This is a genomic window from Eubacterium barkeri (assembly GCF_900107125.1).
Lineage (GTDB): Bacteria > Bacillota > Clostridia > Eubacteriales > Eubacteriaceae > Eubacterium_O > Eubacterium_O barkeri.
This window is the reverse complement of record NZ_FNOU01000007.1, coordinates 57,672-115,342: the sequence shown is the minus strand read 5'-3', so window position 1 is coordinate 115,342 and position 57,671 is coordinate 57,672. Positions and strand designations below refer to the sequence as shown.

Genomic DNA, 57,671 nt, shown 5'->3' with positions numbered 1-57,671 from the left:
ATATCACTGGAGAAACGAATATTACAGCCAAGGGAAATAATTTCGCCATTGATGCGTATTATTGGCCAAGTAATGGCTATACAGAGGGCGTGTTCGTCACCATTAATACCACCGGAACAATCACCGGAAAAATCGAACGAACAAAAGATAAGACGGCAACAGATGCAGATTTCGCAGAAAAGAATAGCATTGCCATTAAAAACGGGACCTTTACAACCGATGTATCTCAGTGGGTGGCTGAAGGAAGTCTGTATACCACCGATAATGCGGGGAACTATAAGGTTTCACTAGCACAAATCCAGGTGGGAAATGAGACGGTCAATACCCTGGAGGAAGCCATTACAAAGGCAGCAGAGGGTGGAACAATTACCCTGCCGGCAGGAATGATCCCAGTGGCCCAAACCATCGCTGTTAACAAAGCCGTTACCATAAAAGGGGCCGGTCAAGATGCCACCACCATTACCCGTGGTGTAAAATGGACGCCCCAAAGCACAACCAATGGTGGAGATGCATCACTCATTAATATCACAGGAAAAGATGTAACCCTTGAAGACTTCACCGTCACCGGAGCCCAAAAGGTGGACAAGGCCAACGGCCACGGCATCAACATCTATGATGCAGCCAACGTCACCTTAAAGAATGTGACCTCCAAAGACAACGCCGCTGCAGGTGTGGTGATCAACAGCTCCGAGGTTTATGTCGATGGCTTAAAAACCAGTGGAAATGGTTGGTACGGCATCAATCTGGATCAGCATAAAGATGCGGATGGAAATCCAGTGGGTTCGGTTTACTTTGAGATGGACGATCAGTCTGAAATCAGCGACAGCACCCAAATCTATGCCGATCATGGGAGAAATACAGCCTACGATATCCAGGTCAGCCTGCCCCGGGAATTCAAGCGCTACAATACCGGCGATGAAGCCTTCGTCTGGTCAACAGGCACCATGGATAATGGGATTTATATTGAGAAGAATGGAAAGGAAAACTATTATCCCAGCGTTGAAGCGGCCATCACTGCCGCAGAATCCGGAGAAACCCTCCACGTAGGAATGGGCAGTTTTGGTACTGGAAAAGCCCTGACAATTGATAAAAATATCACCATTCAAGGGAATGGACAGGATAAGACAACCATTATTGATCGTTTCGTGGTTAAGGGAAATGTTAAAGTAAACTTTAATGATTTAAAGGTGGATGTACCGAACACTGCAGTGGATACAAGTAAGAGTCATCTTGTTGCCATTCAGGTGGGTACAATAGATAATGACTCTGCAAAAGCAGCGGTAACTTTGAATCAATGTGCCGTTAATTTGAGTACAGGATGTGGTCCTGGATACTGGGCATCAAACGTTAGAATCGAATCCGGGGCAGCCGGAAGCACGTTAACAATAAACAACTCTGTTATCACAGGAAAAACAACAGCTCCAGCGGAGAATGGAGCACGTATGGCTCTGATACGAAATGATAGCAATGATAGCACTATAAATATTACAGGGACTACCGTTGAAGGCAACGATTTAAGCCAATTTCAACACGGTTTAATAACTGTAAGTAAGAACTCAACATACAATATTAAAGATTCAACAATGAAAACTTCTGGTGTTGGTATTGGTATGAATACCGGTTCAACCGATTTGGCTACGGGCAACAAAGTGACCATTGATCACAGCACCATTGAGAGCACCGGGAGCTGTGAATCGGCAGGCGGTGGGATTTTCTACGGTGGTGTAGCCGTCGATATGTATCAAGGCCAATATCAGACCATGAAGATCATCAATGCATCGAAAATTGTGGCCAGTGCATCGGGCGGTAATTGCCGGGCCATTTCTTACCTAAGTTCAAAAAATTCAGTGACGACTATTCAGGACTCTGAAATTAGCAGTACGGGCATCGGTATCATAGCTCAAAATGCCAGTGATAATATGGCCTTGACCATTGAAAACAGTACTGTCACGGCGGATACTCAGAGCGCAATTGAGTTATCAACCAATACGCCAGTATTAAAGATTGTCGGCAGTACCATCACAACAAAAGTTTCTGATGAAATGCCATGGGGATATAATAACGCAAGTGCCATTTATCTCTCCCGGGGAGCAACAACCACGGTGGATAAAAACAGTGTGCTGATTGCCCCTAATCGCGCCGGCGTTTATATTTCATCCAGTAAAGACGATGGCTATTATTGGGGTGGAAAAGCCGGAAAAGCCAGTCTTACCCTGGACGGGACTATCTTTGCGGATGAAGGTATCGTTCAGTCACAATATTGTGGTATTGATGGAGTGGCAGACGGACCCATTAGTATCACACTGGGGGCTAATGCGAGGGTATTCGCCTTAAAGACAGGCTTAGCCTTTAATTCCACTTATGCAACAAGCGGTGCAGCAGCACTGACCGTTAAAGATGGCGCTCAGATCTTCGCTCCGACTTTGGTTACACAAGGGGAAGGTTCGGTCACAGATATTACACCGTTAAAGGCTGCCAAATTCTATGCCGTCGATAACGTATTTACCTATACAGATGGAAAAGTTGCTTTAAAAGAAGCAACCATCGAAAATATGAGTGATGGACAAAAATACCTCTCCATCCAACAGGCCATCGATCATGCCTATGCCAATGATGAAATTGTCATTCCGGCAGGAACCTATTCAGAAAACATCACCCTTACCAAGGCCATCAAGCTGACGGGTGCCCAGGCAGGTATCAGTGCCAATGATGCTGAAAAGCGTACAGGTGGTGAAACGGTCTTAAAGGGGAGCATCACCTTCGATAGCACAAAGACCATTCGAAACACGACCATTGATGGATTTACTTTCACAGGTAATTCATATATTCAAGCCGTTTACTGGGATGGTAGTTCATTAGTGAAACCAAAGCTCTCGAATGTTGTGATTAAGAACAATATCTTTGAAAATTTGGATACGGTGAATGGCGGTGGGGATACCGCAGCCATCCATTTGAACTGCGCTCCGTCACAGGCCGTGAACAACATCACGGTGGAAAACAATCGGTTCAGTGGTATAACATCAACCGCTGAAGGGAAAGAGACTGCTGCATTTTTTGTTAATGCATTCACTGGCAATCTCCTCGTTAACGATAACGTGGTAGATGGTACAGCCGGAAATGCCTATACCATTAGCGGCGGAAGCTCACAGACTTCAAAAGTTGACATCACGGGTAACACCATTACCAATTGGACGAATCGTGCCATTCGACTGGACGGCCTTAAGGGCTCTATCCAGATTACGGGGAATGCAATGATTCCTGGTGATTCGGAAAAGAATCCGGAGGATGTACCGCAGATCATTAAAGCAACTGACTCATCTCCTGTGGAGGCCAGCTTAAACTACTGGGGAGCAGAAATGCCAGTATTTAAAAAGGACGGGAAAAACAACAGCGTCATCTCAGGCGATATCAATCCCTATCCCTATTACAGCAATGCAGAAATGACCAGTGTAAAAGAAGCACCGGCGATTGTTTATGAAGGAACGACAGACAAGGTCCGTGGAATGTATGGCGATATTCAGGAAGCTGTTAATGGCGCAACGGCAGGAGACACCATTAAATTAAATGCAGAAGCCTATGTTCTGACAGCTCCCATCACAATAGACAAAGCATTGACGATTAAAGGGAACCTTGAAAGTGGGATTTGGGTTAAATCTCCACTGAATCAAGATGCCTTTACAGTCACTCAGGATACCACAGGAGATTTAATCTTCGATGGTGTCAACATCACAACTCAGGCGGCTCCCACAGGTAACGAGTCGCCAAAGGGAATTAATGTGAGTGAGAAAGCAGTCACCGGAAGCCTGGTTTACAAAAATGCAACGATCAAAGATATGTATTTTGGCGTTCTGGTAGCTGTCAATCGCCCGGAATCAAAGGATAAAAAAGTTGGTACTTTGACGATCGAAAATGCGAATTTCATCAACAATCTGCATAAGGCCGTCTACGTTGAAAATGCAGATAAAATTGCAATCAGTCAAAGCACCTTTGCTGGCGATGCCAGTACGGGTACCGCCTATTGGCCGACCCGTGTAGCGTTGGATATCAATGAAAAGTACAATACCTACGACAGCGTTACAATTAAGGGATGTACATTCACAAATATCCAGGGAACACCTGGAACACCATCGCAGGAAGGACAATCCGGATATGGTGCAGCTTTAGCGGTAAAAGCAAGAAATGATGGAAATTATACAGATCCAGCCGCTGCTTTGAAAAATGTTACCATTACGGGCAACACTTTTACAGGCAATACCTGTGACCTCATGCTGGGTGAACCCCAAAAAGATGGATTAGTGGATAGCAAAACCTATAATTTAGGAACACTAAAAGTTGAAGGCAATGCGTTCTCCGCTAAGGTCCAAAATAACTATAGTGATTTAATGGATATCGCTAAAAACTACTGGGGAAGCACAACTCCTGATTTTGCAGCGTTAGTAGCAGGAAACTTGAATATCTACCAGTACTATATAGACAGCACCATGAAAACACTCTACGCTCCCATCGAGTTAAATCATGCGGGTGATATCACCTACTACGGGGATATCGCAAAGGCATACGAGGCAGTGGACGCAGGGGATACTATCACCGTCAATCAACCGGCGGATCCTGGGGTGAATACCGTAACCCTCAATGATGTCAATATGAATGCAAAACCTGTCAATCTGAAGCTAAAGGGGAATACTATCTTTACAGGAACCTTCAGCGGCAGCACCTTAGTAGACCTGATTCTGTCCAATGGCATCACCGTGGACTTTATAGGTGCCAACGTGAGTAATATCGCAAAGGTTGCAGTGGATGGCTTCAATGCCGCGGAACCCACACAAATACAAGCGGCCAGCACGGTGAAGCAAACGGCATTTATGACAGAAAGCGGAACCTTGAACTTTGCCAGTGGTGACGTGAATACCTGGACCTTCGTCAACCCCAGTGATCAGTTCAATGGTGGAGAAGGTACCCAGGAAAAACCATGGCAGATCAATACACCAGATCAGCTGAATATCCTCAAGAAGATGGAAGAACAGCAGGAACTGACAAAGGATAAGTATTTCGTCCTGACCAATGATATCACCGTTGCAAGTTGGACGGCGTTGGCTAAATTCGATGGCCATTTGGATGCCGATGGACACACCATTACGGCGACCAGTGGGAACAGCTTTATCACAGAACTTTCATCTGGGGCGAGCATTAAAAACCTGCACTTTGAAGGCTTCACCGATAATCTGGTGGCAGTCAGCAGCGGAACGGTTGAAAATTGCTTTACCCTTGGGAACGGAAGTAGCGATGGTAAGCCCATCATCGGACATTTAACGGGTGGTGCTTTACGGAGCAGTTACACCACCGGCAGCAGTATCATTACGACACGTGATTCGAGTACAACGACAGCATCGATTGTTGTTGAAAATGCCTATTATTGCAGTGATGCTGATATAGAAGGCCAGGCGGGGACGGCTATCGCCAAAGAAGATATGCAGAAAGCCCGCTTTGCCAAAGCCTTAAATAATGCTACAGCAGGCGTTTGGGATTATTCCGCAGAACCAGCAGCATCGGCCTATCCATTTGTATTAACAGCGGGTCAAACGACAACCATTGAACCACTTGGAACCATTGATGTGGCTTATGATTCTACGATTGGGAAGGCTACAGTAACACCAGAAGGGGAATATTACGCTAAGGATACAGCTGTATTGGAAGCAACGATTGTTGATTCGGACTATGATTTCTTATCCTGGACAAATGCAAAGGGTGAAGTCATCGGAACGAATATGACATGTAGCTATACTGTCCGAACGAAAGAGGATGTCGGAACAATCACAGCGAACTTCAAGCGGAAGCCAACCGTTGCAGTAACGGCGTTAACCTTGGACTCCAGTGCAGGAACAGTTAGTATCAATAATTCTGAACCGTCGAATATCGTCACGGCAACCATTAATGTTGGTGCATCTGCGAAATTAGTGGCAACACCTAAAACTGGTTATAAATTTGTAAAATGGACAACCATACAGGATATGAACACTGCGGTATCGGTTGAAGATATATTTACAATTTATACAGAAAACAGTGCATTACAATATCTTGCTCATTTTGAAAAAATAGCGGAAGATAAAGTGACCGTTAACTTTACGAATTCAGTAACAGGTGCGGTTCTTGAACAACAAACGGTTGTAAAAGGTGAGGCAGTGACCGTTCCGGCAGCGCTGGTTTATGCAGACAGAGAATTTGCTGGCTGGTATGATGGCACTGAGAAAGCAACGGTCGAAAATGGCCAAATTAAGAATATCCAAAAGGATACGACGTATGAAGCACGTTATACATTAAAGGAAATTAAGTATATGGTGAGTGTTTCAAAGGGTACCATTGACGGAGATACGAGTAAAGAAGTTGCTGCAAATAGCCGGGTAACGGTTATTGCAGATGATCCGGAACCGGGCAAGGTATTTGCCGGTTGGGTTTATGCAGGTGGAACATCCGTCATCAGCTATGATGCAGCGTATACATTTACAGTAAAAGCAGATACCAGCATTGTGGCGACCTACGCAGAACAACCAGTTGAAACACAGCCAACCGTTTCCATTGACCCAAATCCTGTCCAGATTGATGCAGGAAATGGTGTGTATAAACTGCGGTTCGTCATCCGTTCAGAGGTACCAGCTGATGGAGATTACACACCAATAAAATGTGGGATTGTTGCAAAGAAAGAAGCGGTCACGAATTCAGAGGATTTGGTTTTAGGCGTATCAGGTGTAATTTCAGGAGGTAATACCAATATTGCAAACCAATATACTTATACTGCAAACTTTGGAAGTTTGAGTGATGGTATGACTGTTTCAGTAAAAGGTTACCTTACCTATATGAAAAATGGTGAAACCTTTACTATTTATACGGATATGATAAAAGGAACCGTAAAAGCTAATCCGGCGGATTAATGATTTTGCCCTGGCAGGGGGCATGGTACCCTGCTAGTTTTAATCAGAAGAGGTGAAATACAATGGAAAAACAAAAATATGAAAAACCAGAAATGGAAATCCAGGAATTTGAAATTGAAGATATCATGTCTTCAGGTAATAATGAAGGTGAAGGCGATTTCGATTTTAATTAGCCAAGGGAGGTAGCAAGAGTGGTATCATTATTCTTCCTATGCCAAAAATTTTAATGTAAAAGAGAGAAAAGCCGACCATCCGCTTACGGGACGGCGGCTTTTTTTATAGCCACTGTAAGTCAAAGAGTGGCGACGCTGGCCTGCAAAATGACGACTTAGAGGTTAATCAAATGAAAATTAAAGAAAACTATATGCTGCGTAAGATTGCCGGGGAATCGGTAGTGGTCCCCTTTGGGGATGCGGTCCTCAATTTCCAGGGGATGATTACCCTCAACGATACTGGGGCTTTCCTATGGCAACAACTCGCCCAGGGCTGTACCCTCACCGAGCTGATGGAGGCTCTAGTCGAAGAATATGAGGTCGATAGAACCACGGCGGCCAGGGATGTGGAGGCTTTTATTAGTAAAATGGCCCAGGAAAACCTGTTGGATGCGGACTAAACGGATCCAGTTGGCGGAGATGCTCCCCTATATGGTGGAAAAGCTGGACGCACAGGGTCAGGTGATTTTTACGGTAGCGGGCAGGAGCATGATGCCAACGCTTCGAGACCGAGTGGATCGGGCTTGTATCGTAGGTGCGCCTGACTGTCTGAGCAAGTATGATATGCCCCTCTATATCCGGGATAGTGGACAGTATGTCCTCCACCGGGTGGTGAAGGTTAGTATTGACGGCACCTATGTTCTTCGTGGGGACCATCAATACTTCAGTGAGCCAGGGATACGACAGGACCAGATCATCGGCGTGGTTAAGGGCTTCTGGCGCGGCGGTCACTATATATCATGTCAAAACCCCTGGTACCGCCTGTACTGCCGGATCTGGTGGCTTTTCTACCCCCTTCGTTACGTCGTCCTGAGGGCGAGGGGACATATGGGGCGACTGATGAAAAAAACAAACAAGAATTCATAGATGGGAAGGAAAAATGTTCAGTATCGAACTTGCCGGTGTGACCATCGGCATCCAGAATACCTATAATTATATCGAAAAGCAATGTCGGGATTACCTCGCCCAGTGCCTCGTGGATTTTACTGTCTCAGCGACAGTGGAGGAAATTGCGGAGGAGCAGATTAAATCCGATATGCTTTATTCCCTGGGGGTTTGCGAGAGCGCGTGCCTGTACCGTAAGATCTGCCTTGAGATGCTGGCTTACGATTGTTTTTATCTCCATGCAGCTGTGGTGGCGGTGGATGGTCAGGGCTATGCCTTTTCAGCGGCCAGCGGCACGGGAAAATCCACCCATATCCAGCTGTGGCTTGAGCATTTTGGAGAGCGAGCGGTGATTGTGAATGGGGATAAGCCGTTAATCCGCCTGATGGACGGGGTGTTCTACGCCTTTGGCACACCCTGGCGGGGGAAGGAGGGGCTGGGAGAGGCCATGGGTGTCCCTGTTAAGGCCCTGTGTTTTTTAGAGCGGGGGGAGAATAGGATCCGCCCTGTACCCGTACAGGCGTGCATCAAAGGCATGATCAGTCAGGGGGTTTTTCCAAAGGATGCGGTGGCCATGGAAAATTATATGGATTTATTGGGGCGCTTTATTGAGTCCATCCCCTGCTATGGCCTGAAATGTACGATTTCTGATGAGGCGGTTCAGGTGGCCTATGGAGCCATGAGCCAATGAAGAAGGATGCGAACGCCCATGCTGCTTACCGGTGGATTTACAACCGTGCCCGGCCAGAGCTTTTTTCCTGCTTCCTTTTAATCCTGGCCAATATCCTTTTGGCGTGTATGGGGGTGGCCTTTGCTCTGGCATCTAAAGGGGTGATTGACGGGGCAACCTCTGGCGGGCTTTCCCTTTTGTGGGAGCGCAGCCTTATCTTCCTGGGGATTATCGCAGCCCAGGGAGTGCTCCAGGCCTACTGCCGCCATCGCCAGGCGGTCATCCAGGGGCGGTTGGAGATCCGCTTTAAATCAGCCTTTCTTGAAAGTGTGCTGGAAAAGGATTATTCCGAGATGATGCATTACCACAGTGGGGACCTGCTGAACCGGGCCACCAGTGATGTCCAGGCCATTACCACAGGGCTGACCTCACTGCTCCCCACCTTTTCCTCCCTGGTGACCAAAATTATATCGGCCTTTGGAGTGCTGTGTGTGTTGGATTGGCGATTTTCCCTTATCTTTGCCGTGGCCGGGACAGCCATGTTTGTGGTGACCTGGTTTTTTAGGCAGCGTTTAAAGAGACTGCATAAGCGGGTACAGGAAAGTGATGGCCTGGTGCGGTCCTTTTTACAGGAAATATTTGAGAGCTTTTTAGTGGTCCGGACCTTCGGGGTGGAGAAGGCGATGGTACAGCAGGGCATTGATCTGCAGGAGGACAACTACCGGGAGAAGATTAAGAAAAATACCATCAGCGTGGGGGCGAATACAGGCATCCAGTTTATTTTCAACCTGGGCTATCTGTACGCCCTCATCTGGAGCTGCCAGGGGCTTATCTCAGGGGCGGTGAGCTTTGGGATGCTCACTGCGGTGCTCCAGCTGGTGAACCAGGTCCAGGCCCCCTTTGTTGGCCTTTCCGGGATGCTGCCCCAGTACTATGGCGCCCTGGCTTCCGCAGAGCGGATGATGGAGATCGAGGGAATGGCGGATGAGCACCGGATCAATGGGGCACCCTGCGAGGTGGAAGGGCTGTACGCATCCCTTGAGGGCATTGTCCTGCGGGAGGTGTATTTTTCCTACAATCGGGATCTGATCTTTGATGGAGCATCGGTCACCCTTAAAAAGGGGCAGTGCATCGTCATCGGGGGGATATCGGGGATTGGGAAGAGTACGCTCCTCAAGCTCCTGATGGGGGTGTTCATACCGGATTCCGGGGAGGTGGGACTTCTTAAAAAAGATGGGGAGCTGGTGGCGTTGGATCGCTATACCCGCCCCCTTTTTGCCTATGTTCCCCAGGGCAATTACCTGCTTTCGGGTACTATCCGGGAGAATATCGCCTTTATCCGTCCCGAGGCTTCGGATTATGCGGTGGCAGAGGCGGCACGCCTTAGCTGTGCCCTGGATTTTATTAATGCGCTTCCCCTTGGCTTTGAGACCCACATCGGGGAAAAGGGCCTGGGATTGTCCGAGGGCCAGGTGCAGCGTCTGGCCATTGCCCGGGCCATTCTGGGTGGGGCACCCATTATGCTGTTGGATGAGGTAACCTCTGCCCTGGATGGGGAGACGGAGCGGCAGGTGCTTAAAAATATCCAATCGATGATGGACCGTACCTGTATCATCGTAACCCATAAGACGGCAGCACTGTCGGTTTGTGATGCGGTGGTGACCATAGAGGGCGGTCGGATTGAGATGAAGGAGATTGATAATGGTAAGGATGGATGAAAATGCAGTGGTGGTGGAGCTGTTGGCGGCGGTTTTAAATGAGCGCATCCCCCAAGTATCTGTGGATGATGTGGATTGGGAGAAGGTATTAACTATTGCCCGGCGGCATTCGGTCATGGTGATGGTGGCCGAGGGCCTCCAGAGACTGCCTGCCGGGGTCCGGGTGGATCACACCCGGGACTTTGTCCAGCCTGCCATGGTGGAAATGGCCAGGACAGCCACCCAGGAGGCCACGGTGGCAAAGCTGCTGGATATGTTTGAGGCCCGGGGGATTCGGGCACTGCCCCTTAAGGGCACGGTGCTTAAGCGGTGTTATCCCAGGATGGATATGCGCCAGATGGCGGATGTGGATATCCTGGTGGATAAGGAAAATATCTCCCAGGTAAAGGAAATCCTTTTAGAAGAGGGGTTTTATTGTAAATGTGAGGGGATGGGGAACCACGATGCTTTTTATCGGGAGCCTTATATGAATGTGGAAATCCATCACCAGCTGCTACCGGAGCGTTTTAATGGGGATGGGTATTTTGATGCTATTTTTGATCAGGCCCGGTTAAAGGATGGCTGCCATTATATCTACGAGATGACCCCCGAGGATTTTTATTTATACATGGTGGCCCATTTGATGAAGCACTATAGTGGAGCCGGCAGCGGTATCCGCTCCATCATGGACTTATGGGTGTATCGCCATCGGAAAAAGGACGCCGTCCATTGGGCCTATGTGGATGAGGTGCTGTCCAGGATGGGGATGTATGGCTTTTCCCAGACCTTGGTTGCGTTGTCCGAGGTGTGGTTTAGCGGTGCAAAATCCTCCATTGATACCCGGAATATTGAGGATTATATTTTTGGTAACGGGACCTATGGATCATTTTTAAATATGGACCGAAAAAATTTTGCCCAGGCTTATACAAAAAAAGAGTCCTTTGGAAAAACCAAACGTCGATTTTTCGTAAGGACCCTCTTTCCGGAATATGATTACCTGTGTCAGGCCTGCCCCTGGGTTCAGGGGAAACGGTTTTTAATGCCAGTGGGCTGGGTAGTACGGGGTGTTCGGTCCTTGGCCCAAAGACCCAAAACGACCCTGGCTCGAATCAAGGGGATTCGAAATACCCAGGAGGAGGACGTGGAGACCGCAAAGCGCCTTTATGAGGCGTCAGGCCTTAAAGACCCCGAAAATTAATGCCTTGTGAGGGCATCACATCCCGCCTTGGGCATTTCAAAGACAACGGAGGTGCCCTGGACCTGCATGGCGGCATAGGGCCCTTCCTCGTAGAGGAGGAGGGTGGCAAATTGGGTCAGGGTGGTTTCGTTGGGCCCGGCCTCCCCTTCCTGGAAGAAGCGGCAGCGGATTCGGGCCTTCTGATCACTGGGGAGGGTGGCGAGCACCCATTCATCCAACTTGAGCTGATCGAGGAAGTTACTAATCCCCTGGGGATCGGTGATCTGCTGATAAACCTCTGCGGTTTGGGCATCCTCAATACGAATTTCGCGGGAGGGAGCCAGGGTACTTTGGTAGCTATTCACTAAGGTGGTTTTGGCCTGGATGCATCCGCTTAAAAATGGGACGCAGATCAACAGAATAAGAATGAGTGCACCCGATTTTTCCATGACGATCTCCTTTCATGAGATTTACTCATACCGCAGGGCATCAATGGGGTTGAGTTTAGCAGCCTTACCTGCCGGGTAATAGCCAAAGAATACGCCAATTCCCATGGAAAAGCCGACGGCGATGAGAATGGATGACAGCGTTGGTGTAACGGCTGCCTTGATAAAAATGCCGCCGATGGCCCCCAAGCCACTGCCTACCAAGACACCAATGGCCCCACCGATAATACAGATGATGATGGATTCCACAATGAACTGAATGCGGATATCAGTATTGCTGGCACCCAGAGCTTTTCGGATACCGATTTCCCGGGTCCGTTCGGTTACGGAGACCAGCATGATGTTCATGACGCCAATGCCTCCCACCAAAAGGGAAATACCAGCAATAACGCCGATGGCGGTGGACAGGCTTCCCAGCATTTGTTTTGACTCGTTGGCGTATTTATCAATATTTTCGGTTTTAACCGTAAAATCGGGATTACTGGCGTAGTATTTAGTACCAAACCAGGTGCTGATACTCTGGCTGAGGGCATTGGAATCGGCACTGGGGTAAGCGATGATATTCAGGGTGCTGTAGCCGGTATTGTTACTGCCGGATAAATTTTCCGCCAGGCTAGTGGGGATAAATAGTTCAGGGACGCTGCTGTTCCCAAAGCTGACACTCATCAGAGAGCCAGAGTCTTCACTTTTAGGGTCGGTATAAATCCCAATGACACGAAAGCTTTCGTTGCCGTTTTTGGTTCGGACCGTCAGGGATTCTCCCAGGGCATCCTCCCGGCCAAAGAAGGTTTGGGCTAGCGTATTGGAAATCAGGGTAACCCGCCTTCCACCGGTGTTATCCTCGGCAGAAAGGGTACGCCCGGATTGGATTTTTAAATTTTGGGTGGATAGATAATCATCATTGACACCCGTCAGTTTAACCTCGGTATGCTTTAAATCATCCAGGGTCCCACTGCCCACAGGAACAGAAACACCAACGGACTTAATATCATTGGGGAAGTGGGCTTTAAAATTGGCAATCATATCATCGGTAATGAGATCACTGTTGGTGGTGGAGACCATGGCTTCCGGGTCTTTCTGACCCACGTAGGCCATGATGATTTTACCCCCAACCTTATTAAGGGATTCAGAAAAGGAGCGGCTCATGGCGTCTCCCATGGAAGCAATGGCGATGACCGAGGCAATGCCGATGATAATGCCCAACATGGTCAGCAGTGCACGCATTTTGTTATGGGTGAGCCCTTCGATGGCCAGAATGATGTTTTCACGCAGATTCATAATGGACCTCCCGATTAATGGATCCCTGACGGTTACCCGTAATATGGCCGTCCCTCAGGGTGATAATGCGCTCCGTTTCCTCTGCCAGCTCATCATTATGGGTGATGAGGATAATGGTTTTCCCTTGCTCCTGGTGGAGGCGATGAAATAAATCCATGACCAAACGACCGGTGGTACTATCCAGGGCTCCTGTGGGCTCATCTGCCAGGATGATGGCGGGATCGTTGGCCATGGCCCGGGCGATGGCGACTCGCTGGTTCTGCCCGCCGGAAAGCTCGTTGGGGTGATGTTTAGCCCGGGTTTCCATCTCGACCATCTGGAGTAATGCCATGGCCCGTTCATGGCGAACCTTGGGGGAGAGCTTCCCGTAGAGCATGGGCAATTCCACATTGCTCAAGGCTGTGGATCTTGGAATGAGGTTGAAGGATTGGAAAACAAAGCCTATTTTCTGATTTCGAATAAAGGAGAGATGCTTATCCGGGATGCGCTCAATGGCCTCACCATCCAGGGTATAGCTTCCCGAAGTTGGACGGTCCAAGGCGCCGATGATATTCATCAGGGTGGATTTCCCAGAGCCAGAGGCCCCCACGATGGAGAGGAATTCTCCTTCCGCAATGGTTAAATCGATACCGTGGAGAACCTCCAGCTCATTGGGGGTTCCAATATAATATTGCTTAACGATTCCCTCCATCTCAATCATTTTACGCTGGGGCATTTTGTGTCTCTCCTTCCTTTGGAGCCGCATTTGACTCATTCTCAAGAACCACGGCTTGACCAGGGGTCAAGCCGCTGGGATTGGATACCAGGATCATACCTTCCTTTAATTTTTCACCAGCAATTTCCACCGCAAAATCAGTCTGAATTCCAAGAGATACAGGGATGGCTTCTACGGTCATTTTCCCTTTTTCATCGGTATTCACAGCAAAGACCTGGGTATTTCCCTTTTCATCCTTGGCGACGGCATCAAAGGGCACATTGAAAACCCCGGGTCGTTCTTCGACAACGACTTCCTGCTTGGTTTTCATCCCGATGAAGAGACCGTCAGCCGGGCTGTCAATGGGGACGATGGCTTCAAATTCAGCTTTGGCTGAGGTGGTGCCGCTAGTATTCGTGTTTCCCTGGACAGCCGCATTTCCACCAGCCATATTTGAAGCGGTGGGGGCAATACGGCCGACGGTACCCGTATACACCCGGTTACCCGTAGCATCCGTTTTGATATTGACTTTCATTCCAGAAGCAACCTTATCGATATCACTTTCTTTAATTTTCATATTGACCTGGAGGTCTCCAGTGTTTTGGATGGTGAATAAGACCCCATTGGCCGGGGCACCGTTGACGGCGTTAACGGCGGTAATGGTGCCACTGGCTGTGGAATTAACATTTTGCCATTCATCGGCTTCCTTATTGTACAGCCGGCATAGCCGGTCCCCTTTATTGACGTAGTTTCCTACAGAGACATCAACGCTCCAGACGGGGATATTGCTGGTATTGCTGATTTGCTCAGTAAAGGTACTGATGACTTGCCCATCGGCGGATACCGTTCGCTGCAGGTCGGCCTTTCCAAGGGTTAGGGTTTTGACTGGGGTCTCACTGGGGCCAGAGAAAAGAGCGGTATAACCGATCCATCCTAAGATGACAAGGCCCAGGCCGATGGCGCAGCCGATGATGATTTTCTTTTTTTTATCCATGGGGGTTGTTGATTGATTATTCATAAAATCCTCCGCTTGTTTTTTTTATAGTGTACCCAATAAAAATGACGAACAGGCGATTGGAATTCTTAATGTTTTATGACATTTATCCTTCATAAAGTTTTAAGAAATTCATTAGGCGAACCGTCATAACTCTGTGTTATCATTAATGACAATAAGAAAGTGAGGCAAAGACATGAATTTACTCATATGTGATGATGAGCGCGAAATCGTGGACGTGCTGGAGATTTATTTAAAAAATGAGGGCTACACCATTTATAAAGCCTATTCGGGTGAGGAAGCCCTTGAGATTCTTGGGGAGTCGGAGGTCCACCTGATCCTCCTTGACATTATGATGCCGGGAATGGATGGCATGCAGACTGCCGTGAAAATCAGAGAGACTTCGAATGTTCCCATTATCTTTTTGACGGCCAAGGGCGAGGACCATGATAAAATTATGGGTCTTACGGTTGGTGCGGACGATTATATTACGAAGCCCTTTAACCCCCTGGAGGTCATTGCCCGGGTGAAATCCCAGCTCCGGCGCTATACCCAGCTGGGAAGCTGTAAGATTGGCCAGGATGTCCATGGAACCGGGGGCTTATTGTTGGATGATGGGGCTAAAAAAGTACAGGTGGACGGTGAAGAGGTTCATCTTACCCCGGTGGAATATAAAATTCTTCTCTTTTTAATGGAGGGAATGGGGCGGGTGTTCTCCATCGAGCAAATTTACGAAAATGTCTGGGAGGAGCCATCCTACAATTCGGAAAATACGGTAGCTGTCCATATCCGCCGTATTCGTGAAAAAATAGAGATTAATCCAAAGGAACCAAAATATTTAAAGGTGGTGTGGGGCATTGGTTACAAAATTGAAAAATATCCTGTACAGTAGTCGCCTGCAAATTATTGTCTCTATTTTAGCGATTATCTTTTTAACCAGCGGAACATATTTTAGTATAATGATGTCTTCGGATAACAATCTTTCAAAATTTGATTTTAGTATTTTGATGGATACAGAACGTTATGGGGACAGTGCTGTGGTGGAAAGTCGGATGGAGGATATTTATCGGCAATGTGGAATAATCTTACAGAATTCCGCATCGACAGATCCCGAGGATATTCAGGATGTGGCGAATGCTAAGAATTACCTTGGAGCCATGGAGAAGGAGATTGGCTTGAAATGGTTCGTGGAATCCAAGGGAAAGGTCATTGCCAGTGAGCCGGATCTCACCATTCCTGAGATTAAAAAATATCCCATTTATTTTATTGATAATCAGGGTGCAGTGGATGCCACCAATCAATGGGCACAATATGGTTTGGGAAACCGAACGGGGATTGATGGGAAGATCGCCTTCGGTCTGAGTGATTCGGGCCAAACGACGGTTTCCGAGGCGGAAGACCAGTACCAAAAAGCGCGAGGAACGATGTCAATCATGTTCCAAATCGTTTTTTTGTGCTATCTGGGGGGAGGAATTTGTTTTGTTCTGGGATGTTTTAATGCAGGGCATGGAAAAGATCGTCCTGGAATCACCCTTTATCCAGTCGATGCTTATTGGGATGTCAATTTAATGATTACCCTCACCCTATGGGGGATGTTGTTTTCTGGTGCGCTGGCTACGATTTATTTGCCGGTCTACATTTCCTTGATTTGTGTCCTGGGTTCGATCCTGGTGCTTTATGCTTTTGCCATGAGCTGGGTCCGTTTGGCCAAGGCCCATTCAGTTATTTCCCATTTACTCATTTTGTATATTCTGAGAATATTGTGGCGAGGTGTCCTTCAGATTGGCCATGCGATTAAAGAATATTATTTTGAAGTGGTTAAGGACAGCTCCCTGGTTGGCCTTTATTTTGCCATGGTGTTTGGTGTGATCCTTTTAACGCTTTTCACCGAGTGGGCTCCTTTTTTGGGTATTCCATTGAGCCTGGTCGTGATCTATGTTTTAAGTAAAAAAGTGCGGGTGCTTTCTGACATACGTCAGGGGGTAAAGCAGATGAATGACGGAGATAAAACTTTTATCATCAAGGTAGAAGGTCAGGGTGCTGTGGAGGATTTTGGTCGGCAAATCAATACCCTGCGGGAGAATCTCCTGGGTGAAATTGATGCGGCGGTGGAAAAGGAGCTTAAAAGTGAGCGGCTCAAAACAGAACTGATTACCAATGTTTCCCATGATATCCGGACGCCCCTGACCTCCATCATTGCCTATGTGGATATTTTAAAGAGTCCTAATATTCCAGAGGAGGATCGTCAAAAATACATTTGTATTTTAGATGAAAAGGCCAATCGATTAAAAAACTTAACGGATGATTTATTCGAGGCGGCGAAGGCGTCTACAGGGAATATTGATATTCAGTTAGATGTAGTGAATCCTGAAGCCCTGGTGGATCAGGCGTTGGGGGAATTTGAGGAAAAGCTCAAGGCTGCTGAGCTTCAGATTATTATGACCCGGCCCGAGGAAAAAATACTGGTTCAGGCCGATGGCCGTCAGTTCTGGCGGGTGATTGAGAATCTGCTGACCAACGTGGTTAAATACGCCTTGAAGGGATCCCGGGTGTATATTGACATTCGCCGGGAGAATCATGAGGGGATTTTAGAGGTTAAGAATATCAGTGCCCAGGCCCTGGGCATCCCAGCAGAGGAGCTGATGGAGCGCTTCAAACGGGGAGACGGTGCCCGTCACACCGAGGGCAGTGGCCTGGGACTGGCCATCACCCGGGATTTAACGGAGCTCCAGGGTGGCCATTTTGAAATTGCCATCGATGGCGATTTGTTTAAGGCCCTGGTTTGGATGCCCGTGGCGGATCAGAAGGAGTAAAAAAAGAGGGGAGGTTCCCTCTTTTTTTAAATGGATTCCTGGTGCTTAGCGCTGTGGAGGGCCCTTTTTAGAAACTCAAGGATGATGCCGAAGGTTTGGACACGGTTGTCTTCGTTGAGGATTTCGTGACGTTTTCCTGGAATCAGCCGAAGGGTGACATCGGTCATGCCGGCCACCTTCATCCGGTGGTAAATGAGCTTTACCTCCTTACCCATATTACCCACGGGGTCCTCCGCCCCGGCGATTAAGAGAATGGGGAGGCTTTCTGGCATCTCCGCCATGTTGCTGGCATTATTGGCAAAGTCTAAGCCGCTGAAAAGGTCTCGGTAAAAAGCAGCAGTACAAAAGAAACCACAAAGGGGATCTGCAATATAGGCATCCACATTGGCCTCATTAACCGAAAGCCAATCGTAGGCGGTGCGGTTGGGGGCGAATTTTTTATTATAGCCTCCAAAGGAAAGCTCGGCCAAAGCAGTGGAGGGGTGGGTTGGGCCATATTTGTGGATTTCAGTATCGGCGATGGCTTTGCCGAAGGCACGGACGGCGGCATTAGTCCCCATGGTTGTCCCACAGATAACGGCTCCGTCGTACAGGGTGCCAAATTCAATGAGGCAGGTGCGGACCACCACAGAACCCATGCTATGCCCAAAGATCAGGACCGGTAAATCTGGATTTTCCGCCTTGGCCAGGCCGGTTAGTTCCTGGACATCATCCACGACCCGCTGCCAGCCGTCGGCATCGTCAAAATGACCCATGGCAGAACCTGAAAGGCCGGTGGCGCCGTGCCCCCGCTGATCGATGGCATAGACGATAATGTCCCCCCGGTAAAGGAAATCAGCAAATTCACGATATCGCTCTGCATATTCGGCCATTCCATGGACCAGAATCAGCATGGCCCGGGTGGACGGGTTGCGGGGGGTGGTGTAATAAAAGACGGACTTTCCGTCTGTAGCTTCAAATTGGTGTCGATCGAGTTTGAGCATTGGGTAGACCTCCTGAAATGATAGCCCTATTATAACAGAATTTTATTGGAAAGACACGCCATTATCGCTATAATAGAAAAAAGGAAAGAAACCACGGTTGTGTTTTACCAATTAAAGTGGAGGTTTAGATTATGAAATTAACAGTATTGGGAAATTCCGGGGGATATCCCCGTCCAGGAGGGGCTTGTTCTGGTTATCTTCTAGAGGAAGGGGATGTGAAAATCGTCCTGGATATGGGAGCGGGAACCCTGGCCAATTTGCTGACCCATTGCGATTTAGAAAAAGTAACAGCCATTATTTGCACCCATCTGCACTCCGATCATATTTCAGATTTATTCGTCCTTCGGTACGCCCTGGAAATGAAGGGATTGAGCCTGCCCATCTATCTTCCCCCTAATCCAGAGGAAGTCTTTAACCAGCTTTCGGATTGTGCTGGTTTTGAGGTTACCCCCATCACCGAGGGAATGGCATTGGACATGGGCGGCCTTCACTTAACTTTTTCAGAGATGAGCCATCCCTATCCGGATTTTGCTGTAAAAGCAACGGATGGAAAGTGGGTATTTATGTACACCGGGGATACCTGTCTATGTGATGCCTTTGTGGCCTTTGCCCAGGGAGTTCATGTTCTGCTGTGCGACTGTACCTTCCTGGGGGATGGGCATTCGGATAAGCACCTCTCCCTGGGAGAAGCCATTGAGGTGGCCAATGGGGCGGGGGTGCGCCATCTCATTATGACCCATTTCGACCCCACAAAGCGTCTCCAGGATTATTATCGGGAGGCCAATGACCGTTTTATTGGCCGGGCATCTAAAGCAGAAATTTCAGCCAAGTTCAATTTGTAAAATAACCATGGGGGCGTTTCGATGAATCGGCCGTTACTGATGGGCCTGGTGGCCATCATTGCTGGGATTTTGTTGAGCTTTTGGCAGATGCCCCTTTGGATGGTGCTTGTGATCGCGGCTATGATCGGGGCCCTTCCCCTGGTTTGGGAGGCGATCCCCAGGGGCTTTGTTGTGTTTAGCCTGGTTTGCTATGGTGTCGGATGGGTTTCTGCTGGGCTGGCTTTTATGCCAGAAACAGATTTAGCCGCTCTTCAGGGTGATCAGCGTGTAACCGCAGTGGTGGAGGCTCTTTCTGGTAATGATAGGGATAAGACAACCCTGCGTTTAAAAACCCAAACCATATCGGACCAGCATAGATCGATCCGGCTCCAGGCAACACTGGCCCATTATGACAGTCCTATGACAAAGCTGCCTGAGCCTGGGGATCTCATCACCCTGGATGGGGAGCTCAGTCTTCCGGAGGGCAGTCGAAATCCTGGTGGCTTCGACTATGGCTTGTATCTTAAGGGTCAGGGAATTCAGGGGCTTTTTTATGGGAAGAATGGGTCCTCACCCATCATCAATGGACAGGATAACGCCCTGGGTTATTCGGTGGAGCGCTTTCGGGAACAGGTTCTTGGGGTCATTACCCAGGCTTTTCCAGAGGAGCAGGCTGAGGTGATGAAGGGGCTGCTCCTTGGGGACAAATCCATGGCGGCGGATTTAAAGACCCAGTTCTCCAATGCGGGCATCAGCCATCTCCTGGCGGTTTCGGGGCTCCATGTGGGTTTTTTATACACCCTGGTTCTCGGTGTGGCAGCACTCTTGGGACTCAAGGAGCGGGGTCGGCTTTTCCTGCTGCTGCCCTGTCTGGCTTTTTATTCTGCCCTCACGGGGTTTTCCCCATCGGTCCTCCGGGCGGCTATTATGCTTTTGGTCTTAGTGGGAGGGCAGGTTATTAAAACCCATTATGATGGACTCAGCGGCCTTTGCTTAGCGGCTATCCTGATCCTGGTGGTAAGCCCCGCCCAGCTTTTTGCTGCGGGGTTTCAGATGAGCTTTGGGGCGGTTTGTGGGATTTTGCTTTTTGCAAAACCCCTTTGCTACAGCATCATGAAAGGGACGGGTCTCCAGGGCAATATAGTGAATACCTTGGTGCTGACCCTTTGTGCGACCATTGGAACCCTGCCGGCGACGCTATATCATTTCCACACATTAAATCTGGTGGCTTTGGTTAGTAATTTACTCCTTGTTCCCCTGGCGGGCCTTTTGTTTACAATCGGGCTGCCCATGGTGGTGCTTATGCTGGTGCTGCCGGGGTTGACCCCCGTTTTTGCCAGTGTGCCAGGTTTTTTGGCCCATTGGATTTTAAAGCTAACGACCTTTTTTTCAGGGACCATGGATTTGCGGTTTAACGGCGGCCCTATGGGGCTTTTGGATATTGTGCTGCTGGCGATGGCGGCCTTTACGGTGGCTGGTTACTTTAATTTTCGGCATCGGCGGGAGCGTTTATGGGTGTGTACGGCTTTACCGGCTTTATTTTTGAGCGTTATTGCCCTTAGCCTATTGCCCGGACCCCTGCGGGTCACTTTTTTGGACGTGGGCCAGGGGGACAGTGCTCTGGTACAAACCCCGGAGGGTGGGGCCTACCTCATCGATGGAGGCGGGTACCCTGTTTATGGGGATAAGGCGGATCATACCCGCCAGGCCATTTCTGAAAAGGTTCTGCTGCCAGGACTGTATGCCTATGGCATCACCCGGCTGGATGGTGTCTTTATTACCCATCATCACGAGGATCATGCCCAGGGCATCGAGGAGCTTTTAGGGCTACTTCCCGTGGAACACATTTATGTATCCACTAAATATAATGATGTAGCTTTATTGAACCAGGATAAAATTCCCATTTCACAGCTAAGCCGCGGGGCTATTTTAAGGACCAGGGATGGCGTTGGGGTGCAGGTATTGTGGCCTGATGGCAAGGTTGAAGCCCTGGAGGAGGGGGAACAAAATGATGCGTCCCTGGTGCTGCGTCTGACCTATGGTGCCCGCTCTATCCTCTTAATGGGAGATGCGGGCCTCGGGGTGGAAGCCCAGTTAGGAGCAGTGGATAGTGATGTCATCAAAATTGGACATCATGGCAGTGCCACCGCTTCGGACACTGGATTTTTAGAACAGGTATCGCCGGCAGCCGCCGTGGTATCTGTGGGGCGTTATAATACCTTTGGACACCCGGATGGCACGGTGCTCACTAATATTGAAGCCACTGGTGCCAGATGCTATCGAACGGATGAGCAGGGAGCGGTGGTGGTCGAAACAAATGGACAGAATTTGGAAATTAAGACGATGCTAGAAAAGGAGTAACGAGGGATGCGCTATCAGGATTTGACCAAGGAAATCAATCAGGGGAACTTTCACCCCGTCTATTTGTTTACTGGTCCAGAACAGTATATTGCGGCAATGATGGAGAAACGCCTGGTGGAAAAGGCAGTTCCAGAATCCTTAGTCCAGCTGAATGTCATGTCTTTTTCGGAAAAGGAGACCGATGTGGGCTCAGTGGTGGCCATTTGCAGACAACTGCCCATGATGAGTGATCATCGGGTGGTCATTCTAAGGGAAGAAACGGGGATTCTCCAAAACACCGATGCTGCGGAGGAATTGCTGAGCTATATTCAGAAGCCAGAGCCATCAACCGTCCTTTTAATTTACAGCAGCAAGCCCGATAAGCGGAAAAAGGTGTATAAGCAGCTTGTGAAGTATGCTGCAGTGGTGGAGTATCATAAACTCACCCAAATGGAGCTGGAAAAGTGGATTGCCAGACGCTTAAAGCTTGGGGGAAAGCGAACCACCCGGAGGGTGGTTGAACGCTTTATTGGGGATACCCTTTATCTGCAAAATGAAGATCAGAATATGGAGCGGGTGGATAATGAGCTGGGGAAGCTCATGGATTACGTGGGGGATGCTGAGGCGATCACTCTGAATGATTTAGAGGCAACCCTGCCAAAATCTGTTGATGAAAATATTTTCCGAATGGTGGATTTTGCCATGGGGGGAAATATGGGGGAGGCCTTGATGATGCTGGAAAATTTTTATCTCAGCGGAGAATCGCCCTTTGGGGTGTTTGGTTTGCTCTTAAGCCAGCTGCGAACCATGCTCCAGGTCCGTATTCTAACGGATAACCGGAGTACTCAGGCGACCATCGCCAAGGAGGTGGGCCGCCCACCCTTTGTGGTTAAGAAGATGCAGGGAGCGGCAGGACGTTTCCCCCAGGAGCGATTAATGGGAATAATGGCGGCGGCCGCACAGCTGGATGTACAAATGAAAACAGGGGTGGTGGAACCAGAGCTGGGGGTGGAGCTATTTGTTCTTCGGCTGGGAGAATAAAAGCTGCTTAAATCCATGAAAAAGGTTTGCATTTGTGGTATACTATGATTGTATAAAATGTCAGGAGGCGAAAGGTTATGGCGAAAATAATTACCATCGGCAGACAATTTGGCAGTAATGGTCGGGCCATCGCAAAAAATCTGGCTGATCATCTCGGTATCGCTTTTTACGATAAACAGCTCATTGGGTTGGCTGCGGAAAAAAGTGAGCTTCCAGTGGAATCCCTGGTGGAGGTGGATGAGAAAAAGACGAATCCACTGCTCTATGCATCCGTGGATTATAAAATTGGTGCGGGCTATTCCACCACGGCTCCCATTAACGATGTGCTGTTCCAGGCACAGTCCGAGGTGATCCGGGGACTGGCCCAAAAAGAGGATTGTGTTATTGTAGGGCGGTGTGCCGATTTTGTATTGAGGAGTCACCCGGAGGCACGGCATGTTTACATCTATGCTCCAATGGATAAACGCATTCAGACTGTGTGTGAACGGGACGGTGTCGGCAGCAAAGAAGCCCAGAGCATCATTAAAAAGATCGATAAGCAGCGCCGGCTTTACTATTCCTACTATACCGATTTAAAATGGGGATCTTTTGAAAACTATCATTTGGCACTGGATAGCGGACGAATGAGTATGGATAACGCTGTGGATCTTTTAAGTCTCCTTTATGGTCAAATTTAAGGGTGAATTTTCAGCCCTGGGGATGAATGCAACACCAGGGCTGAAATAAAAAGTGGAAAATCTGTAAAAAATTTGAAAAAGTACTTGCGTAGCCTGTAAAGAAAAGTTATAATAGTCTACGTTGTCTGGGTGTGGCGCAGTTTGGTAGCGCGCGTGAATGGGGTTCACGAGGCCGGAGGTTCGATTCCTCTCACTCAGACCATTTTTTTATTCTTTTTTAAATTTTACGAATAAAACAATAATTCAGGTGAATAATATGAGTCAAACAAAACGGGAAATGAAAAGACGAGTCAAACGCCGCAGACAGGTGATCGTTGGCGTCGTTTTTTTTTAATTATCGTCACAATCTTCGCCTACAACTACCGGGGAAATAAACAGGCCCTGGTAGAAAAGACGGAATACAGGGATACCTATCGCACCGACCTTTATCTTTTCAAAAATATGGATTATATCCAGCTTGATGATTTTAAGGCGTCGGACCTGACGGTGGAAGAGGGAAGTAAGGTAAATGGCTACACCAGCCTGACCACTACGCCCAAGGTTGTGAATCAATCCTATTTAAAGGAACAGATTAGCACCATCGACCAGATTGTGGCGGATAAATATTACGATACATGGAATGTCATTGTGGATGAAATTGGTAAGAATTTTGTTGGAATGGCAAAAATTAATAGTCAGTTCAGTGGGGATGCCAGGAATCGAAAAAGTTTCTTACTCAGTGCCACCCGATATATGGGGATGTCCGCAGCTGAGCTGGATACCCAGAAAAAACAGCTGGAGTCTTTAAATGACGGTCAGTCCAGACAGATTACCCTCAGTGGCCTTTCCATGGATTCCACGGGCTATGTTTATGCGGCGGTGAACTCTATGGAAATGGTTATTTCCGAAAGCGTCCTCCCCTATGTGGATGAGGAGATGCTTGGCATTGCCAGTAAGGTGGATCAGCAGGACACCACTGCCTTAAAGGTGATTAATGGGGATCATATTTACGGTGCCTTTGTCGTTCCAAAGGAGACAGAAATCCAGGGTGAGAAAAGTATGCTTAAGTTGAAGCAGCAAAATATCGGAACCACCGGGAACGAGAAGAATGCGGCGTACTATAAGCTTTTAGTCAAAAGGGTAGACCTTTTGAGGGAGTACCCAGAGATTACCCTTGAAAAGGAAGGCAAATCCTACAAGGTATATCTGGTGGACGAGGTCACTTCCGGGGAGAACAAAATCGCCATCGTGATGCTTAAGGATTACGTTAATGTCTTTGCCAACGATAATATTATCACCACGGACATCAATGTCCAGGGATACGAAGCTTACACGGTGCCAAGAAGTGCCATCACTGAAAAAGAAGGAAAAACCTATTTAACCACCATGGAGCGAGGCTATTTTGCTGAACCGGTGGAAGTCACTGTTGCCCGGTACGATGGTGGTAAGGCGATTATGCCTGTCGATGACAATGCGGCTTTATCCGTGGGAATATCGTATAAGGTGTATCCGTAAAAGGAAGAAGGGTAGTGCATGGATACCATGATTGCAAAAAATATAGCAGAAATACGACAGACTATTCCAGAGGGAGTTACCTTGGTGGGCGTTACAAAATACCATGATGTGGCTGAAACCCAGGCGGTGGTCGATGCTGGCGTTCATGATCTTGGGGAAAACCGGGTTCAGGATTTGTTGGATAAGATGGACCAGATTACTGGAGAGGTGCGGTGGCATTTCATCGGACATCTTCAAAGCAATAAGGTCAAGTACCTCATTGGAAAGGTTCATCTTATTCACTCTATCCACTCCCTCAAGCTGCTCCACACCGTGGACCGTGAAAGCGCCAAGCAGGGGGTGGTCACCGATGTCCTCCTCCAGTTCAATTTGGCGGAGGAAGCCACTAAGTCGGGCTTTAAAGCCGGGGAATTTGAGGCGGCCTGCCGGGAGGCGGAAGCCTGCAGGAATGTTCGGGTCCGGGGTCTCATGGCCATGGGGCCTATGACTGAAAATACTGAGGAAATCCGAAAAATTTTCAAGCAATTAAAAAGAATGTATGATACAATGTTAAAAGAATACCATGGTGGTGAGAATGACATCGATAGCCTGTCCATGGGGATGACCGATGACTATCCTATTGCGATTGAAGAAGGTTCGTCCATCGTAAGAATCGGAAGGAAAATATTTAAACGTTAGGAGAGAGAGCATGGCAAACGATAAAACATTTAAGGATAAGATTATCAAGGTTTTTGGAATGGACATGGATGAAGACGGCACCTACGAAGAAGATTACTACGAAGAGGATGATGCCGCTGGTGTGGAAGAAACCCACGAAGCCGCAGCAGGAACCCCTCGCCGTGCGCCAGCCCGAAGTGCTGTTGGCGGTTTGGCTGGAGGTCCGGAAGTCCTGGTTTTAGACCCGGAATTCTTTGATGATGCCCCAGGTATTGTTAATAAAATAAAAGAAAATAAGACGGTTGTCGTTAATCTTAAAAATACAGAATATGAGGATGGACGTAAAATCTTTGATTTCCTCAACGGTGCTGTTTTTGCACTGGAGGGCTCCATCAATAAAATTGCAGATAATGTCTTTATTCTGGCACCCCGTCAGGTTTCTGTCTCCACCGAAATGGAAAAGGAAGACGATGAATTCATTACCCCGATTTTGGATTGGGATGCAGAATAGGATATGATGACCAGTGCAGGAACAATACTGCTTATTGCTGGAAGCTACTTATTCAACATCATCACGGCGCTGATTTGCATCAACTGCCTGCTTAGCTGGTTTAGACCGAATCCGGAGAACCCCATTGTGCGGGTGATTTATGGCTTAACCGAGCCCATCATGGCACCACTCCGCCGATTTACGACCTTTGGCGGCATGGATTTTTCCGGTTTAGCTGCTATTTTGTTGATTGAGTTTATCATCTACCCGGTGTATTCCTGGGTGGTGACGTTGATTTTTTAAGAAGCGTGGTTTAACCGAATAAAACATTGCCCATCCTTCGGATGGGTTTTTTGCGTCAGTGGAGGAACGTGTGAAGGATAAAAAAGAGGAAATATTCTTAGCCCGGGTAGCGGATGCCTGCGAGCGCAATTATGAGCCTCGTTTTTTCGATTTTTGTGATGAAGCCATGCAGTCGAAAATTGGGCGGTTGCTCAAGGGGAGGGGAGAGCCCTACGCCTTTTGGGGAGGGATGGAAGATGCAGCGCGTCAGATGCTTTGCATTTATCCCGAATATTGTGATGGGGAGGCCCTGGAATGGCCTTTAATGGCCGCCGCTTTCCAGAAAAATTTCCCCATGGATCATCGAAATGTCCTGGGAGAGCTGATGGCTATGGGGATCACCCGGGAATGCCTGGGGGATATCCATGTGGGGGAGGATGAGGTACAGATTATCTTTGCCGCACGGATGAAGCCCTTTTTTGAGCAAAACCTCAATAAAATGAAGGGACGCACCATAATGGTTAAATACCGGGGACCAGAGGAAATCCGTTCCTATGCCCTTCAGTTTAAATCCTTGGATTTAGTGGTTTCTTCCCTTCGGGTGGATGGAATCATCGGTAAGATTTGGGGATTCTCCAGACAGGATGCCCTCACCTATATTAAGCAGCGGCGGCTACGGGTCAACTACGAAGAAACCACAAAGAATGATTTTCAAATCAAGGTGGGGGATATCCTTGCCCTGCGGGGAAAGGGGAAGGCCCGAATTGCCGAAATCGGTGGAATGACTAAAAAAGGGAACACCCGTCTGGTGATTGAAAAATATATTTAGAGGAGCGAACCATGGAAGAGTATAGCTTGTGTATGACAGAGGAGCACATTGGGCTGCGTTTGGATGCAGCCTGTGCAGCGGCCCTCCCAGAGAGATCCCGGGAATATATTAAAAAAATCATCGGAGAAGGCGGCGTGACGGTAGACGGTGCGGTGCGAAAGCCAAGCTATAAAATCAAGGGGGGGGAGGTCCTTCGTGTAAAGATTCCGGAGCCTGTGGCCTATACCGTGGAAGCAGAGGATATTCCCCTGGATATCGTCTATGAGGATAGGGATGTCCTGGTGGTAAACAAGCCTAAGGGAATGGTGGTCCATCCGGCACCGGGAAATTATACCGGAACCCTGGTGAACGCTTTGATGTACCATACCACGGATTTATCGGGGATTAACGGCGTCAACCGTCCGGGGATCATCCACCGCATCGATAAGGATACCTCGGGACTCCTTATGGTAGCAAAGAATGATTTGGCCCATAGAAGCCTGTCTGCCCAGCTAAAGGACCATACCATCACGAGACAGTACCGGGCCTTGGTCAAGGGAATCATCAAGGAGGAACGGGGAACGGTGGATATGCCCATCGCCAGGCACCCTGTGGATCGGGTGCGGATGGCTGTGGTAAAGGAAAGGGATAAGGGGAAGGAGGCCATTACCCATTTTGAGGTGATGGCACGCTTCCCGGCTAAAAATTATACCTTAATGACCTTCCGCCTGGAAACGGGACGAACCCATCAGATTCGGGTGCATATGCAGGCCATTGGTCACCCCATCGCCGGGGACACCCTGTACAGGGGGGATAAGGGGAATCCCTTTAAAACCCAGGGTCAATGTCTCCATGCGGAGCTGTTGGGCTTTACCCATCCCCGGACCGGGGAATACATGGAATTTCGGGCCCCTCTACCGGAGTATTTTGAGAAGATTTTGAAGGGGCTGGATGTCGCCCCGTAGTTAGTCGATGATGGTGAGGCTTAGGATTGCTTCCCGCTTCGGGGTGACATACATGGTGTTCTGGTCTGTGAAGATGACCATGCCGGGTTTGGATTTATTGGGCTTTTTAAGGAATTTGAATTCCAGGTAGTCCACGGGGACATTCTCGGAATTCCGGGCTTTGCTGTACCAGGCAGCCAGCATGCCGGCTTCCAGGAGGGTGACTTCGGTAATAAAGCGTCCGTCGGCGACGACTAACACATGGGAACCGGGGATATCCTTGACATGGAGCCAGCAGTCCTCATCCACACCCAGACGGGTGGAGATATAGTCGTTTTGATAATTATTTTTACCCACATAGATGTGGAAGCCCTCGGAGGAAAGATAATGCATGGGTTTGGAGGCTTCCGGCCGCTTGGCGGCCTTTTTTTGATTGGGGTTTTTCTTAGCAAATTCCGATTGAGCAAATTCGTGGCGGATTTCATCCAACTCCGCTAGCTCTGTGCATTGCTCCAGAGCATTGAGGAGACTGTCCAGATAATAGGTTTGTTCCTCGGTGATGGCGATTTGATCTGCCAGCTGGATTTGAGCTCGTTTGGCCTTATTGTATTTTTTATAGAACCGCTGGGCATTTTGGGAAGGAGTTTCATTTACCTTTAGAGGAATGGTAACTTCCCCCATTTCGGGGTCATTGTAGTCAGGCACGGTGATGCTTTTCATGCCCCGCTCTATCTGATAGATATTGGCGGTCACTAAATCTCCGAAAAGTTTGCTTTTTTCATCGCTATGGGAGCGCTGCATATCCTGCCTGAGGTTTTGTAATTTCTTGGCACTCTTTTTATAAAGGGTTCCCAGCTGATGCTTTAAATTGGCACTGCGGGCTGTAAAACGGATTTTTTTATCCTTTAGATAATAAAAATCTTCCAGCATGGCGGATACCTTGGGGTAGTGCGCCTCATCGGTGTCTACTAAATGATGGAGATTCACCGTAGAAAAATCCAGGATATCCCGATGGAAGGTGTACAAAGTGGGGAGGGGGCCGGTTTGGATCTCCCCCCGGATATCGGAGAAGGACTGCCACAGGAATTTTATCTGTTTCGTGCTTAAATCCGAAAAAGAAGCGGTATCCGGTACACCGGCCCGAAAGCAGATTTCCCTTGCCAGAATGGGGCTGACGCCTAAAAACCCCTGGACAAAGAGCTTGCTAAGGGGGACCGCCCCTTCATCCGCCGTCATTTGGACATAAGCTTCTTCGGTTAGGGTGAAGAAATTTCGCCGGCCACTTTCCGGGGGGAAGATGTAGGGACGGCCAGGTAAAATCTGGCGGTAACGGTTGGAGGAGGAGCCGACTTTTTTCAGTGAGTCCATAATGGTCGGGGGTGTTTCCAAACCATCGGCAGGGCCATCGGTAAGGATGATATTGCTGTTGCGTCCCATGATTTCCACCAAGAGGCAGCGAACCACCGTGTCTCCAAATTCGTTTTTACAGGCGATGTGAAATTCCATCACCCGATCGCTTTGGTGCTGGCGGATGTCCAGAATCATTCCGTTTAAAATGTATTTACGGAGCACCATACAGAATCCCGGAGGGGTATTGGGGTTGCCCTTTGGCTTTTCTGTGAGGTAGACCCGGGGATTATTGGCATTGGCTGAGAGCAGAAGGTTGTAATTGTCCCGGCCTTTATTAATGGTGAGCCGAATTTCATCGGCCTCGGGCTGATAGATTTTTCGGATGCGTCCATCGACAATGTCGCTGCGCAGTTCCTTTATTAAATGGTGGGTTGTAATACCGTCAAATGCCATGTTTGGTCCTTTCTAATCAATAATAATTTAATTCTAGCATTTCTTCTTGAAATTTCAACGCATTTTCGATATGATTAAATATAAATTTAAATTGGGAAGTTAGGCTTTAAAATGGAATTTACAAAGATGCAGGGTACGGGCAATGATTTTGTAATGATTGATAATACGGAGGGGATGCTTCATCTGACCCCGGATGAAATCGCCGGGCTGTGCGATCGGCATTTTGGAATTGGTGCAGATGGCTTGATTTTGGTGGAATCCTCGGCCACCCAGGAAGTATTTATGAATTATTACAATAGTGACGGCTCAACAGCTGAAATGTGCGGCAACGGGGTTCGTTGTCTGGCCAAGTATGTGGTCGACCAGGGCATTGTGGCCCACGGTGGTCCCATTGCGGTGGAAACCCGGGCAGGTAAAATTGTGGTAGAGGTAGAGCCCGGAGACAAAGGGGCTTCCCAGGTTCGGGTGGATATGGGAAGGGTGGATTTTAAAGCGGCGCATATCCCGGTTATTGCCAAAACCAAGGAGGTCCTTGGGGAGCAAATAAGCTACGGCGATGTATGCTATACCTACGGCTGTGCCTCCATGGGAAATCCCCATATGACCGTATTGGTGGAGAATCTTAGCCAATGTCCTCTGGAGGAATTGGGGGCATATTTTGAAAACCACGAAATGTTTCCGGAAAAATGTAATATCAGCTTTGCCCAGGTCATTGATGGAAGGCACATTCGAATGGATACCTGGGAGCGTGGTGCTGGACGGACCCTGGCCTGTGGGACAGGAACCTGCTCCGCCGTGGCGGTTCTGGGCCGCCTGGGGCTGGTGGAGGATGTGGTGGAGGCCACCTTATCCGGAGGTCGGCTCACCATTGCTGTAGAGGATGGCCGGGTGACCATGAGGGGCCCGGCAACAACGGTATTTACAGGCGAAATCGAGATTTGAAAGTTGGGAGAATCACTATGAAAAGTATGACGGGCTTCGGCCGACAGGATTATCGTGATGAATCAGTGGAAATTTCGGTAGAGATCAAAACGGTGAATCACCGTTATCGGGACTTTTTTCTAAAGATTCCCCGGATGTTAGGGGGGAATGAGGCGAATATTCGGGAGACCATTAGTGAAACCATTGCCCGGGGACGGATTGAGGTGTTCATTAAATATAAAGAGCTGGATGCCCAAAATAAGCGTATCGTTTTTAATCGGGAGCTGGCCATGGGTTATATTCAGGTGTTAAATGCCATTAAAAATCTGGATTCCATGATCAGTGATGAAATTGACCTGGCTTTGGTTGCAAAATTTCCGGATGTGATCGAGCTTGAAGAAACACCCGGGGATGACCATGAAAAATGGCTTGGCCTGAAGCCGGTTCTCCAGGGGGCACTGAGCCAGGTGGATGCCAGCCGGCTCCGGGAGGGAGCTGCCATGAAGACCGATATCCAGGGGCGATGCGTGACCATCAACCAACGGATTGAAGCCATCCAGGAAAAGGCACCCCAGATGCTGGCCGCTTATGCCGAAAATCTCCATCAGCGGGTGGCAGACTACACCCAGAGTGTTGAGCCAGACGAGCAGCGCCTATTATCTGAAGTGGCTATCATGGCCGATCGATTGGCCATCGATGAGGAGCTGACACGGCTCCACACCCATATGGAACGTCTGTCCGTTATTCTGGAAGAAACCCAGGAGCCCATCGGCCGGAAGTTGGATTTCCTAATCCAGGAAATTAACCGTGAGATTAACACCATCGGCTCGAAGGTAAACGATGTGGATATTGCGGGCATGGTGGTGGACATTAAAAGTGAGATTGAAAAAATTCGTGAGCAGGTACAAAATATCGAATAAAGGCTGTAGGTTTAAGTTCAAATGATAGGAGACAAGTGTTGATGACCCAAAAAGATGAAATGGATTTTTTTGAAAAGGAACGGGGAATTTTAATCGTCATTTCCGGACCGTCCTGTGCAGGGAAGGGAACGGTATGTCGCATTGTAAGGGATGACCAGCCCGATATCCGTATGTCAATTTCAGAAACCACCCGGGAACCCCGAAATTATGAAAAGGACGGTGTGGATTACTTCTTTGTTGATAAGGCAAGCTTTGAAACAGGCATCCGGGAGGGGAAATATCTGGAATACGCCCAGGTTTATGGAAATTACTATGGGACCCCCAAAGAATTTGTTGAAAATCTACTCAATTCGGGTTATGATGTTATATTAGAGATTGACATCCAGGGGGCGGCCAAGGTCCGCCAGAACAATAAGGAAGGCATTTATATCTTTATTGCACCACCATCCATGAAGGAGCTGCGGCGACGGATTGAGATGCGGGGGACAGAGAGCGAAGAGCAGATGGCCCTTCGCCTGCAATGTGCCCACGATGAAATGAGTAATGCCGACGACTACAGCTACATCGTCATTAACCAGGATAAGGATGTGGCGGCGAAACAGGTAGAGGCGATTATTACGGCAGAAAAATGCCGGACGGAGCGTCTGAAGAATAAAGTAGTAGAAATTTTAGGGAGGTAACAGATGGCATATAAAAATAAAGAGAAAAAGGGATTGCGTTACCCTGCGATTAACGATTTAATTGCAAAGGCGGATAATAAATATGAATTGGTGCTGGCAACGGCCAAACGTGCCAGAGAAATCATTGATGGGGATGAACCCCTGGTGAAAATCCAAATCGACAATCCTGTATCCATCGCAACGGCGGAAATCGCTGAGGACCTGGTTAAAATTACCAAGCTTGAAGAAGTCGAAGCGGTTGAAGTAGACTTGGTCTTCCCGGAAGACGACGGAGCCAGTGCACCCACGACGGCAGATTTGGCTGAAGGCCTCTAAAACACGTGGCTGTAGCAGCGGTTTACCTCCGGCAGAAAAACAAACGTCTGGATGCCTGTTATGACTATGACATTCCGGAGAATCTGGCTGAAGGGGTAGTCCCTGGTGTTCGGGTTGTCGTCGGATTTGGGAATGGAGATCGGGTTCTGGAGGGCTTTGTCGTCGCCATAAAGGACCACTCCCATTACGGTGGAGCCCTTAAGTCCATACGCTGGGTCATTGATGAGGTACCGGTGCTTACAGCGTCCCAGCTGGTGTTATGCCAATGGATGCGGGACTACTATTGTTCCCTGTACTATGAAGCCCTTGCTTTCTTTGTCTCGCCGGTGCCGGTGGAGCATCGGATGTTGGAGGGGCGGGTAGAGGAGGGCTACCAGGCTTACACCGTTACCGAAACAGTGTATCATCTCACCGAGGCAGGACGTCAGGGACACACCACTGGCCGTCACATGAACCGGGTGATGGATTTGCTGCGGTTTCGGGACTATACAGCGTCAGAAATGCGGGAGATCCTCGGGGATATTGCTTCCAGCCGGCGGACTCTGATCCAAAAGGGGTGGGTGATTGCCAGGGAGCGCTGTGTCGATATAGAGGATATAGGAGTTGAAAAAACGATGGCCCCCCCAGAGGGGCTGGTCGGCCGGGCAAAGGCCTGCTATTTGAAATACAGAGCGATGGAAACCCCGGAAAAACCGGTGTTTTTTTGCTTAAAAAATAAAAAATCCCGGTTTGCCCTTTATACGAAGCTCATTGCGGATTGTCTTAAGACAGGGAAACAGGCCGTGCTCCTCTATCCCGAGGTGGGCCTTTCCCTTGAGAATCAAAGGGATTTTTACCAATTCTTTGGAAACCGTGGTGCGATATGCCATGGCCGGCTTAAAAAACAGGAGCGTTACTTATTGTACGAAGCGGTACGCGGTGAGTCTATCCAGGTGGTGATGGGCTCCCGGGCGGCATTGTTTTTGCCCTATAGACAGCTGGGGTTGATTATTATTGACGAAGAGATGGACAGTTCCTATTATGCAGCCTCCATGCCGCGGTTCCACACGCTGAGGGTAGCCGAGGAATATGCCCGAATTACCGGAGCACAGCTTGTCGCGGGAGATGCACTGCCATCCGTACAGGCCTATGCATCAGTGGCTTCTCGTCGCTGGCAGTTTATTGGAGATTTATCAATGACGGCAAAACCGCCAATGGTGGTGGATATGCAGGCAGAAATACGCCAGGGGAATTTAGATTTTATTAGCCATCCCCTGGAAAAAGCCTTGGTAGAAAATAGCGCCTCTGGTAAAAAAAGCCTGCTGTTACTGAACCGCCGGGGTTATGCTTCCTATACCTTCTGTCGGGACTGTGGGTATATTCCAAAATGCGAAGGCTGTGGTGTGACCCTAAAGTACTATCAGGATGGCACCCTGCGCTGTCCCTATTGTGGAAAGACCCAGGTTAAATCCGCCAGCTGTCCCCGGTGCGGTTCCCGTCGATACCGGACCATGGGGCTGGGACTGGATCAGGCTGAGGCAGTTTTAAGAAAGCGTTATCCCCATTGGCGGATTCTTAAAATTGATGGAGGGACGGTGCCGGATTATGAGGCCTACAAGGCCATGAATGAGACGTTGTCTAAAGGGGAGTGGGATGTGGTCCTTGGAACCCGCCTGTTAATCAAGGGCTTTGCCTTTGGCTCTGTGGATTTAGCCGCGGCCCTGTTGATGGATAACGATATGAACTTTGGGGACTATACCTCAGGGGAAAATGCCTATCAGCTTTACGCACGGTTTTTCAGCTTATCCCAGGGGATGGCCCTGGCTCAGACCTATGAGCCAGAGAATGAAACCGTGGCGGCCTTGGCCAGCGGAAATCCCCAGGTGTTTTATCGCAGTGAGCTTAGCTATCGCAAGGCCCTGGGATATCCACCCGCAGGACATCTGGCTGTCTTTGGGGTGATGGCACCGGATGACCGGATGGCCAGGGCAGATGCCCTGACCCTGGGAAAGACCCTTAAGGAGGCCCTGGGGGACCAGGAAACCCAAGGGTACACCCTGTTTGAACCAACTCTGGCCGGGCGTCAGCCTGGCAGTGGAGAAATCAAATATAAGCTGTTACTTAAGTTAAGGACTCTGGAGCATTTCCAGGGTATGATGCGGGGAATCATTCAGAATGGCGGCATCGAGCGTCTGAGCGCCCGGATATCCATTGAAATTGATCCCCCGGTGACCATTTAGAATTAAAGGAGGAACTGATGGCAATTCGAAATATGAGAGTAAATGACGATCCGATTCTGCACAAAAAGGCCAGGGAAATCCCGGAGGTTAACGACCGAATCCGGGAGCTGGCCCAGGATATGTTAGATACCATGTACGACCAGGAGGGTGTTGGCTTAGCTGGACCCCAGGTTGGGATTTTAAAGCGCATCGTGGTCATCGATGTTGGAGAAGGCCCTGTAGTGATGATTAATCCGGAGATTGTATCGACGGAGGGCAGCATTGTTGAGGATGAAGCCTGCCTGAGCTTCCCGGATCAATCTGGACCCGTGGAGCGACCAGAATGCGCTGTAGCCCGTTATACGGACCTGGAAGGGAATCTCTGTGAAATTGAGGGCCATGAGCTGATGGCCCGGGCCATCTGCCACGAATTGGATCATTTGGATGGGGTGGTTTTCTTAGATCGGGTTATCCCACAATGAAACCGCTGAAGGTTGTCTTAATGGGGACGACGGATTTTGCCGTTCCTGCCCTGGATCGTCTGGTAGAAGCGGGGCATCAGGTGCTTTCTGTGGTTTGCCAGCCCGATCGTCCCAATAAACGGGGGAATAAGATTTGTTTTTTGCCGGTGAAAAAACGGGCTTTGGCCCTGGGCATCCCTGTGTTTCAGCCCGAGCGGATCAAAACTCCAGAGGCTGTAGCCCATTTGAAGGCTTTAGAAGCGGATATCTTCGTGGTTGCTGCTTACGGCCAAATTTTATCTGAGGAAATTCTCTATATGCCCCCCATGGGTTCGGTGAATATCCACGGTTCCCTTTTGCCGGAATACCGGGGAGCTGCGCCGGTTCACCACGCTATTCTGGACGGGAAGGATGAATCCGGTGTCACCATCATGAAAATGGATATCGGAATGGATACCGGGGATATGCTTTCCAAGGCCCGGGTTCCCATTACTGAGGAAACTACGGTGGGACAGCTCCACGATGCCCTGGCCGAATTGGGAGCGGATTTGCTTCTGATGACCCTCCAGGAAATGGTGGAAGGGTCCATTGTTCCAGAAAAGCAGGAGGAGGCCAAGGCTACCTATGCGGATAAAGTGGATCGGGATACGGGACGAATTAATTGGTCCAGAACGACCCATGAGGTGCTGCGAAAGATTAATGGAACGGACCCTTTTCCAGGGGCTTACACCACCCTCGATGGTCTGAAAATCAAGTGCTTTTCGCCAAAAATCCAGGGGAATGAAACCCCAGGACATCCGGGACAAATCCTTAAAGCTGATATTCACTCTGGCTTGGTGGTAAAAACCGCCGATGGTTCTCTGACCATTGGTGAGATCCAAATGCCGGGGAAAAAGCGGATGGAGACAAAGGATTATTTACGAGGAAACACCCTGGAAATCGGACGGATTTTGGGAAAGGCTTAAGTCCATTTACAGGAATAGAACGTATACTTGTTCCCTGAAAAGTAAAAGAAAAGAGGAAAATGATGTTTGGATTTTACAGCAGCATGCTCATACTCATCCCAGGTCTGATTATCGCCGCCATCGCCCAGGCAAGAGTCAGTAAGGCTTACAATACCTACAGCCGGGTCCCAACCCATACCGGGCTTACTGGTGCCCAGGCGGCACGTCGCCTTTTGGACGATAATGGCCTGTCCCATATCCGCATTGAACGGGTATCCGGTAAGATGACAGATCATTATGATCCCCGGCTCCAGGTCATGCGTCTTTCAAGTGACGTGGCAGATAAGGCCAGCATTGCTTCCGTAGGCATTGCCGCCCACGAAACGGGACATGCTATCCAGCATGCCCAGGGTTATGTGCCTTTAAAATTCCGGAATGCTATTGTACCGGTTTGTAGTTTTACCTCCAACGCGGCCTGGCCTCTTTTTTTCATCGGCCTGGTTCTAGGGGGGAACCGTTCCAGCTTTGGGTTAATCCTCATGGACGTTGGGATTCTATTGTTCTGTCTGGCTCTGGTGTTCTATATTGTCACGCTTCCAGTGGAGTTTAATGCCAGCCATCGTGCGGTTTTAGCTTTGGAGGAGTACCATATTGTCGAGGCGGGTGAAATTAGCGGGGTGAAAAAGGTCCTTGGGGCGGCAGCCATGACCTATGTCGCCAGCACCCTCATGGCCTTCTTGAATCTTTTCCGGATGCTGGCCATCCGTGGGAGAAACTAGATGGATCCACGGGGACTGGCAGTGGATTCACTGCAGCATATTTTACGGGAGGGAGCCTTCTCTAACCTGGAAACACGAGAGGCTCTTTCCCGTGTTTCACTTTCTGGGGAAGATAAGGGCCTGTATATCACCCTGGTATACGGGACTCTTCAAAACCAGATGTATCTTGACTACCTGCTGTGCCAGGTTCTGGACAAGCCTCTGAAACGCTTGGATGGGAGTGTCCGTATTATTCTAGAGGTGGCGGCTTATCAGATTTTCTTTTTAGACCGGATTCCGGATTACGCCATTGTGGATGAGGCCGTTACCCTCACCGGGAAAAAAGTGCCGAAGGCCCGGGGCTTTGTCAATGGTGTTTTGCGAAACATCCTGCGCCAAAAGGCGGCATTGGCGGATTTCCACCTGGAGGACTGGCCCAATGAGAAGGAAGGATTATCCATTCGATACTCCATTCCCCAGTGGATTGTCCATAAGTATTTTGAGGTTTTTGGAGAGGAAAAGGCAATGACCATTCTTCCGAAGATGAATGATACCCCGCCCTTTACCCTTCGGACGAACACCCTTAAGATTACCAGGGAGGCGCTCATGACAGAATTGTCGGCCCTGGGAATGGTGCCAGAAGCGGGAACCCTGTATCCAGAGGCCATCCACCTTCTGGGGACTGCCGGAATGGGATCGGATATTAACAAGGAAAGGCTCTTTTCTTCGGGTTTTTACACCATCCAGGATCAGGGGGCTATGGGGTTAAGTCATCTACTGGATCCTCAGCCCGGGGAACAAATTCTGGATATGTGTGCGGCACCCGGAGGGAAGACCACTCACATTGCCCAGCTTATGGAAAATCAGGGGGAAATCATCGCCCGGGATATCCATGCCCATCGATTGGCCCTCATTGATGGGGCAGCCCGTCGATTGGGAATTAGCTGTATCAAAACCGAGAAGGCAGACGGAACCCGGTTAAACCCCATCGATATCAAGGTGTTTGACCGAATCCTTTTGGATGCGCCCTGTACAGGGACGGGCATTATTCGGCGAAAACCAGAAATTCGGCACCGGGGGGATAAAAAGGAGCGAAAGGCCATTCGTCAGATCCAGGGGGTCATGTTGGATCATGCAGCCACCATGTTAAAGGACGGTGGGGTGCTGGTCTACTCAACCTGCTCGGTAAATCCCGATGAAAATGAGCATCAGATCGAGATGTTTCTATCCAACCATCCGGAGATGCAGATGGAACCGGGCACTATGGGTTACACAGATCTCACGATGGATGGGTGCGATAGCTTTTTTCATTGTAAAATGACAAAGAATCAAGCGTAATAGGATTATAAAATCCGGGAGTTTTCAGCGATATCGGCGCAGCGAAAAAGTGTTTCCAGGGAAAGGAGTGCTCGCTGTAAACCGATAATCTCTAAATCCATTGCCAATTCAAAGCACATTTCTGAAAAAGCTGGAAGCTTTCTTAAGGCTCCTCCAACGGCGCGATAAACTTCATCAGTTTCAGAAATTTCAGACACACCTGTCAGGATGATCGATTTTAGATCCTCTGGGCAGGTGTTTGTTTTTTTGAAAAGCTGTAGGCACTGGGGGAGAAGGCTATCTATGGACGTCCTGGAACAGAAGCCCGGCTGAATCAAATAGGAGGAATTTTCCCCAAGGGCAAGGTCAAAGCTATTCCGGTGGTGTCGAAGGAGCAGCCGAAGACCGCTATCGTCAGGGATACAGGAAAGACTGGCGATTAGAGTACTATCGCCACCTTTACCAATACTGGGTAAAAAGCCAATATCAGCCTGAGGGTTGATATTGATTGGTAAAGATAGAAAGTGTTCGCTTTTCAAAAATCCCGTGCTACTGCATAATAGATTGTAAATCTGGCTTTCTAAAATATTATTCCTGGTGCAGAGCTGATGGATCAATTTGGCCGGGTTCTTCTCTAAATGGGATTCAAAATGGCCGGACAGAGTGGTTGAATCAATAAAAATACCTTCTGAAAGGTTAAAGAGAATACCCTGAATGGACGAGCCTTGTTGAGCCAAGGCAATGCCAAAAATCTCTAAGGGCTCCGGGGATGAAGTCAGATCGATCACCATATCACCGGCCATAATGACGTTGAGAATGGAATCCCCCTCAATGGTCATCAAAGCTGCAGCTTTGGTTAGGACTGTAGGGGAGAGGGGCATCACATTTCGGGGGAGAAGATGGTTGAGTGTTTTTGAAAGGCAGTCTGCCGGAATATCTCTAAGAGCATCGGTGAGGACAGGGTAGTTACAAATCCTGGGAGCAGGAATAACGGCAGGGATAGTAAAAGGTCGGATCGACACAGCCGAACCCTTGGGGGAAATGAAAATCTCCATTTCGTCACTCAGGGGATACTGACAGGCCAGCACATCCATAAGCAATCCTTTTTCCCTTATTCGAATCGTGCATTTTTTACAGCAGCCCCTGCCACTACAGGATTGGTTCAGGGGATGCCCGGATTGGCGGCAAGCATCAGCGACCGTTGAATTCATTTCAATCTGGATTGTTTGTTCGTAAACGGGAAAGTGAATTTTCATGGGATCTCCTTAAGAAATTGGACTGTTTTTTTGACTATTGTTCATTATAGTTGATCCAATAATACGGTACAACCGCTTATCTTCGTTACTTTTTTAACTTTATTTCTTTAAGCTATGGATTTTTTTCTAAAATAGGTCTATAATGTGAGCATAATAAGTTTTTTGACCAAAGGGGTATACAAGTCTATAGACAGGTATAGTTGTATCGCCCATATGGGGCACCACAATAGGATATCATTGGATTCTGACAATCTCTACATGGCTTTTATTGTCCATATCTGATATAATTTAGCGATAATCATAGATCCATCCATTGGATAGGGCTAAAGATGAGATTGGAGAATACCAAATATAATATCGGGGAGGAAATGCCTATGATGTAGCCTAAAATATAATAATTGTCCTGTTTGCAGAGTAGGGATGGTGCGCTTAAGTGCCAAAGGATGGGAAGTCGCCTTTGGACGAATGACGTTGTCAGTGGTGCCATACCCGCTTCCGCTGCCACATGGGTTTTCCCTTTTGTGGCAACATTCCATATGCCCTTGAGTGGCACATAAAGGAGAACCATGAACAGTAATCTGAAACGGCTCACAACGATGGCAGTACTCATTGCCATCAATATTATCCTCACTCGATTTATTTCGATTCAAACACCTATTGTACGGGTCGGCTTTACCTTTTTGCCGATTGCGGTCTCCGCGATGCTTTACGGACCATGGTGGGCCGGTGGTGGCGCTGCCATCGCTGATGTAATCGGTTTGGCACTTTTCCCGACGGCAGGTTTTTTCCCAGGCTTTACACTGACGGCATTTCTTACCGGTGTTGTTTATGGTGTGGCCTTCTATAACAAGGAAATCGGATGGAAACGGATTATTATTGCCAATGCAATAATCTGCTTAATATTGAATCTGGGTTTGGATACACTGTGGTTGTATATGATGACTGGTCAGGGGTATATCGCCTTGCTCATCCCACGCATTATTAAATGCGCAATCATGCTGCCGGTACAGGTAGCGTTGACCTATGTGGCGACGGGTAAACGGATGGTATCCCTTCTGAGTAACACGAAATGAAATATGAGGTGCCCTGGCACCTTTTTTCATGACGGTTGTGTAAAGGTTACACTTCGGCGTGACCGGAGAGAAGAGAGGCAACATTTGAGTAGTTTTTTAACCCCGGCAGAAATTGGTGAGGTGTGGATTGGCAATGGTGTGAAGAAAGCCAATCTTCCAATTCTCAAGATGTTTTTGCTGGGCATCTTTGCAGGAATATTCATCGGTTTTGGAGCCCATGGCTTCATCCTGGCCACGGCTGCTGTAAGCGGTGGGACGGATGCTTTGGTGGCCAAACTCATCGGGGCTTCGGTATTCCCTGTTGGACTGATGTTAGTGATCCTTTGCGGGGGAGAACTTTTTACCGGGAATAATCTGCTGACCCTGGCCTGGATGGACAAAAAAATCACTGTGAAGCAGCTGCTGATTAACTGGCTGGTGGTGTATATCGGAAATCTGGTGGGTTCCATTTTCTTGGCGTTTTTGCTCGCAAAGAGCGGACTTTATACAGAAGCTGTCATGGCGACAGCGACATCTATTGCTGTTAAAAAAGTAACAATTTCCTTTTCAAATGCAGTAATCCGTGGTATATTTTGTAATATATTAGTGGTCCTTGCATGTTGGCTGCAGGCCGGTTCAAAGGATATGATCGGTAAAATCTGGGGGATTTGGTTCCCCATTATGCTGTTCGTTTTCTCTGGATTTGAGCATAGTGTTGCCAATATGACATATATTCCCCTTGGAATTTTTCTCGGTGCAGAGGTTAGCTGGGGACAGCTTTTTATGGGGAATCTAATACCTGTAACCATTGGCAACATCATAGGTGGTGCAGTAATCGTACCTTGTGTTTATTATTATTCATTCCTACGAAAAAGTATTTCGGCGTGAAGCGATTTTTTAGCATGAAGCTTAAATAGCGTACTTCAGCATGAAGCTGAGTCAATAAATAATTTTAACAAAGGAGAGAACACATGGCATTTTTATCGGATATTGAAATTGCACAACAGGCAACTCCCCAGGATGTTCGCAAGATTGCGGAAAAATTGGGACTGACGGAAGAGGATTTGGATTTATACGGGAAGTATAAAGCAAAGGTTGATTACAATCTGCTGAAAAAGGATACCGGCAAGAAGGCGAAGCTGATCCTGACCACGGCCATCAATCCGACTCCAGCTGGTGAAGGGAAGACCACGACGACCATCGGTGTGGCAGATGCTCTCTCTAAATTGGGGAAAAATACCTTGGTTGCCCTTCGTGAACCTTCCTTAGGACCTGTTTTTGGTGTTAAGGGCGGTGCTGCTGGTGGCGGATACGCCCAGGTATTGCCCATGGAAGACATCAATCTCCATTTCACCGGTGACTTCCATGCCATTGGTGCGGCCAATAACCTGCTGGCTGCCATGCTGGATAACCATATCCATCAGGGAAATGAACTTAACATCGATCCCAAGAAGATTACCTGGAGACGCTGTGTGGATATGAATGACCGCCAGCTCCGTAATATTGTGGACGGCCTGGGTAAAAAAGGTGATGGCGCCACCCGTCAGGATGGTTTTGATATCACCGTCGCCTCCGAAATTATGGCAGCCTTCTGCCTAGCCAGCGATATCTCTGATTTAAAAGATCGTATGGGTAAAATCATCGTGGGTTATACCTATGATGATAAGCCGGTTACCGCGGCGGAATTAAAGGCCAATGGCGCCATGGCAGCCCTTCTGAAGGATGCTTTGAAGCCCAATTTGGTTCAGACTTTAGAAGGGACTCCGGCCTTTGTCCACGGTGGTCCTTTTGCCAATATCGCCCATGGCTGTAACTCTGTTATTGCTACAAAGATGGCCATGCATTTTGCAGAAGATTATGTGGTCACGGAAGCTGGATTTGGTGCTGATCTTGGTGCAGAGAAATTCCTGGATATCAAATGTCGGATGGCGGGTTTAACCCCAGATGCTGTCATTATTGTTGCAACGGTCCGTGCCCTTAAATACAATGGTGGAGTGGCCAAAGATGACCTCAACGAAGAAAATCTGGAAGCCCTGAAGGCAGGGCTTCCCAACCTGCTCAAGCACGTTGAAAACATTACACAGGTTTATAAGCTACCCGCCGTAGTGGCTATTAATCGCTTCCCTCTGGATACCGAAGCAGAACTGGCCCTGGTCCGGGAAGAATGTGAAAAGCTAGGTGTTAATGTTGCCTTGTCCGAAGTTTGGGCCAAAGGTGGCGACGGTGGTATTGAGCTGGCTGAAGAAGTTATTCGTCTGGCAGAATCCGGGGATAACGATTTTACCTTCGCTTATGAGTTGGACTTGCCCATTGATGAAAAAATCAGACAGATTGCCCAGAAAGTTTATGGTGCCAAGGATGTGGCCTTTACCAAGGAAGCCGCTGATGAAATTGCCCGTCTGACGAAGCTGGGTTACGATAAGCTGCCCATCTGCATGGCAAAAACCCAGTATTCCTTAACGGATGACCAGACCCAACTTGGCCGTCCTGAAGGCTTTACCATCACCGTGCGTCAGGTCACCATTTCTGCAGGCGCTGGCTTTATCGTTGCCCTGACTGGTGAAATCATGAAGATGCCTGGATTACCCAAGGAACCAGCTGCAAACCGTATCGACGTGGACGAAAATGGCGTCATTGCAGGATTGTTCTAAGATGAAATTAGTTGATAAAACCTGTCGAGAATTTACAGAGGTGCTTTACAGCAAGGCTGCCGTCCCCGGAGGGGGCGGCGCCGCTGCCCTCACCGCTGCCCTGGGAACCGCTTTGGCGGGAATGGTTGCCAATTTAACTACGGGTAAGAAAAAATACGCTGAATACGAAGAGGATATTCAGCGGATTTTAGTCCAGGCCCAGGATATTCAGGATGATTTGCTTGATATGATTGATCAGGATGCCGAGAATTTTTCCCCTTTGGCTAAGGCCTACAGTATGCCTTCAGATACGCCGGAAGAAAAGGCTGAAAAAGCAGCTGTTATGGAAAAATGTACCATCACTGCCTGTTCTGTGCCCATTGAGATTGTTAAAACCTGCCATAAAGCCATCAAGCTACATGAGGAGCTTCTGGGTAAAGGCTCCGTTTTGGCCCTGTCAGACGTTGGCGTTGGTGTCGAATGTCTTCGGGCCGCCATGGTTAGCGGTTGGATGAACGTTCAAATCAATATCAAAACCCTGCAGGACAGGGATCGTGCGATGGCCATTGAAGGGGAGCTCAAGCCTCTTATTGCCGATGGTATCGCCATCAGCGAGCGGGTCTCATCCGAGGTACAGGCGCGGTTATCATAGGGGTGCTCCAGTATTTGAGGACCTATAAGTTGGAAAAAGATGAAAGAGAGAACAAAATGTCAGCACAATTATTAAGCGGTAAAGAAGTCAGCGAATCAATGTTAGCCAAAGTATTGGAAGATGCCAATGCACTGATTGCCAAGGGAATTCAGCCAAAGCTCGCTATCATGCGTGTTGGGGCGGATCCAGGATCGATTTCCTATGAAAAGAGCATTATCAAGCGGATGGCAAAGTCTAATATTGAAGTTGAATCCGTCGAATTTCCGGAAACTGTATCCCATGCCGATTTCGTCGCTAAGCTCAAAACCTTAAATGACGATGCCGATATCCACTCAATCCTTATTTTCAAACCTTTACCAGAACAGCTGGATGAAGAAGAAATCAAATATATCTTAAGCCCTGAGAAAGATCCGGATGCTCTGAATCCGACTAACCTAGGGAAGCTAATGATTGCTGATGACGCCGGATTCTTCCCCTGTACCGCAGAGGGGGTTATGGAGCTTTTAGCCCATTATGATATCCCAGTTAAGGGCAAGGATGTGGTCATTATCAATAACTCGAATGTTCTAGGGAAACCCCTGGCCATCATGCTCACCAATGAATTTGCCACAGTGACCATGTGCCACGTTTTCACTAAGGATACCCCATCCTATACAAAGAAGGCTGATATCGTCGTAACAGCTGCTGGAATTTACGGCTTGGTTAAACCGGATATGCTTTCTGAAGATTGTATTCTCATTGATGTTGCCATGTCCCAGATGAAGGACGACAAGGGTGAATTCGTCTTGAATGAAGACGGGAAAAAGGTGCGTGCAGGTGATGCCCATGTGGATTGCCTGGAAAAAGTGGCTCAGATTACCTCGGCTACCCCTGGCTGCGGTGGTGGAACTGGCCCGATTACCACAGCGCTTTTAGCCCAGCATGTTATCAAAGCCTGTAAACAGCAAAACGCATAAACGAGTGAGAGGGATAAAAAAATGATTATTTCACAAAAGAAGCCTTATGAAGAGGTTTTAGATTACCTGAAGGATGCCAAGAAAGTTGTTCTTACCGGCTGTTCCGAATGTGCGACGGTCTGCCATACCGGCGGGGAAGAAGAACTGGAAGCCATGAAGGCTGCCTTGGAAGCAGAAGGAAAGGAAGTCCTGGCGACCACGGTGCTGACCACCTCCTGTAACGTTCTTTTAAACAAAAAAGAGCTGAAAGCCATTAAAGAAGAAATGGCAGAGGCTGATGCTATTTTATGTATGGCCTGTGGAGACGGCGTTCAGACTGTGGCTAAGGTATCCAAGATGGAAACCTATCCTGCCAATGACACAATGTTTGTCGGAGAAACGGTGCGAAATGGCATTTTCGAAGAAATGTGCAAGACCTGTGGGGAATGCGTCCTCGGACGGACGGCAGCGATCTGCCCCATTACCCGCTGTGGGAAATCCCTGCTTAACGGAGCCTGCGGGGGCGCAAGAGACGGTAAATGCGAAGTGATCCCTGAAAATGATTGTGCATGGATTGAAATTTACAAAAAGATGAAGGATCAAGGGAAGCTCGAATTAATGGAAGAAATTGATCCCATCCGCGGTTATAAAGCCAAAGCATATCCCCGGACCATTAACCTGAAAGAACAGGCTGCAGCAGAAAAGGCAGGTGAATAAGATGAGCTCATTATTACAACGTACCCTTGAAGCTGGCGAATTCGCCATTACTGCCGAAATGGCCCCACCAAAGGGGACCGATTTTAGCCATATTCTGGATATTGCCGATTCTATGATTGGCCGGGTTGCTGCTGTGAACGTCACAGATTTCCAATCTGCCGCTGTCAAGGCCTCCTCACTGGCTATGTGTGTAGAGCTGGCACAAAAGGGCTTAGAACCTGTATTACAGATGACCGGCCGTGACCGCAACCGCATTGCCATTCAGGGTGAAATGCTCTCCGCCGGACATTTTGGCATTAAAAACCTCCTGGCCCTCACTGGGGACCACACCACCACCGGGGATAATCCTGAAGCCATGCCTGTCTTTGAACTGGACTCGGTATCCATCCTTCAGACTGCGGAAATTCTGATGAGTGGACAGGATCTTGCTGGTAATGAGCTGGCTGGAGCACCGGATTTCTATCTGGGTGCCTGTGTCACCCCGGTTTATGATCCCGTTGAAGTTCAGCTCATTAAAATGCGTAAGAAGATTAAAGCGGGCGCAAAATTCTTCCAAACCCAGGGTGTATTTGATATTGACGTCATGCGGACCTTTAAAGAAGAAACCAAGGATATGGATTGTAAGATTCTCGCCGGGATCATTCCCCTCAAATCTGCAGGTATGGCAAAATTCATGAACCGCTGCGTCCCGGGTATTGCCGTTCCTGATGCTCTCATCGAACGTCTGACCGGCGCAGAAGACAAGGTAGCTGAAGGCATCACCATTGCGGGTGAATTCATTGCCCAGCTCAAAGAAGAAGGTCTTTGCGATGGGGCTCATATTATGGCCATTGGTGCAGAAGAAAATGTTGTAAAGATTATGGATAAGGCAGGGCTGTAAATGAAAGTAACAGTCATTGGGGCCGGTCCCGGAGGCTACGAAGCAGCTATTATGGCAGCTAAATGTGGCGCTGAGGTGACGGTTGTTGAAAAGGATCAGGTCGGCGGAACGTGCTTGAATCGGGGATGTATCCCGACAAAAGCTTTTTTAGCAGCGACTGATGTTCTCGATGCAGTGGAAAATGCCGGAGAATTTGGGATTACTACTGGGGAATATTCGGTGGATTACAGCCAGATTCTAGCCCGGAAAAATAAGGTTAAAGATGGGCTGATCAAAGGCATTGAAGCCCTCTTTAAACAAAATAAAGTGACCCTGATTCATGGGGTTGCAACCCTAAAGGATGCCCACACTGTCGTGGTAGAAGGCGCAGAAGGCACCCAGGAAATTGAAACGGATAAAATTATTTTAGCCACGGGTTCGGCACCGGTGTGTCCCGGTATGTTTAAATACGATGGTAAGACGGTCATTACCTCCGATGAAATACTGGATTTGGAGGCGCTTCCAGCATCCATTATCATCGTTGGTGGCGGGGTTATCGGCTGTGAAATAGGCCAGTTCCTCCGTCGTCTTGGGGTGGAGGTTACCATTGTGGAAGCCTTATCCCAGATCCTGCCCAATATGGACAAGGATGTTTCCAAGCAGCTGGCCCGTCAGTTGAAAAAAGAAAAGGTCAAGATGGTCACTGGTGTTGGCGTCCAAGAGGTCGAGGTAAGCGATGCTGGTGTCAAGGCAACTCTGGCCAACGGCAAGGTATTTGAAGCTGAAAAAATGCTGGTCTCCATTGGCCGCCGCTCCTACACCGATGCCTTAAACGTCGCTGCCGCTGGGGTAGAAATGGACGAACGGGGCCGGATCGTGGTCAACGATAAAATGGAAACCTCGGTCCCCGGCATCTATGCCATAGGGGATATTCTTGCCACAGCACAACTGGCCCATGTTGCTTCAAAGGAAGGGATCGTAGCCGCTGAAAATGCCTGTGGTGCCGATAAAACAGTGGATTATCGTGCCGTTCCCGGCTGTGTATATACCGATCCTGAGGTTGCCAGTGTAGGCTTGACAGAAGCGGAATGTGCCGACAAGGGGATCTCAACTCACATCGGGACTTTTGATTTTCGCATGTTGGGGAAAGCCCAGGCCATTGGAAAAATCCAGGGCTTTGTCAAAATCATCACCAATGATGATGACGTGATTATCGGAGCCGCAGTGGTCGGCCCACATGCTACAGATCTGTTGGCGGAGCTGAGCCTGGCTGTCCATTGCCGGTTAACTGCCGCCCAGGTGGGCGATGTCATCCATCCCCATCCCTCCCTGTCCGAAGCCCTCATGGAGGCCCTCCACGACGTCCACGGAAAATCAGTGCATAAGTAGCCATCGCGGTTGCTTTTGCAAAGACGCGTAGCGTCAAAGCAAAAGCATAGCAGGCACTATATGAGCGTAAGCGAATGCCTGCGATACCCGATGGTTCGCAATTCTGCCCCATTTCATCCTAAAAGGGATGAAGAAATGGGGTGGAATTGTGATCATTGTGAAGCGGTTGCTTTTGCAAAGACGCGTAGCGTCAAAGCAAAAGCACAGCAGGCACTATATGAGCGTAAACGAATGCCTGCGATACCCGATGGTTCGCAATTCCAGCCCATTTCATCCTAAAAGGGATGAAGAAATGGGGTGGAATTGTGGTCATTACAATCATTATTAAGGAGCGATAAAATATGAACATACCTGCAAATTTAAAATATGACGTTGAACAGCACCTATGGTTTGATATTGACGGTGATACGGTTGCTATCGGCATCACCGATTTTGCCCAGGATCAGCTGGGTGATATCCTCTTCGTTGATCTGCCTGAAAGTGATGACGAATTCGCTGAAGGTGAAGAATTCACAGAAGTGGAATCCGGGAAAAAGGCAACGGCCATCGAAATTCCCTTTGGCATTACCATTATTGAATCCAATGAAGAATTGGATGACGAGCCGGAAAAAATCAATGAAGATGCTTATGCTGCCTGGATTGTAAAAGCAAAGGTAGAGGATCCGTCTGTATTTGATGATTTGGGCGATGCCGCTGCTTATGAAGCAGCGATTGCTGAGTAAAAAATGATGCAGGAATTTGTCGATTGCCATGTCCACATCGCCTCGGGGCACCATGCGCCCCGGGGATGGACGGCAAGCGATACGACGATGCGCCGCCATTTATTTTTAAAGACCATTGAACGCTATGGGGAATTAAAAATAAAAGCATTGCGCGACGGCGGCGATCGGTACGGTGCGGGTTCTTTCTTTAAAGCTATGGCAGAAGATGCCGGTATCACCTTTACGACACCAATCTTTGCAGTCCGAAAAGCGGGGTGTTATGGCGATTTTTTAGGACCAGCATTGGCCGAAGGGGCATCCATCACAACAGGGTTGGATGCCCTTTTTCGTCGTAAGCCGGATTTTATTAAAATTATCCAAACCGGTATTATGGGGCTGAAATCCCCCGGGCTGGTTGGTGGAGCATCCTTTACGTCCAGAGAGCTGGGAGATATCATTAAAAAATCCCATGATGCTGGTTATAAAACCATGGTTCACGTCAACGATGCGCAGTATATCATGGAAGCTTTAGAGGCTGGCGCAGATAGTATCGAGCATGGCTATGCTATTGATGATGACTGCATTACCGCCCTTTTGGAAACCGGTTGTGTCTGGGTACCGACCCTGTCACCCTTTGGGAATTTTGCAAAGGCAGAGGAAAACACCCTGGCAAAAACGGCGCGGTACTATTTTGAGGGCCATCAAATAGCGGTGAAAAAAGCCTGGGCGCTGGGGGTCTCCATTGCCGTGGGAAGTGATGCAGGGGCGGCTTACGTTCCCCATGGACAGGGCACCTTGGATGAATGGAAGTACTTGATGGATTTAGGCATTCCCCAGGAAGTCCTGATGGAAAATAGTTGGGAATTGGCAAGGTGGCATCAAATTTGACGGGAGGGATGCACGTGGAGAGGCAATTAACCATTTCTTTTCCAACGTTGGGTATACCGGAAATTAAGGCGAATAAGGGGGAAACCCTCGCAGCGGTCTGTGCTTCTGTGGGGCATCCCCTTAATGTCATTTGTGGCGGAACCGGAACCTGTGGAAAATGCGATGTGATCATAGAGGAAAAGGGGATAAGGAAAATGGTCCAGGGCTGCCGGTACCAAATCGAGACGGACACGGCTGTTTTCTTATCTGCCAAGCGAATTCAAACACAAATCTTAGAATCAGGATGTGGGGACAGGGTTCATTTTCAGCCGGATATCTTAATCCGGGTCTTAAAAAAAAATCAGATATCTTCCGGGGAATATATCTTTGATTTCGATGAGATGCGCCAGGTATTGGCCCTCCCGGAACTGGAATTTGCTGACACCGCTGTGATGATCGCCTTTGGGGAACTGATGAACATGGAGGAAGTACCGGAGATTGCAGTTGTTATCCAGGGACAGCGTATTCTGGATTTAATCCCCGTGATCGGTGAAAAAAGTCCCCATGCCTACGGCATTGCCTTTGATTTAGGGACAACAACAGTGGTAGGATATCTCTACGATCTGGAGGATGGCACGGCCTTGGGGACGGCTTCTGGAATTAATAATCAGATTTTTTGCGGTGCAGATGTGATTTCCCGGATTCGATTTGCCGGGGAATGTCCTGAGAATCGACAACGGCTGAAACAAGAGATTTTCAATACAGTATCCCAGCTGGTGGCTGAGCTTTGTCAGAATGCGGGGATTGACAGTAGCTGCATTTACAAGGCTGTATTTTGCGGCAATAGCTGTATGAGCCATTTTTTCTGGGGACTTAACCCTACGCGTTTAGGGCGGTCTCCCTTTGTGGGAATCTTTGGGGAAATGGTCCGAGCCCGGGGAGGCGATTTATCCATCGGGATGAATACCCTGGGAGAGGTCTTGTTTTTGCCGCTTCTGGGGGGGTATGTTGGAGCGGATACCACGGCAGCACTCCTCAGTTTACCCCAGGATGATAAGGTCCGGCTGATCATTGATTTAGGAACCAATGGTGAAATTGCCCTGGGGAGCCAGGGACGCTATCTGGTGGCATCCACTGCCTGTGGACCGGCACTGGAAGGGGCAGGTATCACCATGGGCATGCGGGGATCAACCGGTGCCATTGAGGGTATTAGCTTGGAGGATGGGCAGATTCTTTGTAAAATTATTGGCGGTGGACAGGCCCTGGGGTTTTGTGGTTCAGGGATTGTGGATGCTGTGGCATTTCTGTTGGAGGAAGGTTTGATCAACACGCGTGGTCAATTCATTCCAAAGGAAGAGACCGAGAATACCCCCTGGTCCCACCGATTTGGGTATGTGGAAGGGGAGGGGCGGTATTTTACATTTATGACAGAAAAAGAGAATGCCGGAGGCTTGCCCATTATTCTAACCCAATGGGATATTCGCTCCGTTCAGCTGGCAAAGGCTGCAATTTATACGGGCTGTGAGCTTCTGGTAAAGGCCTTTGGCATTTCCGGGGAGGAACTGGAAGAAATTGTGGTGGCAGGAGCCTTTGGAAGCTATGTGAATTTTCACAATGCCCAACGGATTGGTTTATTCCCGGATTTTAAGGGTGTGCCCGCTTGTACAGTGGGAAACGCCGCAGGAATCGGTGTTAAGCGTTGCTTGCTTTCTTTAGAAGAAACCCAACGTTGTACCCGTATTCCGAAAATCACCACCCATATCGAATTAGCAACAGATCCTGAATTTACCAAGGAATACATTAAGAACACACGATTTAAAGAAGCTGGTGGCAGAAGGACGTAGAAAGAGAGATGGACGAAGCATGAATTTGGAAGAATCACTGTGCTATATTGAAGAAAACGGAAAGTTTGGAATTAAGCTGGGCCTGGAAAAAATAGCGGCACTTCTTGAAGAACTGGGGAATCCCCAGGATAATTTAAAATTCATCCATGTGGCAGGGACCAATGGAAAGGGCTCTGTGTGTCATATGCTTTCTGCAATTTTGACCAAGGCGGGTTATATTACCGGAATGTATACCTCCCCTGCGTTGGAATCCTTCAATGAACGAATTTGTTTGAATGACACTTGTATTGACGATCAAACCCTATCTGAGATGGCCAGCCGGGTACGAAGGGCTTGTGATACCTTGGTCGCCCGGGGGAGTGAGCATCCCACTGGCTTCGAAATTGAAACGGCCATGGCTATTTTGTATTTTTATGAAAAACAGGCGGATATCTGCATTATGGAGGTAGGAATGGGCGGTCGCCTGGATGCAACCAATGTTATCCCCGCACCTCTGGTAGCCGTCATTATGGGAATTGATATTGATCATGCCGATTATTTAGGGGATACCGTTGGGAAAATCGCTGCAGAAAAAGCCGCCATCATCAAGGCGGGATCAACAGTGGTGGTTTATCCCCAAAAGCCGGAAGCCTGGGAATCCATCGCCCAGAGGGCAGAGGCGGTAGAGGCTCCGGTGGTCCATGTGGCGGTGGATGATTTAAAGCCTTTGGACCAAAGTCAGTGGGGCCAGCGCTTTGCCTATCAAAGGAAGAGGGGCATTCCTGGACTGAAGACCTTCACCCTTAAGCTTTTGGGGGAACACCAACAGGCTAATTGTGCCACGGTGCTGACGGTAATTGCCCTTCTTTTGGATCAGGGGTTTCAGATTCAGCCCACAGATATTGAAGAGGGACTTTCCAGTATGGTGTTTCCAGGGCGATTTGAGTTCTTAAACCAGGAGCCGGTTATTTTAATCGATGGTGCCCATAATCCCGATGGCATTGGCAGTTTTGCAAAGAATATTCAGGCTTATTTCCCGGATCGCCCCATCAATCTGTTTTTTGGGATGCTGGCGGATAAGGATATCCAAAAGTCCCTGGATTTGCTCATTCCCCTGGCGACGACCATCGGCACCCTGACCCCAGACAATGAGCGCGCCCTTCCCGGGGAAGCCATGTCAGAGTTTATAAAGAGTGCCTATGGAAGGGAGGCAAAGGTGTGGGATACTCCAGAGGACGCCTTAGCCAGTATTGATTGGACACAAAAAAAAGCCGTTAATGCCTTCGTGGGATCACTTTATATGATCGGGAAGGTACGAACGGCCTATCGGCATCAAAAAGATTGAGAATTCAGATTACAGTGCTTTAAATTTCGCCCGGACTTCTTCTGCTTTGCCACAGGTCATGATCCCCTCGGGACATGGGCCTTCCACACAATTGGGACCGGCATGGGAGAAAAGGATGGGCGCTATTTTTTTGCATTCTGCAAGCATCTGGGTGGCGCATTCCCGGATTTCCCATTGGGCGCGGCTGCAGCATCGGACATTGAAGAAATGGAGGAGCTCCCGGACATTCATCGTGACCACGATTTTAGTTTCACAGCCATTGGGGAGAACGTAACGGGCATCCTCAATTCCCATTTTTTCAGCAGCAGAGGCGGCCTGTTTTTCGTTCATTCCCTTGGCAAGGAGTCCGGCCTTGTGCTTTTCAATGAGCAGATCAGCCAGGATATCGTAGGAAGCCTGGGCATTTTCCATGGCCCGGAGGTATTCTTCCTTTGCAGCTGGGATTTCGGCAATTTCCGGCGGGACGACATAATCGAAGCTGGATTTTTCCGAAACATACCGTTGGGACTGCTGGCTAAAGCTGGCCATACGATGGCGAACCAGCTGGTGGGTGAGGGAACGGCTAACCCCCTCAATGGCAAAGGTAAAGGTAGCATGCTCCACTGGGGAAGCATGGCCCATGGACACCAGGCGATTCAAGAATTTCTCCACTGCCTCTGGGGTGAGATCGGCCATAATGTCCTTTGCTCCGGAGTGGGAATAACAGAGCTTTGCAGCAGCAGCAATTGTTTTTTCAGGTTCTGGGGTGTGTTGAATAAGGGTAACGCTTAATTTTGATTCCATTGACAACTCTCCTTCATAAAAAAAATTCCATTCTGAAAAGTATCCACTTCCGAATGAATGCTTCTTAGAAGTATACCATTTCTCCATACAAAAAGATATTATGTTTATTATTTGACAAGGGAAAAGCCATGATTTACATCTTTGAAAACTGCTGAAGCCATGGTATGATAATGCTATAGAAATACCGAAAGGAATCTTAAATAATGATCATAATCGGTGAACGGATTAATGCGATTGCCTCTGGAGTAAAAGAGGCCATTGAGAAAAGGGATGCCCCTTATATAGAAGACCTGGCCCAGCACCAGACACAGTGTGGCGCAGATTATTTGGACTGCATGGCGGGAAGGACCAAAGATCCATACCAGGTTATGAAATGGCTTATCAAAGTGGTGCAGGATAGGGTGGAGACGCCATTATGTATTGACAGCGGTGATCCCAGGCTGCTGAAGCGCCTCGTTGAATCCGTGGACTTCCATCGGCCGGGGATTATCAACTCGATTAGCGGTGCCGGAAAAAAGGGGGGAATCCTTTTTCCAATGATTGCCGGAACCCCATGGAAAGCCATTGTTTTGACTTGTGATGATCGGGGGGTACCCAAAACCACAGCAGATAAGGTGGAAATTGTGAAACGACTCCTTGAGCAGGCTGATCACTACGGTGTTGCCATGGATCAGCTTATCTTTGATCCCTGTATCATGGCCCTTGTGGCTGTACCGGGAGTAATGAAAACCTACATGGCAGATGTGGCGGCCATTCGAAGCTTGGCTCCAGAGGCCATGGTTTTAGGCGCAATTTCTAATATTTCTTACAATATGCCCGAACGGAGCGTCATCAATGCGGCTTGCATGACCATGGCCATCCAGGCCGGAGCAGAGGCAATGCTGGTGGACCCCTGTGATCAGGCGATCACCAATGCCCGATTTGCTGCGGCGGTGTTAATGGATGTCGACCACCGGGGATTGGATTATAATCGGGCCTGGCGGGATGGTCGCATCCTGGGGTGTTCGGGAAATCAGGATAAAGGAGAAGGCTGATGTTTGCTGATGAATTAAATGCCTCCATCGAGGCCATTGATAAAGGTAGGGGACAAACCTTAATTCGGGATGCCTTGGCTACAGGGATGCTGCCGGAAGAGGTTGCCGGATATTTAAAGGATGCCATTGCGAAGATGCTTAAAAAATATGAGGAAGGGGAATATTTCATTGCCGACCTCATCATGATGGGGGAAGTCATTGCCGCGTTCTATCAGCTGGTCAAGCCGACGGATGCCGACGTCATTCCCTCAGGGAAGCTGGTCATTGGGACTATCTTTGATGATATCCACGATGTTGGTAAAAATATTTTTTGCAGTCTGGCGAGAAGTGCCGGGTTTACTGTGGTAGATTTGGGTATTGATGTTCCCGTTGGAAAATTCATTCAGGCTATCGAGCGGGAAAACCCCGATATTCTGGGGGTATCCGCTGTCCTTTCCACAACCTTAGACAATGTAAAGGTTTTGGTGGATGCCCTGGAGGCCCAGGGGCTGAGGGAACGGGTAAAGGTCATCTTAGGCGGTGCAGTAGCGACACCAGATTGTGTGGCGGCCATCGGCTGTGATGCCAGTACCATGGATGCAGTCGAAGGGCTCAGCCAGTGCATTGCCTGGATGAAGGTACAAAAGGTGGAGGACTGATGGCACGGATTCTATATCTTGATATTGTCAATGATATTAAGAGTAAAATTGAAAAAGGTGTTCTACGCCCCGGGGACATGCTGCCCTCTGAAAATGAGATGACAGAGCTGTATGGTGTCAGCCGCACAACTCTCAGGAAAGGATTGGCACTTTTAGTCAATGAGGATTATATCTACACGATTCAGGGGAAGGGGCATTTTGTCTGTGAACCTGCCAATAGCCACTACCAATTTTATTTTGATGAAATTGATAGCTTAAAGGTGGAGATTGAGGAGGTTAAGCTCCATAGCGTACGCTCGGTTCCCCCAAGCCGAAAGCTCATCCGTGAGCTGGGAGTCAGACCCTATGAGTATGTGGTTAAAATTGAAAAAGTGGCCATGGAGGATGAGAAGATTATCATGGTTTCCATCGTCAACGTTCCTTACGAAAAGGGAAACCCCATTGTTGAGAGCGTTATTAATTTTGCCAATTATGATGGTTATATTAAGGAGGATGATTTACAATTTCAGATTCGGAAGAAGCTGCGGTTAGAAATTGTGGTTCCTCCGATGGAAATTTGTGAGCTTTTGGACATTCCACCAGGGGATTGCTGTTTTCGCATATCCCAGAGAATTGTCTCCCTTAAAGATAATTCACCAGTGAGTTATAACGAATATTATATCAATCGCAATTATTATGAGCTGGAGGCTGAAACCACCATATAATTGGAAATACAGGCATTTGAACAGGGCCAGGGAAAGACGATCCGAGAAAGGATTGGAATTTCTTGGTCCCTTTTTATTCCTTGATAAAAGAAAAACATAATTTTACTATAATCTACTGTTGACAGCCCTTTTCATAGCGTTTATAATCTAGTTATACATGTGTACACAAGTTGTATACTTAAAATGATCCTAAGCAGAACAGACAACAAAATCCTTTGCTGAAGCGGGGATGGGGTTGAAAATGAATTTCAATGAAGGGATATTACTATGGCTTTTAACATTGCGATTGCAGGAAAAGGCGGCGTCGGAAAAACAACACTCACCGGAATGTTGGTCACGTATATGGCTGGGAAAGGCAAGGGCCCTGTTTTAGCAGTGGATGCCGATTCCAACGCGAATTTGAATGAGGTATTGGGTCTGGAAGAACCCATTACCATTGGCCATGTTAAGGAAGAAATCAATCATGCTACCATGGATGGGCAGCCACTGCCTGCAGGGATTACCAAGGCGGATTTTTTGAAGTTACGTCTTAACCAGGCGATTGTGGAAGGTAAAGGATTTGATCTTCTCGTTATGGGACGTGGACAGGGTGAGGGCTGTTATTGCTATGTTAATGGGATGCTCAAGGCCCAGGTCGATGACTTATCAAAAAATTACGACTATGTCATTATGGATAATGAAGCAGGAATGGAGCATATCAGCCGAGGAACCATGGGTCGGATGGATATGCTGCTTTTGGTGTCCGATAGCTCCCGCCGTGGGATTCAGGCCGTGGCACGTATTCGGGATTTAGCCGAAGAATTAGGCCTCAAGATTCCCGTGATTAAGTTGATTGTCAATCGTGCGCCAGGTGGAGAATTAAATGCTGGGACAGCAGAGGAAATAAAACGATTAGGGCTGGATTTGGCTGGTGTTATTCCGATGGATACCGATGTTTTCGAATTCGATGCTTATGGCAAGCCTTTGGTGGAATTGCCAGAGGACAATCCAGCTAAAGCGAAAATTATCAGTGTCTTAGATTCCCTGGGAATTGAGTAGACCGATGCATCACATCGCATTTGAAATCAAGGGAAAACGCAGGGTGGAATACATTGCTGGAGATGGTGAGCTCATCATAGATGCGGCCCGACAGGCCGGTGTGATGATTGATTCACCTTGTAATGGCAATGGAACCTGTGGAAAATGCAAGGTGCGTATCCTGTCTGGCGAGGTTGGGGGAAATTCCAGTGAACGCCTGGAGGAAGAGGCTGTGGCAGATGGCTATGTACTGGCTTGCCAGTGCCATGCTTTATCGGATTTGGTTATCGAGGTGCCCGATTTGGCATCCTCCTTCCAAAATAAAATGCAAATTACCGATTTATCGGCCAGTGAAAATAAAAATATTCGATACGTCCGAAAAAAGCTCATTCAAATGGGGATGACGGACGATAACCGGCTGTGTTGTGAGATCATCACCCTTCCAAAGCCGGATTTAGACGACAATGTAGACGACAAAACACGCCTGTGGCGTTATTTTTCCCAGACCCTGGGATTTGCAGATATCCACATGAGCCTTTCCGTCATGCGTAAGCTGCCGGATATTCTCAGAGTTGAGGACTTCAAGGTCAAGGTGGTGTATCTCAATAATGGGGAAACTGCGG

At 48.5% G+C, this 57,671-nt stretch carries 52 protein-coding genes, 1 tRNA gene and 1 riboswitch (2 of these 54 cut by a window edge); of the genes, 45 read left to right on the top strand and 8 right to left on the bottom strand.

Translation table 11 applies throughout. The annotated features are described in order from the left end of the window. The 6 genes from BLU30_RS06105 to BLU30_RS06080 all read left to right on the top strand — a co-directional run. A protein-coding gene (locus BLU30_RS06105; RefSeq protein ID WP_143024208.1) for a right-handed parallel beta-helix repeat-containing protein crosses the window boundary here: on the top strand, positions 1-6,926 show its 3' portion. The gene continues 1,471 nt to the left of window position 1, outside the view; 6,926 of the gene's 8,397 nt are visible here — the last part of the coding sequence; the start codon falls outside the window, past its left edge; its stop codon occupies positions 6,924-6,926. A 343-nt stretch (positions 6,927-7,269) separates the two neighbouring features. Further along, positions 7,270-7,539: a PqqD family protein gene (locus tag BLU30_RS06100; protein ID WP_090244509.1), complete on the top strand. Its 270-nt coding sequence runs from the start codon at positions 7,270-7,272 to the stop codon at positions 7,537-7,539. Further along, entirely contained in the window at positions 7,529-8,005 is a 477-nt protein-coding gene (locus BLU30_RS06095) for a S24/S26 family peptidase (protein ID WP_090244507.1), read from the top strand. The genes BLU30_RS06100 and BLU30_RS06095 overlap by 11 nt, the downstream gene beginning before the upstream one ends. A 13-nt stretch (positions 8,006-8,018) precedes the next feature. Beyond that, positions 8,019-8,714, top strand: a complete 696-nt coding sequence (locus BLU30_RS06090) for a hypothetical protein (protein ID WP_090244503.1) — start codon at positions 8,019-8,021, stop codon at positions 8,712-8,714. Beyond that, on the top strand, positions 8,711-10,411 hold the full coding sequence (locus BLU30_RS06085; RefSeq protein ID WP_090244501.1) for an ABC transporter ATP-binding protein: 1,701 nt from the start codon (positions 8,711-8,713) through the stop codon (positions 10,409-10,411). The genes BLU30_RS06090 and BLU30_RS06085 overlap by 4 nt, the downstream gene beginning before the upstream one ends. Further along, a complete protein-coding gene (locus BLU30_RS06080; RefSeq protein WP_090244499.1) occupies positions 10,395-11,588 on the top strand; it encodes a nucleotidyltransferase domain-containing protein in 1,194 nt (397 codons plus the stop codon). The genes BLU30_RS06085 and BLU30_RS06080 overlap by 17 nt, the downstream gene beginning before the upstream one ends. Here the strand turns inward: BLU30_RS06080 and BLU30_RS06075 are convergent. Genes BLU30_RS06075 through BLU30_RS06060 form a run of 4 tightly spaced genes read right to left on the bottom strand, consistent with a single transcriptional unit; the run spans position 11,585 to position 15,003 of the window. Further along, positions 11,585-12,016, bottom strand: coding sequence for a hypothetical protein (locus BLU30_RS06075; RefSeq protein WP_090244497.1), 432 nt, complete (start codon positions 12,014-12,016; stop codon positions 11,585-11,587). The two genes, BLU30_RS06080 and BLU30_RS06075, sit on opposite strands and share 4 nt — an antisense overlap. A 21-nt stretch (positions 12,017-12,037) precedes the next feature. Continuing rightward, on the bottom strand, positions 12,038-13,291 hold the full coding sequence (locus BLU30_RS06070) for an ABC transporter permease (RefSeq protein ID WP_090244495.1): 1,254 nt from the start codon (positions 13,289-13,291) through the stop codon (positions 12,038-12,040). After that, entirely contained in the window at positions 13,278-14,006 is a 729-nt protein-coding gene (locus BLU30_RS06065; RefSeq protein WP_090244493.1) for an ABC transporter ATP-binding protein, read from the bottom strand. Before BLU30_RS06065 ends, BLU30_RS06070 begins: the two co-directional genes overlap by 14 nt. Continuing rightward, on the bottom strand, positions 13,993-15,003 hold the full coding sequence (locus BLU30_RS06060) for an HlyD family efflux transporter periplasmic adaptor subunit (protein ID WP_090244491.1): 1,011 nt from the start codon (positions 15,001-15,003) through the stop codon (positions 13,993-13,995). The genes BLU30_RS06065 and BLU30_RS06060 overlap by 14 nt, the downstream gene beginning before the upstream one ends. Before the next feature lie 172 nt (positions 15,004-15,175). Here BLU30_RS06060 and BLU30_RS06055 point away from each other — a divergent pair, with 172 nt between their 5' ends. Together BLU30_RS06055 and BLU30_RS06050 are read left to right on the top strand one after the other, a co-directional pair. Then, positions 15,176-15,871 (top strand): response regulator transcription factor, encoded by a 696-nt coding sequence (locus tag BLU30_RS06055; RefSeq protein WP_090244489.1) that lies wholly within the window; start codon positions 15,176-15,178, stop codon positions 15,869-15,871. Then, positions 15,837-17,792 carry a sensor histidine kinase gene (locus BLU30_RS06050; RefSeq protein ID WP_090244487.1) on the top strand — a complete coding sequence of 652 codons (1,956 nt, stop codon included), beginning with the start codon at positions 15,837-15,839 and terminating at the stop codon, positions 17,790-17,792. The genes BLU30_RS06055 and BLU30_RS06050 overlap by 35 nt, the downstream gene beginning before the upstream one ends. A gap of 26 nt (positions 17,793-17,818) precedes the next feature. Here BLU30_RS06050 and BLU30_RS06045 read toward each other — a convergent pair whose 3' ends face one another. After that, positions 17,819-18,775, bottom strand: coding sequence for an alpha/beta fold hydrolase (locus tag BLU30_RS06045; RefSeq protein WP_090244485.1), 957 nt, complete (start codon positions 18,773-18,775; stop codon positions 17,819-17,821). A gap of 131 nt (positions 18,776-18,906) precedes the next feature. Here BLU30_RS06045 and BLU30_RS06040 point away from each other — a divergent pair, with 131 nt between their 5' ends. The 11 genes from BLU30_RS06040 to BLU30_RS05990 all read left to right on the top strand — a co-directional run bounded on the left by BLU30_RS06040 (position 18,907) and on the right by BLU30_RS05990 (position 28,350). Next, complete coding sequence (locus BLU30_RS06040) at positions 18,907-19,617, top strand: MBL fold metallo-hydrolase (protein ID WP_090244483.1); 711 nt, start codon at positions 18,907-18,909, stop codon at positions 19,615-19,617. Positions 19,618-19,638: 21 nt separating this feature from the next. Beyond that, positions 19,639-21,957, top strand: a complete 2,319-nt coding sequence (locus BLU30_RS06035; RefSeq protein ID WP_090244481.1) for a DNA internalization-related competence protein ComEC/Rec2 — start codon at positions 19,639-19,641, stop codon at positions 21,955-21,957. A 6-nt stretch (positions 21,958-21,963) separates the two neighbouring features. Next, a complete protein-coding gene (gene holA / locus BLU30_RS06030; RefSeq protein ID WP_090244479.1) occupies positions 21,964-22,977 on the top strand; it encodes a DNA polymerase III subunit delta in 1,014 nt (337 codons plus the stop codon). A gap of 77 nt (positions 22,978-23,054) precedes the next feature. Beyond that, entirely contained in the window at positions 23,055-23,654 is a 600-nt protein-coding gene (locus BLU30_RS06025; protein WP_090244477.1) for a cytidylate kinase-like family protein, read from the top strand. Between the two features lie 125 nt (positions 23,655-23,779). Continuing rightward, positions 23,780-23,856: transfer RNA gene (locus BLU30_RS06020), tRNA-Pro, on the top strand. 239 nt (positions 23,857-24,095) lie between these two features. Beyond that, positions 24,096-25,148, top strand: a complete 1,053-nt coding sequence (locus tag BLU30_RS06015; RefSeq protein ID WP_242873526.1) for a hypothetical protein — start codon at positions 24,096-24,098, stop codon at positions 25,146-25,148. Positions 25,149-25,166: 18 nt separating this feature from the next. Beyond that, positions 25,167-25,826, top strand: coding sequence for a YggS family pyridoxal phosphate-dependent enzyme (locus tag BLU30_RS06010; RefSeq protein WP_242873525.1), 660 nt, complete (start codon positions 25,167-25,169; stop codon positions 25,824-25,826). 10 nt (positions 25,827-25,836) lie between these two features. After that, positions 25,837-26,316: a cell division protein SepF gene (locus tag BLU30_RS06005; protein ID WP_090244474.1), complete on the top strand. Its 480-nt coding sequence runs from the start codon at positions 25,837-25,839 to the stop codon at positions 26,314-26,316. 3 nt (positions 26,317-26,319) lie between these two features. Beyond that, positions 26,320-26,598, top strand: a complete 279-nt coding sequence (locus BLU30_RS06000) for a YggT family protein (RefSeq protein ID WP_090244472.1) — start codon at positions 26,320-26,322, stop codon at positions 26,596-26,598. Between the two features lie 70 nt (positions 26,599-26,668). Further along, positions 26,669-27,406: a YlmH family RNA-binding protein gene (locus tag BLU30_RS05995; protein WP_090244470.1), complete on the top strand. Its 738-nt coding sequence runs from the start codon at positions 26,669-26,671 to the stop codon at positions 27,404-27,406. A gap of 11 nt (positions 27,407-27,417) precedes the next feature. Next, positions 27,418-28,350 (top strand): RluA family pseudouridine synthase, encoded by a 933-nt coding sequence (locus tag BLU30_RS05990; protein ID WP_090244468.1) that lies wholly within the window; start codon positions 27,418-27,420, stop codon positions 28,348-28,350. Here the strand turns inward: BLU30_RS05990 and BLU30_RS05985 are convergent, their stop codons facing one another. Beyond that, positions 28,351-30,132, bottom strand: a complete 1,782-nt coding sequence (locus BLU30_RS05985; protein WP_090244466.1) for an Rqc2 family fibronectin-binding protein — start codon at positions 30,130-30,132, stop codon at positions 28,351-28,353. A gap of 111 nt (positions 30,133-30,243) precedes the next feature. On the opposite strand from BLU30_RS05985, the gene dapF reads away from it, so the two are divergent. The 9 genes from dapF to rsmB all read left to right on the top strand — a co-directional run bounded on the left by dapF (position 30,244) and on the right by rsmB (position 38,667). Further along, positions 30,244-31,074, top strand: coding sequence for a diaminopimelate epimerase (dapF, locus tag BLU30_RS05980; protein WP_090244465.1), 831 nt, complete (start codon positions 30,244-30,246; stop codon positions 31,072-31,074). 17 nt (positions 31,075-31,091) lie between these two features. Further along, on the top strand, positions 31,092-31,973 hold the full coding sequence (locus tag BLU30_RS05975; RefSeq protein WP_090244463.1) for a YicC/YloC family endoribonuclease: 882 nt from the start codon (positions 31,092-31,094) through the stop codon (positions 31,971-31,973). Between the two features lie 41 nt (positions 31,974-32,014). Beyond that, the gene (gene gmk / locus BLU30_RS05970) at positions 32,015-32,653 is read left to right on the top strand and encodes a guanylate kinase (RefSeq protein ID WP_242873529.1); all 639 of its coding nucleotides are present in this window, start codon (positions 32,015-32,017) and stop codon (positions 32,651-32,653) included. A gap of 3 nt (positions 32,654-32,656) precedes the next feature. Then, entirely contained in the window at positions 32,657-32,968 is a 312-nt protein-coding gene (gene rpoZ, locus BLU30_RS05965) for a DNA-directed RNA polymerase subunit omega (RefSeq protein WP_090244461.1), read from the top strand. A gap of 5 nt (positions 32,969-32,973) precedes the next feature. Continuing rightward, positions 32,974-35,187 carry a replication restart helicase PriA gene (gene priA, locus BLU30_RS05960; RefSeq protein ID WP_090244459.1) on the top strand — a complete coding sequence of 738 codons (2,214 nt, stop codon included), beginning with the start codon at positions 32,974-32,976 and terminating at the stop codon, positions 35,185-35,187. Positions 35,188-35,204: 17 nt separating this feature from the next. Then, positions 35,205-35,648, top strand: coding sequence for a peptide deformylase (gene def, locus BLU30_RS05955; RefSeq protein WP_090244457.1), 444 nt, complete (start codon positions 35,205-35,207; stop codon positions 35,646-35,648). Further along, complete coding sequence (fmt, locus tag BLU30_RS05950) at positions 35,645-36,592, top strand: methionyl-tRNA formyltransferase (protein ID WP_090244455.1); 948 nt, start codon at positions 35,645-35,647, stop codon at positions 36,590-36,592. The genes def and fmt overlap by 4 nt, the downstream gene beginning before the upstream one ends. Before the next feature lie 62 nt (positions 36,593-36,654). Continuing rightward, positions 36,655-37,350: a zinc metallopeptidase gene (locus tag BLU30_RS05945; RefSeq protein WP_090244453.1), complete on the top strand. Its 696-nt coding sequence runs from the start codon at positions 36,655-36,657 to the stop codon at positions 37,348-37,350. Continuing rightward, positions 37,351-38,667, top strand: coding sequence for a 16S rRNA (cytosine(967)-C(5))-methyltransferase RsmB (gene rsmB, locus BLU30_RS05940; RefSeq protein ID WP_090244451.1), 1,317 nt, complete (start codon positions 37,351-37,353; stop codon positions 38,665-38,667). Between the two features lie 5 nt (positions 38,668-38,672). Here the strand turns inward: rsmB and BLU30_RS05935 are convergent, their stop codons facing one another. Beyond that, entirely contained in the window at positions 38,673-39,902 is a 1,230-nt protein-coding gene (locus BLU30_RS05935; protein ID WP_090244449.1) for a 2Fe-2S iron-sulfur cluster-binding protein, read from the bottom strand. Positions 39,903-40,310: 408 nt separating this feature from the next. Further along, positions 40,311-40,405: riboswitch (THF riboswitch) on the top strand. A gap of 63 nt (positions 40,406-40,468) precedes the next feature. On the opposite strand from BLU30_RS05935, the gene BLU30_RS05930 reads away from it, so the two are divergent. The 12 genes from BLU30_RS05930 to BLU30_RS05875 all read left to right on the top strand — a co-directional run bounded on the left by BLU30_RS05930 (position 40,469) and on the right by BLU30_RS05875 (position 52,872). Beyond that, positions 40,469-40,975, top strand: coding sequence for a folate family ECF transporter S component (locus tag BLU30_RS05930; protein WP_090244447.1), 507 nt, complete (start codon positions 40,469-40,471; stop codon positions 40,973-40,975). Between the two features lie 84 nt (positions 40,976-41,059). After that, positions 41,060-41,842, top strand: a complete 783-nt coding sequence (locus BLU30_RS05925; protein ID WP_090244445.1) for a formate/nitrite transporter family protein — start codon at positions 41,060-41,062, stop codon at positions 41,840-41,842. 83 nt (positions 41,843-41,925) lie between these two features. After that, a complete protein-coding gene (locus BLU30_RS05920) occupies positions 41,926-43,605 on the top strand; it encodes a formate--tetrahydrofolate ligase (RefSeq protein ID WP_090244443.1) in 1,680 nt (559 codons plus the stop codon). A 1-nt stretch (position 43,606) separates the two neighbouring features. Further along, a complete protein-coding gene (locus BLU30_RS05915) occupies positions 43,607-44,236 on the top strand; it encodes a cyclodeaminase/cyclohydrolase family protein (RefSeq protein ID WP_090244441.1) in 630 nt (209 codons plus the stop codon). A 56-nt stretch (positions 44,237-44,292) separates the two neighbouring features. Beyond that, a complete protein-coding gene (locus BLU30_RS05910) occupies positions 44,293-45,192 on the top strand; it encodes a bifunctional 5,10-methylenetetrahydrofolate dehydrogenase/5,10-methenyltetrahydrofolate cyclohydrolase (RefSeq protein WP_090244439.1) in 900 nt (299 codons plus the stop codon). 21 nt (positions 45,193-45,213) lie between these two features. Continuing rightward, positions 45,214-45,888: a methylenetetrahydrofolate reductase C-terminal domain-containing protein gene (locus BLU30_RS05905; protein WP_090244437.1), complete on the top strand. Its 675-nt coding sequence runs from the start codon at positions 45,214-45,216 to the stop codon at positions 45,886-45,888. A 1-nt stretch (position 45,889) separates the two neighbouring features. Further along, positions 45,890-46,768 (top strand): methylenetetrahydrofolate reductase, encoded by an 879-nt coding sequence (locus BLU30_RS05900; protein ID WP_090244435.1) that lies wholly within the window; start codon positions 45,890-45,892, stop codon positions 46,766-46,768. Then, positions 46,769-48,136: a dihydrolipoyl dehydrogenase gene (lpdA, locus tag BLU30_RS05895; protein WP_090244433.1), complete on the top strand. Its 1,368-nt coding sequence runs from the start codon at positions 46,769-46,771 to the stop codon at positions 48,134-48,136. A gap of 341 nt (positions 48,137-48,477) precedes the next feature. Next, a complete protein-coding gene (locus tag BLU30_RS05890) occupies positions 48,478-48,858 on the top strand; it encodes a glycine cleavage system protein H (protein ID WP_090244431.1) in 381 nt (126 codons plus the stop codon). Between the two features lie 3 nt (positions 48,859-48,861). Continuing rightward, positions 48,862-49,725 carry an amidohydrolase family protein gene (locus tag BLU30_RS05885; RefSeq protein WP_090244429.1) on the top strand — a complete coding sequence of 288 codons (864 nt, stop codon included), beginning with the start codon at positions 48,862-48,864 and terminating at the stop codon, positions 49,723-49,725. A gap of 14 nt (positions 49,726-49,739) precedes the next feature. Next, positions 49,740-51,548, top strand: coding sequence for an ASKHA domain-containing protein (locus BLU30_RS05880; RefSeq protein WP_176770842.1), 1,809 nt, complete (start codon positions 49,740-49,742; stop codon positions 51,546-51,548). A gap of 19 nt (positions 51,549-51,567) precedes the next feature. Continuing rightward, positions 51,568-52,872, top strand: a complete 1,305-nt coding sequence (locus BLU30_RS05875; RefSeq protein ID WP_090244425.1) for a bifunctional folylpolyglutamate synthase/dihydrofolate synthase — start codon at positions 51,568-51,570, stop codon at positions 52,870-52,872. A gap of 9 nt (positions 52,873-52,881) precedes the next feature. Here BLU30_RS05875 and thyX read toward each other — a convergent pair whose 3' ends face one another. Then, positions 52,882-53,655: an FAD-dependent thymidylate synthase gene (gene thyX / locus BLU30_RS05870; protein WP_090244423.1), complete on the bottom strand. Its 774-nt coding sequence runs from the start codon at positions 53,653-53,655 to the stop codon at positions 52,882-52,884. A 203-nt stretch (positions 53,656-53,858) separates the two neighbouring features. Here thyX and BLU30_RS05865 point away from each other — a divergent pair, with 203 nt between their 5' ends. From BLU30_RS05865 to acsV, 5 genes are all read left to right on the top strand, one after another. Beyond that, positions 53,859-54,689, top strand: coding sequence for a dihydropteroate synthase (locus BLU30_RS05865; protein ID WP_090244422.1), 831 nt, complete (start codon positions 53,859-53,861; stop codon positions 54,687-54,689). After that, positions 54,689-55,327, top strand: a complete 639-nt coding sequence (locus BLU30_RS05860; protein WP_090244420.1) for a cobalamin B12-binding domain-containing protein — start codon at positions 54,689-54,691, stop codon at positions 55,325-55,327. Before BLU30_RS05865 ends, BLU30_RS05860 begins: the two co-directional genes overlap by 1 nt. Beyond that, on the top strand, positions 55,327-56,031 hold the full coding sequence (locus BLU30_RS05855; protein ID WP_090244418.1) for a GntR family transcriptional regulator: 705 nt from the start codon (positions 55,327-55,329) through the stop codon (positions 56,029-56,031). The genes BLU30_RS05860 and BLU30_RS05855 overlap by 1 nt, the downstream gene beginning before the upstream one ends. A gap of 267 nt (positions 56,032-56,298) precedes the next feature. Beyond that, a complete protein-coding gene (locus tag BLU30_RS05850; RefSeq protein WP_090244416.1) occupies positions 56,299-57,069 on the top strand; it encodes an ATP-binding protein in 771 nt (256 codons plus the stop codon). 4 nt (positions 57,070-57,073) lie between these two features. Continuing rightward, positions 57,074-57,671: the start of a corrinoid activation/regeneration protein AcsV gene (gene acsV, locus BLU30_RS05845; RefSeq protein WP_090244413.1), read on the top strand. 1,343 nt of this gene lie beyond the right edge of the window; only the first 598 of its 1,941 coding nucleotides appear in the window; it begins with the start codon at positions 57,074-57,076; its stop codon lies beyond the right edge, outside the window.

Coding starts and splice junctions, on each gene's coding strand:
- BLU30_RS06100 (WP_090244509.1), top strand. CDS start 7,270: ATGAAAATTAAAGAAAACTATATGCTGCGTAAGATTGCCGGGGAATCG.
- BLU30_RS06095 (WP_090244507.1), top strand. CDS start 7,529: ATGCGGACTAAACGGATCCAGTTGGCGGAGATGCTCCCCTATATGGTG.
- BLU30_RS06090 (WP_090244503.1), top strand. CDS start 8,019: ATGTTCAGTATCGAACTTGCCGGTGTGACCATCGGCATCCAGAATACC.
- BLU30_RS06085 (WP_090244501.1), top strand. CDS start 8,711: ATGAAGAAGGATGCGAACGCCCATGCTGCTTACCGGTGGATTTACAAC.
- BLU30_RS06080 (WP_090244499.1), top strand. CDS start 10,395: ATGGTAAGGATGGATGAAAATGCAGTGGTGGTGGAGCTGTTGGCGGCG.
- BLU30_RS06075 (WP_090244497.1), bottom strand. CDS start 12,016: ATGGAAAAATCGGGTGCACTCATTCTTATTCTGTTGATCTGCGTCCCA.
- BLU30_RS06070 (WP_090244495.1), bottom strand. CDS start 13,291: ATGAATCTGCGTGAAAACATCATTCTGGCCATCGAAGGGCTCACCCAT.
- BLU30_RS06065 (WP_090244493.1), bottom strand. CDS start 14,006: ATGCCCCAGCGTAAAATGATTGAGATGGAGGGAATCGTTAAGCAATAT.
- BLU30_RS06060 (WP_090244491.1), bottom strand. CDS start 15,003: ATGAATAATCAATCAACAACCCCCATGGATAAAAAAAAGAAAATCATC.
- BLU30_RS06055 (WP_090244489.1), top strand. CDS start 15,176: ATGAATTTACTCATATGTGATGATGAGCGCGAAATCGTGGACGTGCTG.
- BLU30_RS06045 (WP_090244485.1), bottom strand. CDS start 18,775: ATGCTCAAACTCGATCGACACCAATTTGAAGCTACAGACGGAAAGTCC.
- BLU30_RS06040 (WP_090244483.1), top strand. CDS start 18,907: ATGAAATTAACAGTATTGGGAAATTCCGGGGGATATCCCCGTCCAGGA.
- BLU30_RS06035 (WP_090244481.1), top strand. CDS start 19,639: ATGAATCGGCCGTTACTGATGGGCCTGGTGGCCATCATTGCTGGGATT.
- holA (WP_090244479.1), top strand. CDS start 21,964: ATGCGCTATCAGGATTTGACCAAGGAAATCAATCAGGGGAACTTTCAC.
- BLU30_RS06025 (WP_090244477.1), top strand. CDS start 23,055: ATGGCGAAAATAATTACCATCGGCAGACAATTTGGCAGTAATGGTCGG.
- BLU30_RS06015 (WP_242873526.1), top strand. CDS start 24,096: ATGGATTATATCCAGCTTGATGATTTTAAGGCGTCGGACCTGACGGTG.
- BLU30_RS06010 (WP_242873525.1), top strand. CDS start 25,167: ATGGATACCATGATTGCAAAAAATATAGCAGAAATACGACAGACTATT.
- BLU30_RS06005 (WP_090244474.1), top strand. CDS start 25,837: ATGGCAAACGATAAAACATTTAAGGATAAGATTATCAAGGTTTTTGGA.
- BLU30_RS06000 (WP_090244472.1), top strand. CDS start 26,320: ATGATGACCAGTGCAGGAACAATACTGCTTATTGCTGGAAGCTACTTA.
- BLU30_RS05990 (WP_090244468.1), top strand. CDS start 27,418: ATGGAAGAGTATAGCTTGTGTATGACAGAGGAGCACATTGGGCTGCGT.
- BLU30_RS05985 (WP_090244466.1), bottom strand. CDS start 30,132: ATGGCATTTGACGGTATTACAACCCACCATTTAATAAAGGAACTGCGC.
- dapF (WP_090244465.1), top strand. CDS start 30,244: ATGGAATTTACAAAGATGCAGGGTACGGGCAATGATTTTGTAATGATT.
- BLU30_RS05975 (WP_090244463.1), top strand. CDS start 31,092: ATGAAAAGTATGACGGGCTTCGGCCGACAGGATTATCGTGATGAATCA.
- gmk (WP_242873529.1), top strand. CDS start 32,015: ATGACCCAAAAAGATGAAATGGATTTTTTTGAAAAGGAACGGGGAATT.
- rpoZ (WP_090244461.1), top strand. CDS start 32,657: ATGGCATATAAAAATAAAGAGAAAAAGGGATTGCGTTACCCTGCGATT.
- def (WP_090244457.1), top strand. CDS start 35,205: ATGGCAATTCGAAATATGAGAGTAAATGACGATCCGATTCTGCACAAA.
- fmt (WP_090244455.1), top strand. CDS start 35,645: ATGAAACCGCTGAAGGTTGTCTTAATGGGGACGACGGATTTTGCCGTT.
- BLU30_RS05945 (WP_090244453.1), top strand. CDS start 36,655: ATGTTTGGATTTTACAGCAGCATGCTCATACTCATCCCAGGTCTGATT.
- rsmB (WP_090244451.1), top strand. CDS start 37,351: ATGGATCCACGGGGACTGGCAGTGGATTCACTGCAGCATATTTTACGG.
- BLU30_RS05935 (WP_090244449.1), bottom strand. CDS start 39,902: ATGAAAATTCACTTTCCCGTTTACGAACAAACAATCCAGATTGAAATG.
- BLU30_RS05930 (WP_090244447.1), top strand. CDS start 40,469: ATGAACAGTAATCTGAAACGGCTCACAACGATGGCAGTACTCATTGCC.
- BLU30_RS05920 (WP_090244443.1), top strand. CDS start 41,926: ATGGCATTTTTATCGGATATTGAAATTGCACAACAGGCAACTCCCCAG.
- BLU30_RS05915 (WP_090244441.1), top strand. CDS start 43,607: ATGAAATTAGTTGATAAAACCTGTCGAGAATTTACAGAGGTGCTTTAC.
- BLU30_RS05910 (WP_090244439.1), top strand. CDS start 44,293: ATGTCAGCACAATTATTAAGCGGTAAAGAAGTCAGCGAATCAATGTTA.
- BLU30_RS05905 (WP_090244437.1), top strand. CDS start 45,214: ATGATTATTTCACAAAAGAAGCCTTATGAAGAGGTTTTAGATTACCTG.
- BLU30_RS05900 (WP_090244435.1), top strand. CDS start 45,890: ATGAGCTCATTATTACAACGTACCCTTGAAGCTGGCGAATTCGCCATT.
- lpdA (WP_090244433.1), top strand. CDS start 46,769: ATGAAAGTAACAGTCATTGGGGCCGGTCCCGGAGGCTACGAAGCAGCT.
- BLU30_RS05890 (WP_090244431.1), top strand. CDS start 48,478: ATGAACATACCTGCAAATTTAAAATATGACGTTGAACAGCACCTATGG.
- BLU30_RS05885 (WP_090244429.1), top strand. CDS start 48,862: ATGATGCAGGAATTTGTCGATTGCCATGTCCACATCGCCTCGGGGCAC.
- BLU30_RS05875 (WP_090244425.1), top strand. CDS start 51,568: ATGAATTTGGAAGAATCACTGTGCTATATTGAAGAAAACGGAAAGTTT.
- thyX (WP_090244423.1), bottom strand. CDS start 53,655: ATGGAATCAAAATTAAGCGTTACCCTTATTCAACACACCCCAGAACCT.
- BLU30_RS05865 (WP_090244422.1), top strand. CDS start 53,859: ATGATCATAATCGGTGAACGGATTAATGCGATTGCCTCTGGAGTAAAA.
- BLU30_RS05860 (WP_090244420.1), top strand. CDS start 54,689: ATGTTTGCTGATGAATTAAATGCCTCCATCGAGGCCATTGATAAAGGT.
- BLU30_RS05855 (WP_090244418.1), top strand. CDS start 55,327: ATGGCACGGATTCTATATCTTGATATTGTCAATGATATTAAGAGTAAA.
- BLU30_RS05850 (WP_090244416.1), top strand. CDS start 56,299: ATGGCTTTTAACATTGCGATTGCAGGAAAAGGCGGCGTCGGAAAAACA.